The 57,671-nt window shown below is 61.0% G+C and carries 50 protein-coding genes and 1 other RNA gene (2 of these 51 only partly in view); 22 read left to right on the top strand and 29 right to left on the bottom strand.

The window, feature by feature from the left end; genetic code table 11:
• Positions 1-176 carry the 5' portion of a xanthine dehydrogenase small subunit gene (gene xdhA, locus V8J63_RS06815; protein WP_122692164.1) on the bottom strand. Its footprint begins 1,279 nt before the window's first position, so 176 of the gene's 1,455 nt are visible here — the first part of the coding sequence; the start codon lies at positions 174-176; its stop codon lies beyond the left edge, outside the window.
• A gap of 268 nt (positions 177-444) precedes the next feature.
• Here xdhA and V8J63_RS06820 point away from each other — a divergent pair, with 268 nt between their 5' ends.
• The 8 genes from V8J63_RS06820 to V8J63_RS06855 all read left to right on the top strand — a co-directional run bounded on the left by V8J63_RS06820 (position 445) and on the right by V8J63_RS06855 (position 12,569).
• Positions 445-1,104, top strand: a complete 660-nt coding sequence (locus V8J63_RS06820; protein WP_039763015.1) for a GntR family transcriptional regulator — start codon at positions 445-447, stop codon at positions 1,102-1,104.
• 2 nt (positions 1,105-1,106) lie between these two features.
• Positions 1,107-4,595 carry a chromosome segregation protein SMC gene (smc, locus tag V8J63_RS06825; protein ID WP_336463804.1) on the top strand — a complete coding sequence of 1,163 codons (3,489 nt, stop codon included), beginning with the start codon at positions 1,107-1,109 and terminating at the stop codon, positions 4,593-4,595.
• A 225-nt stretch (positions 4,596-4,820) separates the two neighbouring features.
• The gene (gene zipA, locus V8J63_RS06830) at positions 4,821-5,684 is read left to right on the top strand and encodes a cell division protein ZipA (protein ID WP_016773851.1); all 864 of its coding nucleotides are present in this window, start codon (positions 4,821-4,823) and stop codon (positions 5,682-5,684) included.
• A 163-nt stretch (positions 5,685-5,847) separates the two neighbouring features.
• A complete protein-coding gene (gene ligA / locus V8J63_RS06835) occupies positions 5,848-8,205 on the top strand; it encodes an NAD-dependent DNA ligase LigA (protein WP_336463805.1) in 2,358 nt (785 codons plus the stop codon).
• A 274-nt stretch (positions 8,206-8,479) separates the two neighbouring features.
• Positions 8,480-9,643, top strand: coding sequence for a zinc-binding metallopeptidase family protein (locus V8J63_RS06840; RefSeq protein WP_125927747.1), 1,164 nt, complete (start codon positions 8,480-8,482; stop codon positions 9,641-9,643).
• Positions 9,644-9,774: 131 nt separating this feature from the next.
• Positions 9,775-9,871, top strand: an RNA gene (gene ffs / locus V8J63_RS06845) — signal recognition particle sRNA small type.
• 205 nt (positions 9,872-10,076) lie between these two features.
• Positions 10,077-10,565: a hypothetical protein gene (locus V8J63_RS06850; RefSeq protein ID WP_177434895.1), complete on the top strand. Its 489-nt coding sequence runs from the start codon at positions 10,077-10,079 to the stop codon at positions 10,563-10,565.
• A gap of 36 nt (positions 10,566-10,601) precedes the next feature.
• The gene (locus tag V8J63_RS06855) at positions 10,602-12,569 is read left to right on the top strand and encodes a hypothetical protein (protein WP_130887689.1); all 1,968 of its coding nucleotides are present in this window, start codon (positions 10,602-10,604) and stop codon (positions 12,567-12,569) included.
• 17 nt (positions 12,570-12,586) lie between these two features.
• On the opposite strand, the gene V8J63_RS06860 is transcribed toward V8J63_RS06855, so the two are convergent.
• Complete coding sequence (locus tag V8J63_RS06860) at positions 12,587-13,336, bottom strand: substrate-binding periplasmic protein (RefSeq protein WP_073474002.1); 750 nt, start codon at positions 13,334-13,336, stop codon at positions 12,587-12,589.
• A 145-nt stretch (positions 13,337-13,481) separates the two neighbouring features.
• On the opposite strand from V8J63_RS06860, the gene dnaX reads away from it, so the two are divergent.
• From dnaX to V8J63_RS06885, 5 genes are all read left to right on the top strand, one after another.
• Positions 13,482-15,566, top strand: a complete 2,085-nt coding sequence (gene dnaX, locus V8J63_RS06865) for a DNA polymerase III subunit gamma/tau (protein WP_130887688.1) — start codon at positions 13,482-13,484, stop codon at positions 15,564-15,566.
• Between the two features lie 66 nt (positions 15,567-15,632).
• Positions 15,633-15,971: a YbaB/EbfC family nucleoid-associated protein gene (locus V8J63_RS06870; RefSeq protein WP_003223337.1), complete on the top strand. Its 339-nt coding sequence runs from the start codon at positions 15,633-15,635 to the stop codon at positions 15,969-15,971.
• 292 nt (positions 15,972-16,263) lie between these two features.
• Positions 16,264-17,298: an NADP-dependent oxidoreductase gene (locus tag V8J63_RS06875; protein WP_130902693.1), complete on the top strand. Its 1,035-nt coding sequence runs from the start codon at positions 16,264-16,266 to the stop codon at positions 17,296-17,298.
• 66 nt (positions 17,299-17,364) lie between these two features.
• Positions 17,365-17,967, top strand: coding sequence for a recombination mediator RecR (gene recR, locus V8J63_RS06880; RefSeq protein ID WP_016773861.1), 603 nt, complete (start codon positions 17,365-17,367; stop codon positions 17,965-17,967).
• Between the two features lie 192 nt (positions 17,968-18,159).
• Complete coding sequence (locus V8J63_RS06885) at positions 18,160-19,308, top strand: acyl-CoA dehydrogenase family protein (protein ID WP_130902692.1); 1,149 nt, start codon at positions 18,160-18,162, stop codon at positions 19,306-19,308.
• Positions 19,309-19,418: 110 nt separating this feature from the next.
• Here V8J63_RS06885 and V8J63_RS06890 read toward each other — a convergent pair whose 3' ends face one another.
• Together V8J63_RS06890 and fnr are read right to left on the bottom strand one after the other, a co-directional pair.
• Complete coding sequence (locus V8J63_RS06890) at positions 19,419-19,967, bottom strand: adenine phosphoribosyltransferase (protein ID WP_024012326.1); 549 nt, start codon at positions 19,965-19,967, stop codon at positions 19,419-19,421.
• Between the two features lie 75 nt (positions 19,968-20,042).
• Positions 20,043-20,777, bottom strand: coding sequence for a fumarate/nitrate reduction transcriptional regulator Fnr (gene fnr / locus V8J63_RS06895; protein ID WP_336463806.1), 735 nt, complete (start codon positions 20,775-20,777; stop codon positions 20,043-20,045).
• Between the two features lie 154 nt (positions 20,778-20,931).
• Between fnr and V8J63_RS06900 the strand changes: the two genes are divergently transcribed.
• On the top strand, positions 20,932-21,414 hold the full coding sequence (locus tag V8J63_RS06900; RefSeq protein ID WP_336463807.1) for a hypothetical protein: 483 nt from the start codon (positions 20,932-20,934) through the stop codon (positions 21,412-21,414).
• On the opposite strand, the gene hemN is transcribed toward V8J63_RS06900, so the two are convergent.
• The 6 genes from hemN to ccoG form a co-directional block, all read right to left on the bottom strand.
• The gene (hemN, locus tag V8J63_RS06905; RefSeq protein ID WP_130911525.1) at positions 21,411-22,793 is read right to left on the bottom strand and encodes an oxygen-independent coproporphyrinogen III oxidase; all 1,383 of its coding nucleotides are present in this window, start codon (positions 22,791-22,793) and stop codon (positions 21,411-21,413) included. The genes V8J63_RS06900 and hemN overlap by 4 nt on opposite strands.
• A gap of 197 nt (positions 22,794-22,990) precedes the next feature.
• Positions 22,991-23,674, bottom strand: coding sequence for a sulfite exporter TauE/SafE family protein (locus V8J63_RS06910; protein WP_041479091.1), 684 nt, complete (start codon positions 23,672-23,674; stop codon positions 22,991-22,993).
• Entirely contained in the window at positions 23,667-23,879 is a 213-nt protein-coding gene (gene ccoS, locus V8J63_RS06915) for a cbb3-type cytochrome oxidase assembly protein CcoS (protein ID WP_039763029.1), read from the bottom strand. The genes V8J63_RS06910 and ccoS overlap by 8 nt, the downstream gene beginning before the upstream one ends.
• Positions 23,880-23,902: 23 nt before the next feature.
• Positions 23,903-26,353, bottom strand: a complete 2,451-nt coding sequence (locus V8J63_RS06920) for a heavy metal translocating P-type ATPase (RefSeq protein WP_336463808.1) — start codon at positions 26,351-26,353, stop codon at positions 23,903-23,905.
• Positions 26,354-26,488: 135 nt separating this feature from the next.
• Positions 26,489-27,028 carry a FixH family protein gene (locus tag V8J63_RS06925; RefSeq protein WP_041479088.1) on the bottom strand — a complete coding sequence of 180 codons (540 nt, stop codon included), beginning with the start codon at positions 27,026-27,028 and terminating at the stop codon, positions 26,489-26,491.
• A gap of 13 nt (positions 27,029-27,041) precedes the next feature.
• Complete coding sequence (gene ccoG / locus V8J63_RS06930) at positions 27,042-28,457, bottom strand: cytochrome c oxidase accessory protein CcoG (protein ID WP_041479087.1); 1,416 nt, start codon at positions 28,455-28,457, stop codon at positions 27,042-27,044.
• 474 nt (positions 28,458-28,931) lie between these two features.
• Here ccoG and V8J63_RS06935 point away from each other — a divergent pair, with 474 nt between their 5' ends.
• Positions 28,932-29,936: a metallophosphoesterase family protein gene (locus V8J63_RS06935; RefSeq protein WP_125927762.1), complete on the top strand. Its 1,005-nt coding sequence runs from the start codon at positions 28,932-28,934 to the stop codon at positions 29,934-29,936.
• 38 nt (positions 29,937-29,974) lie between these two features.
• Here V8J63_RS06935 and V8J63_RS06940 read toward each other — a convergent pair whose 3' ends face one another.
• The 10 genes from V8J63_RS06940 to ccoN (V8J63_RS06985) form a co-directional block, all read right to left on the bottom strand.
• Entirely contained in the window at positions 29,975-30,394 is a 420-nt protein-coding gene (locus V8J63_RS06940; protein ID WP_016773874.1) for a type II toxin-antitoxin system VapC family toxin, read from the bottom strand.
• Positions 30,394-30,648, bottom strand: coding sequence for a type II toxin-antitoxin system Phd/YefM family antitoxin (locus V8J63_RS06945; protein WP_038861980.1), 255 nt, complete (start codon positions 30,646-30,648; stop codon positions 30,394-30,396). Before V8J63_RS06945 ends, V8J63_RS06940 begins: the two co-directional genes overlap by 1 nt.
• 526 nt (positions 30,649-31,174) lie before the next feature.
• On the bottom strand, positions 31,175-32,158 hold the full coding sequence (gene ccoP / locus V8J63_RS06950; RefSeq protein WP_024012333.1) for a cytochrome-c oxidase, cbb3-type subunit III: 984 nt from the start codon (positions 32,156-32,158) through the stop codon (positions 31,175-31,177).
• Positions 32,155-32,340 (bottom strand): CcoQ/FixQ family Cbb3-type cytochrome c oxidase assembly chaperone, encoded by a 186-nt coding sequence (locus tag V8J63_RS06955; protein ID WP_016775513.1) that lies wholly within the window; start codon positions 32,338-32,340, stop codon positions 32,155-32,157. The genes ccoP (V8J63_RS06950) and V8J63_RS06955 overlap by 4 nt, the downstream gene beginning before the upstream one ends.
• A 5-nt stretch (positions 32,341-32,345) precedes the next feature.
• Positions 32,346-32,954, bottom strand: coding sequence for a cytochrome-c oxidase, cbb3-type subunit II (gene ccoO, locus V8J63_RS06960; protein ID WP_007917161.1), 609 nt, complete (start codon positions 32,952-32,954; stop codon positions 32,346-32,348).
• A complete protein-coding gene (gene ccoN / locus V8J63_RS06965) occupies positions 32,954-34,396 on the bottom strand; it encodes a cytochrome-c oxidase, cbb3-type subunit I (RefSeq protein WP_024012334.1) in 1,443 nt (480 codons plus the stop codon). The genes ccoO (V8J63_RS06960) and ccoN (V8J63_RS06965) overlap by 1 nt, the downstream gene beginning before the upstream one ends.
• Positions 34,397-34,877: 481 nt before the next feature.
• The gene (ccoP, locus tag V8J63_RS06970) at positions 34,878-35,831 is read right to left on the bottom strand and encodes a cytochrome-c oxidase, cbb3-type subunit III (RefSeq protein ID WP_217879671.1); all 954 of its coding nucleotides are present in this window, start codon (positions 35,829-35,831) and stop codon (positions 34,878-34,880) included.
• Entirely contained in the window at positions 35,828-36,025 is a 198-nt protein-coding gene (locus V8J63_RS06975; protein ID WP_336463811.1) for a cbb3-type cytochrome oxidase subunit 3, read from the bottom strand. Before V8J63_RS06975 ends, ccoP (V8J63_RS06970) begins: the two co-directional genes overlap by 4 nt.
• Before the next feature lie 3 nt (positions 36,026-36,028).
• Positions 36,029-36,637 carry a cytochrome-c oxidase, cbb3-type subunit II gene (gene ccoO / locus V8J63_RS06980; RefSeq protein WP_003223389.1) on the bottom strand — a complete coding sequence of 203 codons (609 nt, stop codon included), beginning with the start codon at positions 36,635-36,637 and terminating at the stop codon, positions 36,029-36,031.
• A gap of 10 nt (positions 36,638-36,647) precedes the next feature.
• Complete coding sequence (ccoN, locus tag V8J63_RS06985; protein ID WP_024012337.1) at positions 36,648-38,072, bottom strand: cytochrome-c oxidase, cbb3-type subunit I; 1,425 nt, start codon at positions 38,070-38,072, stop codon at positions 36,648-36,650.
• A 90-nt stretch (positions 38,073-38,162) separates the two neighbouring features.
• Here ccoN (V8J63_RS06985) and V8J63_RS06990 point away from each other — a divergent pair, with 90 nt between their 5' ends.
• Both V8J63_RS06990 and V8J63_RS06995 read left to right on the top strand, forming a co-directional pair.
• Positions 38,163-38,843 carry an alpha/beta family hydrolase gene (locus V8J63_RS06990; RefSeq protein WP_336463812.1) on the top strand — a complete coding sequence of 227 codons (681 nt, stop codon included), beginning with the start codon at positions 38,163-38,165 and terminating at the stop codon, positions 38,841-38,843.
• 1,256 nt (positions 38,844-40,099) lie between these two features.
• Positions 40,100-40,453, top strand: coding sequence for a DUF6124 family protein (locus tag V8J63_RS06995; protein WP_016773880.1), 354 nt, complete (start codon positions 40,100-40,102; stop codon positions 40,451-40,453).
• Between the two features lie 727 nt (positions 40,454-41,180).
• Here the strand turns inward: V8J63_RS06995 and V8J63_RS07000 are convergent.
• The 3 genes from V8J63_RS07000 to inhA form a co-directional block, all read right to left on the bottom strand.
• A complete protein-coding gene (locus tag V8J63_RS07000) occupies positions 41,181-42,746 on the bottom strand; it encodes a methyl-accepting chemotaxis protein (protein ID WP_336463813.1) in 1,566 nt (521 codons plus the stop codon).
• Between the two features lie 102 nt (positions 42,747-42,848).
• The gene (locus V8J63_RS07005; protein WP_336463814.1) at positions 42,849-43,640 is read right to left on the bottom strand and encodes a CPBP family intramembrane glutamic endopeptidase; all 792 of its coding nucleotides are present in this window, start codon (positions 43,638-43,640) and stop codon (positions 42,849-42,851) included.
• Positions 43,641-43,849: 209 nt separating this feature from the next.
• Positions 43,850-44,536: an isonitrile hydratase gene (gene inhA, locus V8J63_RS07010; RefSeq protein ID WP_186565717.1), complete on the bottom strand. Its 687-nt coding sequence runs from the start codon at positions 44,534-44,536 to the stop codon at positions 43,850-43,852.
• Positions 44,537-44,625: 89 nt separating this feature from the next.
• Between inhA and V8J63_RS07015 the strand changes: the two genes are divergently transcribed.
• A complete protein-coding gene (locus tag V8J63_RS07015; RefSeq protein WP_336463815.1) occupies positions 44,626-45,648 on the top strand; it encodes a GlxA family transcriptional regulator in 1,023 nt (340 codons plus the stop codon).
• A 2-nt stretch (positions 45,649-45,650) separates the two neighbouring features.
• On the opposite strand, the gene V8J63_RS07020 is transcribed toward V8J63_RS07015, so the two are convergent.
• From V8J63_RS07020 to V8J63_RS07040, 5 genes are all read right to left on the bottom strand, one after another.
• Entirely contained in the window at positions 45,651-46,283 is a 633-nt protein-coding gene (locus V8J63_RS07020; protein WP_130927413.1) for a BRCT domain-containing protein, read from the bottom strand.
• 12 nt (positions 46,284-46,295) lie between these two features.
• On the bottom strand, positions 46,296-46,685 hold the full coding sequence (locus V8J63_RS07025) for a hypothetical protein (RefSeq protein ID WP_336463816.1): 390 nt from the start codon (positions 46,683-46,685) through the stop codon (positions 46,296-46,298).
• Between the two features lie 310 nt (positions 46,686-46,995).
• Entirely contained in the window at positions 46,996-48,822 is a 1,827-nt protein-coding gene (locus V8J63_RS07030; RefSeq protein WP_130927411.1) for a glycoside hydrolase family 15 protein, read from the bottom strand.
• Positions 48,815-49,615: a glucose 1-dehydrogenase gene (locus tag V8J63_RS07035; protein WP_125918444.1), complete on the bottom strand. Its 801-nt coding sequence runs from the start codon at positions 49,613-49,615 to the stop codon at positions 48,815-48,817. Before V8J63_RS07035 ends, V8J63_RS07030 begins: the two co-directional genes overlap by 8 nt.
• An 89-nt stretch (positions 49,616-49,704) precedes the next feature.
• A complete protein-coding gene (locus V8J63_RS07040) occupies positions 49,705-50,709 on the bottom strand; it encodes a family 2 encapsulin nanocompartment cargo protein terpene cyclase (protein WP_130927410.1) in 1,005 nt (334 codons plus the stop codon).
• A 244-nt stretch (positions 50,710-50,953) separates the two neighbouring features.
• Here V8J63_RS07040 and V8J63_RS07045 point away from each other — a divergent pair, with 244 nt between their 5' ends.
• Complete coding sequence (locus tag V8J63_RS07045; protein WP_281892087.1) at positions 50,954-52,126, top strand: MFS transporter; 1,173 nt, start codon at positions 50,954-50,956, stop codon at positions 52,124-52,126.
• Positions 52,127-52,237: 111 nt separating this feature from the next.
• On the opposite strand, the gene V8J63_RS07050 is transcribed toward V8J63_RS07045, so the two are convergent.
• Positions 52,238-53,371, bottom strand: coding sequence for a cupin-like domain-containing protein (locus V8J63_RS07050; RefSeq protein ID WP_336463817.1), 1,134 nt, complete (start codon positions 53,369-53,371; stop codon positions 52,238-52,240).
• Positions 53,372-53,507: 136 nt separating this feature from the next.
• Between V8J63_RS07050 and V8J63_RS07055 the strand changes: the two genes are divergently transcribed.
• The 3 genes from V8J63_RS07055 to V8J63_RS07065 all read left to right on the top strand — a co-directional run.
• Complete coding sequence (locus V8J63_RS07055; protein ID WP_136493939.1) at positions 53,508-54,248, top strand: thioesterase II family protein; 741 nt, start codon at positions 53,508-53,510, stop codon at positions 54,246-54,248.
• Between the two features lie 35 nt (positions 54,249-54,283).
• Entirely contained in the window at positions 54,284-55,267 is a 984-nt protein-coding gene (locus V8J63_RS07060; RefSeq protein ID WP_016773893.1) for a TauD/TfdA family dioxygenase, read from the top strand.
• 187 nt (positions 55,268-55,454) lie between these two features.
• On the top strand, positions 55,455-57,671 hold the 5' portion of the coding sequence (locus V8J63_RS07065) for an amino acid adenylation domain-containing protein (RefSeq protein WP_336463818.1). It continues 1,185 nt past the right edge of the window; the window shows 2,217 of its 3,402 coding nt (coding positions 1-2,217); the start codon lies at positions 55,455-55,457; its stop codon lies beyond the right edge, outside the window.

A 57,671-nucleotide genomic window follows, 5' to 3' on the forward strand; every position in this document is an offset into this window, starting at 1 on the left:
CTGTCATCGGTCTGCAACTCGCCAACCACCACGGTGCAGGCGCCGCAGTCGCCACTGGCGCAACCTTCTTTGGTGCCGGGCTTGCCTACGTGTTCGCGCAGGTAATTGAGCACAGTCAGATTCGGGTCCAGGGCGTGCTCGCTACGGAGTTCCTGGTTAAGTAAAAACTGGATCACGGAAGGCCTCGCAGACTCATTATTGTTGTTAACCGACGTGAACCGAATTTAGCAGGTCTGACTTTTCGGTCAATGGTTTTCTGACTTAAAGGTCAGGAAAATCCGTTTCGTCGATCAACAGCGTGTCTATTCAGTATTGACCTTCATCGGTCACTGCGCTTTTTTGCGGGATTCGTGCCAAAAACCGCTGAGTGGGCACTCCGCCATGACCGCGCATTTGCGCTACACTGCGCCGCTTGTGCAGATCGATAGAGTTTGAAGGACAACCATGACGTTCAAGGCGCCGGACAGCCTCGCCGAGCAAATCGCTCACCACCTCGCCGAGCGCATCATTCGTGGCGAAATGAAGCCGGGAGAGCGCATCCAGGAACAGAAGGTCACGCTGGCGCTCAACGTCAGCCGCGGTTCGGTCCGCGAAGCCTTGCTGATCCTCGAGCGCCGTCACCTGATCGCGATCCTGCCGCGTCGTGGCGCCCACGTTACCGAGCTGACGCCGCACAAGGTGCAGAGCCTGTGCACGCTGATGAGCGAGCTGTACATCCTGCTTGGCAATTCGGTGGCCAATGGCTGGCAAGTGCAGTCGGACATGGCGCCGTTCGTGCAGATCCAGCAGCGCCTGACCGCCAATTACGAACGCGGCGATATCCGCAGCTTCGTCGATGACAGCTTTGCGGTGATGCGCGCCGCCTATCCGTTTGCCAACAATCCGTACCTGCAAGAAACCGTCGAGAACCTCCAGCCGGCGATGAGCCGCGCGTATTTCCTTGCCCTCGAACAGCGCAAGGCGGAAATGAGCGAATTCCTCGAACTGTTCGAACGCTTGCTCGCCGCCGTCCTCGCCCGTGATTTGCCGCAGATCCGCATCGTGCTCACGGCGTATGCCCAGCGCAGCTGCGATCTGGTGGTGTCTGCGCTGACGGTTGCCTGAGCGTGCGGCTGAAGTGCATCAAACTGGCGGGGTTCAAATCCTTCGTCGACCCGACCACGGTGAACTTCCCCAGTAACATGGCGGCGGTCGTCGGGCCGAACGGTTGCGGCAAGTCGAACATCATCGACGCCGTGCGCTGGGTGATGGGCGAAAGTTCGGCGAAGAACCTCCGTGGCGAGTCGATGACCGACGTCATCTTCAACGGTTCGACCAGCCGCAAACCGGTGAGCCAGGCGAGCATCGAACTGGTGTTCGACAACTCCGATGGCACGCTGCTCGGCGAATACGCGGCCTATGCGGAAATTTCCATCCGCCGCAAAGTTACCCGCGATAGCCAGACCACTTATTACCTCAACGGCACCAAATGCCGTCGGCGCGACATCACCGATATCTTCCTCGGCACCGGCCTCGGGCCGCGCAGCTACTCGATCATCGAACAGGGGATGATCTCCAAGCTGATCGAATCCAAGCCCGAAGACCTGCGCAATTTCATCGAAGAAGCCGCCGGCATCTCCAAGTACAAGGAGCGTCGCCGCGAGACTGAAAACCGTATCCGCCGCACCCACGAAAACCTCGCCCGCCTGACCGACCTGCGCGAAGAGCTGGAGCGCCAGCTCGAGCGCCTGCACCGTCAGGCCGAGGCGGCGAAAAAGTATCAGGAACTCAAGGCCGAAGAGCGTCAGCTCAAGGCGCAACTGTCGGCGCTGCGCTGGCAGGATCTCAACGAGCAGGTCGGCCAGCGCGAGTCGATCATTGGCAACCAGGAAGTCAGCTTCGAAGCGTTGGTCGCTGAACAGCGTAACGCTGATGCGGCCATCGAACGCCTGCGCGACGGTCACCACGACCTGTCCGAACGCTTCAATCTGGTGCAGGGTCGCTTCTATTCGGTCGGCGGTGACATTGCCCGGGTCGAGCAGAGCATTCAGCATGGCCAGCAGCGGTTGCGCCAGTTGCAGGACGATCTGAAAGAAGCCGAGCGCGCGCGTCTGGAGACCGAATCGCACCTTGGCCACGACCGCACGCTGTTGCTGACCCTCGGCGAAGAGCTGGACATGCTCACGCCAGAACAGGAAGTCACCAGCGCTGCCGCCGAGGAAGCCGCTGCGGCCCTCGAAGAAGCCGAAACCACCATGCACGGCTGGCAGGAGCAGTGGGATGCTTTCAACCTGACCGCTGCCGAACCACGCCGTCAGGCTGAAGTGCAGCAGTCGCGGATTCAGCAGCTGGAAAGCAGCATGGAGCGTCTGGCTGACCGACAGAAGCGCCTCGCTGAAGAGCGCGCGTTGCTGTCCGCCGACCCGGAAGACGCGGCGATCATGGCGCTCAACGAGCAGCTCGCCGAGTCCGAAGCGACTCTCGAAGATTTACAGACCAGCGAAGAAGCGCAGGTCGAAAAGCTTGAACAACTGCGTCAGGAATTACAGCAAGCGTTGACCGCGCAGCAGCAGGCGCAGGGCGATCTGCAGCGGCTCAACGGTCGTTTGGCGTCGCTGGAAGCCTTGCAACAAGCGGCGCTCGATCCGGGCACCGGCACCGCCGAATGGTTAAAGGAACACAACCTCGCCGAGCGTCCGCGTCTGGCCGAAGGTCTGAAGGTTGAGGCCGGTTGGGAATTGGCGGTGGAAACCGTGCTCGGCGCCGATCTGCAAGCGGTGCTGGTCGACGATTTCAGCGGTTTTGATCTGTCCGGATTCACCCAGGGCGATCTGCGCCTGCTCAGCCCGGCCAGCGATGGCGTGCGGGTGGCGGGCAGTCTGCTGGACAAAGTCGAGGCGCAGATCGATCTGTCGCCGTGGCTCGGCCAGGTCAAACCGGTCGACAGCCTTGAACAGGCGCTGGCCTTGCGCGGTCAGTTGAGCGCCGGGCAGAGCCTGATCAGTCGCGATGGCTACTGGGTCGGTCGGCACTTCTTGCGTGTACGTCGCGCCAGCGAAGCGGAAAGCGGCATGCTCGCCCGTGGCCAGGAAATCGAAGACCTGCAACTGGAGCGCGAAGAGCGCGAAGCCACGGTCGAGGCCATGGAAACCCGCCTGCAAACCCTGCGCGCGCAACAGCGCCAGCAGGAAAACGGCCGCGAACACCTGCGCCGCTTGCTGCAGGACGAAGCGCGCCAGCAAGGCGAACTGAAAGCGCAGTTGTCCGCCGGCAAGGCCAAAGCCGAACAGCTGACATTGCGCCGCACCCGTCTCGATGAAGAACTGGTCGAACTCGCCGAACAGCGCGAGCTTGAGCACGAACAGGTCGGCGAAGCGCGCATGCAATTGCAGGAAGCGCTGGACGCCATGGCGCTCGACACCGAGCAGCGCGAGTTGCTGCTGGCCCAACGCGACAGCCTGCGCGAGCGCCTTGATCGCGTGCGTCAGGAAGCGCGGCAGCACAAGGATCACGCCCATCAATTGGCCGTGCGTCTCGGCTCGTTGCGCGCCCAGCATAACTCCACGCGCCAGGCGCTGGAGCGTCTGGAAATGCAGGCCGAACGCCTGACTGAAAAGCGCGAACAGTTGAGTCTGAATCTGGAGGAGGGCGAGGCGCCGCTGGAAGAGCTGCGCCTCAAGCTCGAAGAGTTGCTCGACAAGCGCATGACCGTCGATGAAGAGCTCAAGACCGCGCAGATCGCCATGGAAGACGCCGATCGTGAATTGCGCGACGCGGAAAAACGCCGCACCCAGGCCGAGCAGCAATCGCAGTTGATTCGCGGCCAGCTCGAACAGCAACGCATGGAATGGCAGGCGCTGACCGTACGGCGCAAGGCTTTGCAGGATCAATTGCTCGAAGATGGCTACGATCTCAACGGCGTGCTCGCCACATTGACCGCACAAGCCAGTGAACGCGAAGCCGAAGAAGAACTCGAACGCATCAACGCGCGGATTCAGCGCCTGGGTGCGATCAACCTCGCGGCCATCGATGAATACACGCAACAATCGGAGCGTAAACGTTATCTGGATGCGCAGGACGCCGATCTGGTCGAGGCGCTGGAGACCCTGGAAAACGTCATCCGCAAAATCGATAAGGAAACCCGCAACCGTTTCAAAGATACCTTTGATCAGATCAACGGTGGTTTGCAGGCACTTTTCCCGAAAGTTTTCGGTGGCGGGCGCGCGTATTTGGAACTGACGGGCGAAGATCTACTCGATACAGGGGTGACGATCATGGCGCAGCCGCCCGGGAAGAAGAACAGCACCATCCATTTGCTCTCCGGCGGCGAAAAAGCCCTGACTGCACTGGCCCTGGTTTTTGCCATCTTCAAGTTGAACCCGGCGCCGTTCTGCATGCTCGATGAGGTTGACGCGCCACTGGATGACGCTAACGTTGGACGCTACGCACGCCTGGTCAAAGAGATGTCGCAGACCGTGCAGTTCATTTACATCACCCACAACAAGATCGCCATGGAAATGGCCGAGCAGTTGATGGGTGTGACGATGCATGAACCGGGCTGTTCGCGACTGGTGGCGGTGGATGTCGAGGAGGCGATGGCGATGGTGGACGCCTAGCGGCGCAGCTGCAGGTTACAAGCTCCAGGCTGCAAGTGGACGGCTTGTGGCTTGGAGCTCAAAGCTTGTAGCTGCGAAGCCTTTGATCGTGCTAGTTTAATGTCAATTTTTCGTATACGTGGGCAAAACGCCTGTCAGAACATAGAGTTGGCGCCACGTTTTAAAGCGGTTTACGCAGTGTAAACCCCTTATTTTTCAGCATTTTTTATAGAGGCACGGGATTACATGGAAATCGGTCTGCGCGAGTGGCTGATCGTCATCGGCATCATTGTGATAGCCGGTATTCTTTTCGATGGCTGGCGCCGTATGCGCGGCGGCAAGGGAAAGCTGAAATTCCGTCTCGACCGGAGCCTGTCCAATCTGCCGGACGAGGACACCAGCGCCGAGCTGTTGGGCCCGGCCCGCGTCCTGGATACGCACAAAGAGCCGCAACTGGACGAGCACGATCTGCCGTCGGTGAGCATGCCCAACCGCGAAGCCCGCGAGCCGCGTGAATCCGGTTCGAAACGTGGCAAGCGCGGCAGCAACGGCCCGGCGCAGGGCGACTTGAACCTCGACCTCGATCTGGACGGCGGCCCGAGCTTCAGCAGCCGCGATGACGATTTCGCCGAAGACAGCAAGCCTGCAGCGGCCGTGGCGGAAAAAGATCAGCCACAAGCCGAAGAAGTCCTGGTGATCAGCGTGATTTGCCGCGACCCGGCCGGCTTCAAAGGCCCGGCGCTGCTGCAGAACATTCTCGAAAGCGGCCTGCGTTTCGGCGAGATGGACATTTTCCACCGTCACGAAAGCATGGCCGGCAACGGCGAAGTGCTGTTCTCCATGGCCAATGCGGTCAAGCCGGGCATCTTTGATCTGGACGACATCGACCACTTCAGCACTCCGGCGGTGAGCTTCTTCCTCGGTCTGCCAGGCCCGCGTCATCCGAAGCAGGCCTTCGACGTGATGGTCGCGGCAGCCCGCAAGCTGTCCCAGGAACTGAACGGCGAACTGAAAGACGACCAGCGCAGCGTACTGACTGCGCAGACGATTGAGCACTACCGTCAGCGCATCGTCGAATTCGAACGCCGCGCCCTGACCCAGAAGCGCTAAGGCCAAATCAAAAGATCGCAGCCTTCGGCAGCTCCTACAGAGGACCGCGATAACTGTAGGAGCTGACGAGTGCAACGAGGCTGCGATCTTCTGGCACCGCCGCCGATAATGGAATAAAACTGGAGCAGCCTCGGCTGCTCTTTTGCTTTATGAGAGAACACCCATGACCGCCGCCAAAACCCGCATTCTAGAGCTGCGCGCTGAGCTGGATCAGCACAACTATCGCTATCACGTTCTCGACGAGCCGAGCATTCCCGATGCCGAGTACGACCGCTTGTTCCACGAGCTCAAGGCACTGGAAGCGGCCAACCCGGAACTGATCACCAGCGACTCGCCGACCCAGCGCGTCGGCAGCATGGCGTTGACTGCGTTCACTCAGGTGCGCCACGAAATCCCCATGCTCAGCCTCGGCAACGCCTTCGAAGAATCCGACATGCGCGAGTTCGATCGCCGCGTCAACGAAGGCCTCGACGTGCCGGCCGGCGATCTGTTTGGTGGCGGCGCGGCGGTGGAATACAGCTGCGAGCCGAAGCTCGATGGCCTGGCGGTCAGCCTGCTGTATCAGGACGGTCTGCTGGTGCGCGGCGCCACCCGTGGCGATGGCACCACAGGCGAAGACATCAGCGTTAACGTGCGCACCGTGCGCAATATTCCGCTGAAGCTGCACGGCGAAGGCTGGCCGGCGACGCTGGAAGTGCGCGGTGAAGTGTTCATGTCCAAGGCCGGTTTCGAGCGCCTCAATGCTTCGCAACTGGAAATCGGCGGCAAGACCTTCGCCAACCCGCGCAACGCGGCAGCAGGCAGCCTGCGCCAGCTCGACTCGAAGATCACCGCCAATCGTCCGCTGGAATTCTGCTGCTATGGCATCGGTCAGGTATCTCACGATATCGCCGACACCCACATCGGTAACCTCAAGCAGTTGCAGAAGTGGGGCATGCCGATCAGTCACGAACTGAAGCTGGCCAAGGGCATTGATGAGTGCCTGGAGTATTACCGCGACATCGGCAAGCGCCGTAACTCGCTGGCCTATGAAATCGACGGCGTGGTGTTCAAGGTCAACAGCATTGCCGACCAGCGTGAACTGGGCTTCCGTGCCCGCGAGCCGCGCTGGGCGATCGCACACAAATTCCCGGCGATGGAAGAACTCACCGAGCTGCTCGACGTGGAATTCCAGGTCGGCCGCACCGGTGCGGTGACTCCGGTGGCGCGTCTGAAACCGGTGAAAGTCGCCGGCGTCACCGTGGCCAACGCCACATTGCACAACATGGACGAAGTCGCGCGACTGGGGTTGATGATCGGCGACACGGTGATCATTCGCCGCGCCGGTGATGTGATTCCGCAAGTGGTGCAGGTAGTCATCGAGCGTCGCCCCGATGACGCGCGCCCGGTGGCCATTCCTCAAAGCTGCCCGGTTTGCGGCTCGCACGTCGAACGCACGCAACTGGTCAAGCGCAGCAAGGGCAAGGAAACCTTCAGCGAAGGTGCGGTGTATCGCTGCGTCGGCCGACTGGCCTGTGGCGCGCAATTGAAGCAGGCGATCATTCACTTCGTCTCGCGCCGGGCCATGGACATCGAAGGCTTGGGCGACAAGAGCGTCGAGCAACTGGTCGACGAAGGCCTGGTCAGTTCGCCGGCTGATTTGTATGCGCTGAAATTCGACGACATCGTCGATCTGGAAGGCTTTGCCGAGGTATCGAGCAACAAGCTTCTCAAAGCCATTGAAGACAGCAAGCAACCGAGCCTGGCACGTTTCATCTATGCCCTCGGCATTCCCGATGTCGGCGAAGAGACGGCGAAGGTGCTGGCGCGTTCGCTGGGTTCGCTGGAACGCGTGCAACAGGCCTTGCCGCATGTGCTGACCTACCTGCCAGATGTCGGCCTGGAAGTGGCGCACGAGATCCACAGTTTCTTTGAGGATGCGCACAACCAGCAGGTCATCAGCGAATTGCTCGGCCATGGTTTGCAGATTCAGGATCAAGGCGAGTTGGGCGCCGAATTCGCCGCCAGTACCACCCTGGGCGGCTTGCTCGACAAACTGCACATTCCCTTCGTCGGCCCCGGTGGTGCGCAGAAACTCGCCGATCGCTTCGGTTCGCTGGAAGCGGTGATGAACGCTGACTGGCTGGACATGCGCCAGGCATTGCCGGAGAAGCAGGCCAACTCGGTGCGCGAGTTCTTCGCCTCGCCTGAGCATCGGCAACTGGCCGAGCGGGCCGAGCAGCAGCTGCGCGATTTCGGCATGCATTGGCAGAGCGAGAAAAAAGTCGTCGAAGGTCTGCCGCTGTCCGGCGAAACCTGGGTGCTGACCGGCAAGGTCGAGTTGATGAGCCGGGATGTGGCCAAGGATCATCTGGAAAGCCTGGGCGCCAAGGTCGCCGGTTCGGTGTCGGCGAAAACCCATTGCGTGGTCGCAGGCCCGGGTGCCGGCTCGAAACTGACTAAGGCCAACGAGCTGGGCGTGAAGGTCATGGACGAAGAAGCGTTTATCGCTTTCCTCAAAACCCACGGCGTCCCTGTCTGACCGGACGAACCCCTGAGGCGAGGGGATTTACCCCTGTCCGGATGGGCACCTGTGGCGAGGGGATTTATCCCCGCTGGGTTGCGCAGCGACCCCAAAACCCTGCGACCGATCATTTCATCTGTATCGCGTGTACGGTGTTTTGCGACTGCTGCGCAGTCGAGCGGGGATAAATCCCCTCGCCACAACGGCGGTGTCATTCAGGAGCGGGCTATATTCGGGAACGATGTTGTCTTCAGGATGATCTAGTCTTGGCCAGTCCCAGGGAGAGATCGCCATGCACCGCTTTTTCGAGCAGCTCAGTTCCCGCATCATCGCGCCGTTCGTGGCCGGATCCTCGCGCAACAGCAAAGTCTGGCCGTGCCGTTGCGGCCAGTCGCTGTTCTTTCGCAACAGTCAGTGCCTGGCCTGTAACGCCTTGCTCGGCTATCAACCTGAAGAAAGTCGCCTGACCTCGCTGCAGCCGGGGCCGGAAGAGGGCACCTGGACGCTCGACGCCGATCCCGAGGCCGGACTGTTCCGCCGCTGCGCCAACCTCGACATGCCCGCCGCGTGCAATTGGCTGCTACCGGCCAACGATCACGACACCTTGTGCATCGCTTGCAGCCTCAACCGCACCATTCCCGACCTGTCCGTCGCGGAAAATCCCGAACGCTGGCGCAAGGTCGAAATCGCCAAGCGTCGACTGGTCGCGCAACTGATCACCCTCGGCTTGCCGGTCATCCCGAAAACCACGGATGAAGAAACCGGGCTGGCGTTCGACTTCATCGGTGTCGACCTGGAAGGCAACGCGCCGATGACCGGCCACGCCAATGGCCTGATCACCCTCGACATCAAAGAGGCCGACGACGCTCACCGTGAGCAGGTCAGGGCGGCGATGCACGAACCTTACCGTACGCTGCTCGGGCATTTTCGCCATGAGGTCGGCCACTACTACTGGGATCGCCTCATCGCCAACGGCCCTTGGCTGGACGCGTTCCGCAATCTGTTCGGCGACGAGCGCGCCAGTTACGCCGAGGCGCTGGACCGGCATTACCAGCAAGGCGCGCCGCTGGACTGGCCGCAGCACTACGTCAGCGCCTACGCGACCATGCATCCATGGGAAGACTGGGCGGAAACCTGGGCGCATTACCTGCACATGATGGATGCGGTCGACACGGCGCTGGGCTTCGGCATGAGCGCGCGGGAAATGGACTTCGACTATCAGCCATTTCCCACCAGCACCCTGTACGACCCGGAGCACCCCGGCGGCACGGCATTCCTGTCGTTCGTCAATGCGTGGATCGAACTGGCCGGCATGCTCAACGAACTGTCGCGCAGCATGGGCCAGCCGGATTTCTATCCGTTCGTACTGCCGGCGGCGGCGATCGCCAAGCTGCACTTCATTCATCTGGTGATCCAGCAGGCGGGCGGCAGGGCGGATGAGGTGCTGGCCTTGTAGGTGCCGCAGGCCGTGATGTTTATGTCCTTGAAGCCGTTCAGGTTTTTTATCTGCAACCAACGGTTGTAAGTTCATCTCAGACAGGTACAATGGCGCGGCTCGCCGACAGGCAAGCGTCGTTATGGTGACCCCATCGGTCCCCCCGCAACGATTACCCGTGAACCTGGTCAGATCCGGAAGGAAGCAGCCACAGCGGGAACATTGTGTGCCGGGGTGTGGCTGGTGGGGGCACCACCTTAACCAACCTACCGAGAATTCAAAGAGAACTGCATGGGTTTCGCCCACTGCGGTTTTTTTATGCCTGCGATTTGGCTAGTGGCGTTGATCCGCCATCAGAAACGCGCGGCTCAGCCGCGTAGCGCCCCGGTACCCGTGCGGCTGTTGAAGGCGAACAGTGGCATACTCCCTCGCCTGGCATTGAGAGGTAAGGCAAGTGGGTGAAATCGACGATCTGACCCGGGAAAAACTGCGCGAATGGCAGATGCGGCGTCTGGAAGTCAAAACGCAGATGCAGGATCAGCCCGAGCGCACGCTGGAATTGTCGCGAGTGCTCGACCTGATGGATGAGGAGCACGCAGCGATTCTGGCGGCTTCGACCGTGTTCAACGCGGCTGAAGAAACTGCGCAGCCGCTCGCGGTGCAGGACCAGCCCGTCATCACTGAATCGGTGGCCGGCCAGTACGACCTGCAACTGCACGCCAGCGCGCAAAACCCTGAACACCTGCGCAAACTGCTGGAAATGGCGCTCTACGAAGTGCGGGCGCAGATTGAAGCAGGGCCGCTGGCTGCCGGCGCAGATCGACGCGGCATGTCCGGCACGCTCGGCGGTTACTCCTTCGAGCTGCGGATCAGCCCCGAGTCCGGCAGTGAGAGAAACTTGCCGCAGTCCCATGAAATGCACGACGAGAATGACCAGGACTGATCTGGTGTTGTATTAAAGCCCAGGCGGCGAGGTTGTATGCACCCGGAACATTTTGATTTGGCCACCCCGGTATTTCTGCCCATCACCCATGATGCGTGTACGGCGCTGTTGCAGCCCGAGGGTGACGCGACACTGGCCAGCCTGAGCGACCCGGAACTGGCGGCAGTGCTGGTCATCCAGAACCTCGCCCAGGCCACGGAACAGGATTTGAGCGCCAGCGCAGCGGAGAAGATCCTCGCCAGACTCATTGACTGGTCTGTCACCTCTCGGCGCACCGGATCGGCGGGACTGCTTGCAGAGGCGCGGCGTCTGTTCGATTCGCGCAAATTGTATTTCGGCCTCAATGCGCTCAAAGGCCTGAACCTGCGCTTTCTCATGGCCGATGAAGTCGCCGCGCAGGCATTTCTGTTGCCCGGCGGGCAGTGGGATGCGGACTACAAGATCCGCCATCAGCAACAGAACAACCCGTTTCGCCAGCAAATGGTCACGCCACGTGAGCGCGAGCACTGGTTAAGCGCCGCGCAGGACAAACTGTTGCGAACCTTCCGTGCCAACCTCGACGAAGACCTGCACGTGCAGGGTTATGCGGGCATCGGCAAGAGCTACATGCTCAGCGCGCTGATCGAATGCCTGCGCTCGAAACGCACTCTGGTACTGGCGCGCACCCCGGCGAAACTGGCGACGCTGCGCAAGCACATCGTTCAGGTCCACGACACGGAAGTTGGCCAGACCTTTTTCGATTTCGCCCAGGCTCAACTGCTCGGTCCCCGGTTGCCTATGGCCAGAGCGCCGGCGCGTCTCCCGAGCAAGCAGGCGCTGGCGCAGGAACTGAATATCTTCGGCTTTCGCCACCACGACGGGCCGGGCACCCTCGAAGTTTGTCTGCGCGTGCTCAAGTTGTACTGCGCCTCAAGAGATCACACGCTGTCCGCCAGGCACTTGCCGCATTTTCAGCAGCCCTTGACCGGCGCTGACTCGCAGGCGCTGCTGGAATACTCCAGTCGCCTGTGGGTGTATCTCGAGGCCAATCCGGCCTGGGCCAGCCAGACCGGCTTTCCGACGTTGCTCATGATCAAGCGCGCCAGTCTGGCCGGTTGCCGCGTCCCGCCGCGCTACACCCATGTGATCATCGACGAAAGCCAGGACGTGCCGGCGTCGCTGCTGCAAATCATCGAGCGCGGGCAGCAGGTACTGATCACCCTCGGCGATGAGTATCAGCAGGCCACGGGCGAGGCGCCCAAGCGCAAGCGTGAAGTCCGCCAGAGCGATATCTGCTATTCGGTGCGTTCGGGGCGCAATGTCGAGCGCCTGGTCAATCCGCTGATCTCGCGCCACACGCACAAGAGCAAAGTGCCGTTCGAAGGCGCTCGTCACGCCGACGTCGATATCGAGTACTACCCGCAAGCCTTCGTGCCGCCCGAAGGTTGCGTGGTGCTGACCGCGTCACCGTGGGACACGATGATGTGGGCCATCCACCTGCACGATTGCAATTGCGCCTTCAGTTTCCCCGACCGGGAAGCGCAGGACGACATCAAGCATTTCATGACCACCGCCATCGAGCTGTTCCGGCGCGATTTCTACCATGCCGGGTCCAGCGAGAAAGGACCGCACCCGTATTTCAGCGACATGGCTGATTGGCAGATGGTGCGTGAGGCCAACCGTTTCGACGAGGCGTTTTTGTGGATCGAAGCGCAACTGCAGAACGGCTTCATGATTGCCGACCTGACGCGACTGAGCCAAAAGATCATCGAGCCGGGCAAAGCCTGCCTGTTGATGATGGCCGAGCGGGCTGGCGGCATGGAGTTCAGGCGCGTGCTGTTGACCCGGACGTTGCTCAGTAACGAGAAATTCAAGGATGCCTACGAGTTCGATCAGCGCATCTGCGCGGTGTACATCGCCGTGTCTCGTGCCCGGCAGCAGCTCTATCTGCCTTACGACGTGGTCGAGTGGATCGATTATCACCACAGCCGTGAGCCGAAATTCCGCGAATCGCACGGTTATTGACCTCGGCCCACATGGGGTTAGGGTGTGGTTGAAGAGGCGCCGGTGTACAACCGGATTATGTCGTCGATCTCGCCGGACATTTTCATCCGCAGCAACGTGCGCAGGATCCGCTGCACCGGCACGTTCGGGTCGTTCCTCACATAGCAGCCGATATTCTGTTCCTGCAGCACCGCGACCCCTTGCAGCTGCTGCTCCGGCAACAGGCGCTGATTGATCCAGTCCAGCGTCCACTGATTGCTCACCGCATAGCGGTATCGCCCGGCCAGCAGCTTTTCCAGTACCTGTTCCTGATTGCGCGCGTCTTCGCGTTGCAACTGGTCGGCGTCGAACAGCGGTTGCAGGGTAGGGTAGCTGTAGCCGAGAACGGTGCCGATGGCCTGGCGCGGTAGCTGGGCGGGATTGATCTGCGCCGGTTGTTCCTTGCGGCTGATCAGCAGGTCGCGCTGAAACCACAACGGCACGCTCCAGATGTAATCGCCGGACTGATTCGGCAGCCACGACTGTGCGGCATAGCAGCGCACGTCGATGTCGCCGTGCTCCATGGCGCTCTGTACCCGCGCGCGCGGCAGGACGACGAACTGCGCTGGCGCGCCGACCTGGGTCGCCAGGCTGAGCAGGACGTCGTGCAGAATGCCCTGGGTCGGTCTGCCGCCTTGCAGTTGCACCATCGGCATCGCCCAACTGTCCGGCACGGCGAAGCGCAACGGCGCTTGCGCTGCCATCGCGTTGAGGCTGATACCCAGCAATGCCGCCACGGCCCACCGCATAGACGCTCCGGTAATTCCCCATCCCGAGCTGATAAAAGCCTCTGCTGATGCAGCTTAGCCATATTAGACGAGGACACCGGATGCAATTTTGCCCTTGCTCCGCTAGCATTAGCCGCTTCTGCTTCCTTCGCTGCGACGGTTTTCGATGAGTTATCAGGTTCTTGCACGTAAATGGCGTCCACGCTCGTTCCGCGAAATGGTCGGCCAGACCCATGTGCTCAAGGCTCTGATCAATGCCTTGGACAGCCAACGGCTGCACCACGCCTACCTGTTCACCGGGACGCGCGGGGTCGGCAAGACCACCATCGCGCGGATCATTGCCAAGTGCCTGAACTGCGAGACAGGTATCACCTCCAGTCCCTGCGGCGAGTGCTCGGTGTGCCGCGAGATCGATGAGGGGCGTTTTGTCGACCTGATCGAGATCGACGCCGCCAGCCGCACCAAGGTCGAAGACACCCGCGAACTGCTCGATAACGTGCAGTACGCGCCAAGCCGTGGGCGCTTCAAGGTCTACCTGATCGACGAAGTGCACATGCTTTCCAGCCATTCCTTCAATGCGCTGCTGAAAACCCTCGAAGAGCCGCCGCCCTACGTCAAGTTCATCCTGGCGACCACCGATCCGCAGAAACTTCCAGCAACGATTCTTTCGCGTTGCCTGCAGTTCTCGCTGAAGAACATGACGCCCGAGCGTGTGGTCGAGCACTTGACCCATGTGCTGACCGCAGAAAACGTACCGTTCGAAGACGATGCACTGTGGCTGCTCGGCCGCGCTGCTGATGGCTCGATGCGTGACGCCATGAGCCTGACCGATCAGGCCATCGCGTTCGGTGAAGGCAAGGTCCTCGCGACCGACGTGCGCGCGATGCTCGGCACGCTGGATCACGGTCAGGTCTATGACGTGCTGCATGCGCTGATCGAAGGCGATGCCAAGGCGCTGCTCGAAGCCGTGCGGCATCTGGCCGAGCAAGGTCCGGACTGGAACGGCGTGCTCTCGGAAATTCTTAACGTGCTGCACCGCGTGGCCATCGCTCAGGCGCTGCCGGAAGGGGTCGACAATGGCCACGGCGACCGTGATCGCGTATTGGCCCTGGCCCAGGCACTGCCGGCCGAAGATGTGCAGTTCTATTACCAGATGGGCCTGATCGGGCGCCGCGATTTGCCGCTGGCGCCGGACCCGCGCGGCGGTTTCGAAATGGTCTTGCTGCGGATGCTCGCGTTCCGCCCGGCGGATACAGCGGATGCACCGAGGCAACCGCTAAAGCCAGTGGGGATCAGCCAGGCCACAGTTGATTCCGCAAACTCAGTGGCTGCCGCGCCGAAGCCTGCGCCGGTGGTCGCTGCGGCTGTTGCGCCCACACCTGCGCCCGCACCGGTAGCGGCGCCGGTTGCCGAGCCAGAACCTGTGGCTGCGGTTGTCGAAGCACAACCGGAGCCTGAGCCAGTCGCCGTCGAAGCCGCGGTCGATCTGCCGTGGAACGACCCGGTGGAAGCCGACGCCGAGCCTGCGCCCGTTCAGCAACCCGCCGTCGAACCAGTGCTGGAAACCGCTGGCGAGCAGCCCGAGCTGCCGCCGATGCCGCTGCCGACCCCGGACAGCGTGGTGCCGGATGCGCCGGAGTGGGCCGCTGCGCCGATTCCCGAGCCGTCCGTCGCCGAGGTCGATGCCGCTACGCCGGGCATGGACATGGACGACGAACCGCCGCTGGATGAAGACTACATCGAGCCGGACATGGATTCGGCCTACAGCTACCTCGACGAACTGGCCAGCGAACACGCCGCTGATCCCGAGCCTGAGCCCGAGCCGGAACCTGCCGCCGCGCCGGCCACCGGTCTGGCCCTGCAATGGCTGGAGCTGTTCCCGAAGCTGCCGATTTCCGGCATGACCGGCAGCATCGCCGCCAACTGCACATTGATTGCGGTCGATGGCGATCACTGGCTGATGCACCTTGACCCGGCCCACAGCGCCCTGTTCAACGCCACGCAACAGCGTCGTCTCAACGACGCGTTGAACCAGTTCCACGGGCGCACGCTGACCCTGACCATCGAGCTGATCAAGCCTGAGCAGGAAACCCCGGCCCAGGCCGCCTCGCGCCGCCGCGCCAATCGCCAGCGTGAGGCGGAGGAATCGATCCACGGTGATCCGTTCATCCAGCAGATGGTTCAGCAGTTCGGCGCGGTGGTGCGAAGCGATACTATTGAACCTGTCGACGCCTTGGTCACCCAAGGCTAATAACTGAAGGTGCTCGGCCAAGATGGCCGGGCGCTGTTTTATCCAAGTACGTTTGAGGTGATTCCCATGATGAAAGGTGGCATGGCCGGCCTGATGAAGCAGGCGCAGCAGATGCAGGAAAAAATGGCCAAGATGCAGGAAGAACTGGCCAACGCCGAAGTCACCGGCAAGGCCGGCGGCGACATGGTCACCGTGGTGATGACCGGTCGTCACGACGTCAAAAGCGTGAGCATCGACCCAAGCCTGGTCGAAGGCCTGAGCGAAGACGACAAAGAAATGCTGGAAGCCGTGGTCGCTGCCGCCGTCAACGACGCCGTGCGCAAGATCGAAGCCAACAGCCAGGAAAAAATGGGCAGCATGACCGCCGGCATGAACCTGCCAGCGGGTATGAAACTGCCATTCTGATTCGCCTTTGGGCGGCAGATGAGCTACACAAAATGCCAGGCATTGTGCCTGGCATTTTTGTTTCTGCGCGGCGCGGATCGTTCCTGCGCTCTGCGTGGGAATGCCTCTGGGGACGCTCCGCGTTCCAGCTTGCGATTGGGGCGCGGAGCGTCCCGGGCTGCATTCCCACGCAGAGCGTGGGAACGATCAGTGGGAGCGCGCCTCGGGCAAAACTGCAGAAACATCGAACACACCACCGCTACCAAGGTCTGCTCCCTATACACCGAATTCCCCATTCACAGGAGACGCTGACATGTCCGACCCTCTCACCCTCAATCAACGCTTCGTCCTCGCCTCGCGCCCGACCGGCGCGCCGACCCCGGAGAACTTTCGTCTCGAGCGCGAGGCGCTGCCGGATCTGCAGGACGGTCAGGTGCTGTTGAAAACCCTGTACCTGTCGCTCGACCCGTACATGCGCGGACGTATGAGCGACGCACCGTCCTACGCTGCGCCAGTGCAAATCGGCGAAGTCATGACTGGCGGCGCGGTCAGCCGGGTCGAGCAGTCCAATCATCCGAAATTCCACACTGGTGATCTGGTGGTTGGCGCCACCGGTTGGCAGAGCCACAGCATCAGCGACGGTCGCAACATCATGCCGATCCCGGCCGGCCTGCCGAGCCCGTCGATGGCCCTCGGGGTGCTGGGTATGCCGGGCATGACCGCGTACATGGGCCTGATGGACATCGGCCAGCCGAAAGAAGGCGAAACCCTGGTGGTGGCTGCGGCGTCCGGCGCCGTCGGCTCGGTGGTCGGGCAAGTGGCGAAGATCAAAGGTCTGCGCGCGGTCGGTGTGGCCGGTGGGGCCGAGAAGTGCAAATACGTCGTTGAGGAGCTGGGTTTTGATGCCTGCATCGACCACAAGGCCGACGACTTCGCCGAGCAATTGGCCAAGGCCTGTCCCAACGGCATCGACATTTATTATGAGAACGTCGGCGGCCATGTCTTCGACGCAGTCTTGCCGTTGCTCAATCCCAAGGCGCGCATTCCGTTGTGCGGCCTGATCGCCGGCTACAACGCCGCCGAAGCGCCGACCGGCCCGGATCGCCTGCCGATACTGCAACGCACATTGCTCACCAAGCGTGTGCGTATTCAGGGCTTCATCGTCTTCGACGATTACGGTGATCGTCAGCCGGAATTCATCAGCCACATGGTGCCGTGGGTACGCGACGGCAAGGTGAAATTCCGCGAGGACGTGGTCGAAGGCCTGGAGCAGGCGCCCGAGGCGTTCATCGGTCTGCTGGAAGGGCGCAACTTCGGCAAACTGGTGGTCCGGGTCGCCCAGGACTGAGGATTTGACGCTGGCCAGAGGCGCGGGTATAAACCGCGTCTCGTTGTTTAGTCGGACTGTTTACCCATGAGCTTCAGCCCCTTGATTCGCCAACTGATCGACGCTCTGCGCACCTTGCCAGGCGTGGGTCAGAAAACCGCTCAGCGCATGGCGTTGCAGTTGCTCGAACGTGATCGCAGCGGCGGCACCCGTCTGGCCCAGGCCTTGAGCCAGGCCATGGAAGGCGTCGGCCACTGCCGCCAATGCCGCACGCTGACCGAAGACGATCTGTGCCCGCAATGCGCCGACCCGCGCCGCGATGACACGCTGCTGTGCGTAGTCGAAGGGCCGATGGACGTTTATGCGGTGGAGCAGACCGGCTTCCGTGGCCGCTATTTCGTGCTCAAGGGGCACTTGTCGCCGCTGGATGGCCTGGGGCCGGAAGCGATCGGCATTCCGCAACTGATGGCGCGGATAGAAGAGGCGGGGACCTTTACCGAAGTCATCCTCGCCACCAACCCGACAGTGGAAGGCGAGGCGACGGCGCACTACATCGCGCAGTTGCTCAACAACAAAGGCCTGGTCGCCTCGCGGATTGCTCACGGCGTGCCGCTGGGCGGTGAGCTGGAGCTGGTCGACGGCGGCACGCTGGCGCATTCGTTTGCCGGGCGTAAACCGATTTCCCTCTGAATTTGCGGCGTCTGAACTGACGCCTTCGCGAGCAAGCTCGCTCCCACATTGGTTGTGTGTCGTTCACAAATCCCCTGTGGGAGCGAGCCTGCTCGCGAATGGCGCGCCGCGGTCCATCTGATTCACAGAATTTCATTGATAACCAAGCAAGCGCTCGGTTAACGTCGGCGAACCCTTCCGTGGAGCTCGCCCATGCCTGCCTTTCAGGAATACTTCGACCCCAGCCATCAATTGGTCCGCGACAGCGTCAGACGTTTCGTCGAACGCGAGATCCTGCCGGACATTAATCAGTGGGAAGAAGCCGAAAGCTTTCCCCGTGAGCTGTACCTCAAGGCCGGTGCGGCGGGCATTCTCGGTATCGGCTATCCCGAGGCGCTCGGCGGCAGCCATGAAGGCGATCTGTTCGCCAAGGTCGCCGCCAGTGAAGAGCTGATGCGCTGTGGGTCTGGTGGCCTGGTGGCGGGCTTGGGTTCGCTGGATATCGGCCTGCCGCCGATCGTCAAATGGGCGCGGCCTGAAGTTCGCGAGCGGGTGGTACCGCTGGTGCTCAGCGGCGAGAAAATCAGCGCGCTGGCAGTCACCGAGCCCGGCGGCGGCTCCGACGTCGCCAACTTGCAAACCCGCGCCGTGCGTGACGGTGACTGCTACCGGGTCAGTGGCAGCAAAACTTTCATCACCAGCGGTGTGCGCGCGGATTTCTACACCGTCGCGGTGCGTACCGGTGCGCCGGGGTTCGGCGGTATCAGTCTGTTGCTGATCGAGAAGGGCACGCCGGGTTTCAGTGTCGGTCGGCAATTGAAGAAAATGGGCTGGTGGGCGTCGGACACCGCTGAATTGTTCTTCGACGATTGCCGCGTGCCTGTAGGAAACCTCATTGGCGGAGAGAACATGGGCTTCGCCTGCATCATGGGCAATTTCCAGAGCGAACGGCTGGCGCTGGCGCTGATGGCCAACATGACTGCGCAATTGGCGCTGGAGGAGAGCCTGAAGTGGGCGCGCGAGCGTGAGGCGTTCGGCAAACCCATCGGCAAATTTCAAGTGATCAAACATCGCCTCGCCGAAATGGCCACGGCGCTGGAAGTGTCGCGCGAGTTCACTTACCGGCAAGCGGCAAAAATGGCGGCGGGGCACAGCGTGATCAAGGAGATTTCCATGGCGAAGAACTTCGCCACCGACACCTCGGACCGCATCACCACCGAAGCCGTGCAGATTCTTGGCGGGCTCGGTTACATGCGTGAAAGCCTGGTGGAGCGGCTGTATCGGGATAACCGCATTCTGTCGATTGGCGGCGGAACGCGGGAAGTGATGAACGAAATCATCAGCAAGCAGATGGGGCTTTAAATCTTGCGGTGTAGCTGCCGGCCCCTTCGCGAGCAGGCTCGCTCCCACAGTTGTAATGCATTGCCCTGTGGGAGCGAGCCTGCTCGCGAAAGCGGCCTGTCAGACGCTGCTTATTTATCGGTCAAAGCAAACTGCGTCAGGCAAAACGTCGGAATACCCATATCCTGCAAGCGCTGCGAGCCTTGCAGCTCTGGCAGATCAATGATGGCCGCCGCTTCATGCACCCGCGCGCCCATGCGGCGAATCAGGTTGGCCGCTGCGATCAGCGTGCCGCCGGTAGCGATCAGGTCATCGAACATCACCACCGAATCGCCTTCACACAGGCTGTCGGCGTGCACTTCCAGAAACGCTTCGCCGTATTCGGTCGCATAACCTTCGGCGAGCACGTCCGCCGGCAGTTTGCCTTGCTTGCGGAACAGCACCAGCGGCTTGTTCAACTGGTAGGCCAGTACAGAACCGATCAGAAAACCACGGGCATCCATGGCGCCGATGTGGGTGAAGTCGGCTTCGACGTAGCGGTGGGCGAAGCTGTCCATCACCAGGCGCAGGGCCGTCGGCGACTGGAACAGCGGGGTGATGTCGCGAAAGATCACGCCCGGTTTCGGAAAGTCGATCACGGGGCGGATCAGGGATTTGATGTCGAAGGAGTCGAAGACCATCGGGGTGTCCTGGCAGGGCTGCAAACGGCGCAGTATACCCGCGGCTGAAACGATTCGCTCAACCGCGGGTCGTGATCAGCCTTCGATCGAGCCGCCGGCTAGCGCACACAGCTGGATCGGGTCGAGGATGTGAATCTCTTTGCCCTCGGCGGCGATCAATTCGTTCTGCTGGAAACGGGTGAACACCCGCGACACGGTTTCCACCGCCAGGCCCAGGTAGTTACCGATCTCATTGCGCGACATGCTCAGACGGAACTGGTTGGCCGAGAAGCCGCGAGCACGGAAACGTGCCGACAGGTTGACCAGAAAAGTAGCGATGCGCTCGTCAGCGGTCTTCTTCGACAGCAGCAACATCATTTGCTGGTCGTCGCGGATCTCGCGGCTCATCACCCGCATCAACTGGCGGCGCAGTTGTGGCAATTGCAGCGCGAGTTCGTCGAGGCGTTCGAAGGGAATTTCGCAGACCGAAGTGGTTTCCAGCGCCTGGGCCGAGACCGGGTGTTTTTCGGTGTCCATGCCCGACAGGCCAACCAGTTCGCTTGGCAGGTGGAAGCCGGTCAGTTGCTCTTCGCCGGCATCGCTCAGGCTGAAGGTCTTCAGCGCGCCGGAGCGGACTGCATAAACGGAATCGAAGGTGTCGCCCTGGCGGAACAGGAACTCGCCCTTCTTCAGCGGGCGGCCGCGTTTAACTATTTCGTCGAACGCATCCATGTCTTCCAGATTCAGAGAAAGTGGCAGGCAGAGCGGGGCCAGGCTGCAATCCTTGCAGTGGGCCTGGTTGTGAGCGCGCAGTTTGACTGGCTCGGACATTTCTTCAATCCTTGTGGGAAAACACACATAAGCCGTAAGGGTAACCCACGGAAGGACATTCAGGCCAGCACGCGGCGGCGTTGTCCTACAGACATAAAGCCGCAGCACCGGCGGCCGATAACCCACTATCAGTACTCATCCAAGGAAGGCCCCGATGACCGCCATTGGCACGCTAAGCAACGGTAGCAGCGGCATTGCTGCTTCGCCGGAGGTAACCGGTCCCGACGCTGCAATCGACCGCGACGACGCCTTGTCGAATGCGGCAACCCCGACCTTGGTCGAGGGCGTCAAAGTGTCGCTGTCCGGCGCGGCCATCGCCAAATCCGCCGCTGTCGGCGGCGAAAACAGTGACATCGACAACAGTGGCTTACCGGAGAACATCCAACAGTTGCTGAAGATGATCCGCAAGATCCAAAAAGAAATCATCGAGAAAAAAGCCCGCATGGCGGCGGTCATGTCAGACAGAACCCTCTCCAACGAGGAAAAGATCAACAAGCTCGCCGCACTGCGGGGCGCCATCGCCGCCCTCAACAGTGGCCTGATCACCGCCAACCTCGCCCTGTCGAAAGTCATGAACCAGTCGGCGCTCAACCCTGACCAGAACCTCAAGGTCGGCTCGTTGCTGACCAAGCCTTAAATCACCCGCGAGAAACGCTGGCGGTTCTGCTGCTCCAGGTACGCATCGAAGACCATGCACACCGAGCGCACCAGCAATCGGCCCGCTGGCAACACCTCGATGCGCTCGCGCTCAAGCCTGATCAGGCCATCCTCGGCCATACCTTGCAACTGCGGCCACAGCGCGCCGAAGTAGCCTTGAAAATCGATGTTGAACTGCTGCTCGATCTCGGCGAACTCGAGTTTGAAATTGCAGATCAGCTGCTGAATCACTGCGCGGCGCAAGCGGTCGTCGGCGTTGCACACCAGACCGCGACTGGTCGCCAGCTGCGCGCTGGCCAGGCTGTTCTGATACGCGTTGAGGTCGCTGCTGTTCTGGCAGTACAGATCGCCGATCTGGCTGATCGCCGACACGCCCAGACCAATCAGGTCGCAATGGCCGTGGGTGGTGTAACCCTGGAAATTGCGTTGCAGGGTGTGTTCTTCCTGGGCAATCGCCAGTTCGTCATCGGGCAGGGCGAAGTGGTCCATGCCGATGTAGCGGTAGCCAGCAGCGGTCAGTTGCTCGATGGTGCGCTGGAGCATTTCCAGCTTGTGCGCCGGGCTCGGCAAGTCGCTGCTGTTGATCCGCCGTTGCGGCATGAAGCGTTCCGGCAGGTGCGCATAGTTGAACACCGACAGGCGATCCGGTTGCAGACTGATCACTTCCTCGACGGTGCGAGCGAAGTTGTCCGGTGTCTGCTTTGGCAGGCCATAAATCAGATCGATGTTGATCGAGCGAAACTGCAAAGTGCGCGCCGCATCGATCACCGCGCGGGTTTCTTCCAGGCTTTGCAGGCGATTGACCGCGCGCTGCACCGCCGGGTCAAGATCCTGCAGGCCAATGCTGACCCGGTTGAAACCCAGTTCGCGCAGCAGGCCCATGGTCGACCAGTCGGCTTCGCGGGGGTCGATTTCGATGCCGTAATCGCCCGAATCATCGTTGAGCAAGTTGAAATGCTTGCGCAGGTGCGCCATCAACTGACGCAACTCGTCGTGGCTGAGAAAGGTCGGTGTGCCGCCACCGAAATGCAGTTGCTCGACGGTTTGCGCCGGGTCGAGGTGGCAGGCAATCAACTGGATTTCCTGCTCAAGCCGTTGCAGATACGGTTGCGCGCGACCGCGATCCTTGGTGATGACCTTGTTGCAAGCGCAGTAGTAGCAAATGTTCGCGCAGAACGGCACATGCACGTACAGCGACAACGGCCGCTGCGCCTTGCGGCTGTCGCGCAGGGCATGGAACAGGTCGAAAGTGCCGACCTGACCGTGAAATTGCACGGCGGTCGGGTACGAGGTGTAGCGTGGCCCCGCCAGATCGTAGCGGCGGATCAGATCAGAGTCCCAACGAATGGCGTCGAGCATGCGGGCATTCCCCCGGATAGGCTGGCAGTGTGGCGAGTCTAGGGGAGGGCGTTACAGGGCATCTTGATTTGCATCAACGGCGAGGATTTGTGTTGTTCGTGCGGGCGTCTTCGCGAGCAGGCTCGCTCCCACATTGGATTTGCAGCGTACTCAAGACCTGTGAAAGCGAACCTGCTCGCGAAGGCCGCGTCACACATTTAATGGCCCATAAGCCAATGCTGATGCGGGCCGGGAAGGGTCCATAAGCCAAACAGAATCACCAGCAAGCCCCCCGCCATGCGCACGCTGCGTTTGCGCAAGATCGCCGTCACCCGTTCAGCCGCCAGCCCGGTGGCGAGCAGCACCGGCCAGGTGCCGAGGCCGAAAGCGAGCATCAGCAACGCACTGTCCAGCGCATTGCCTTGACTCGCGCTCCACAGCAAGGTGCTGTAAACCAGCCCGCACGGCAGCCAGCCCCACAGTGCGCCGAGCAGCAAGGCACGCGGCAGGCTGGAAACCGGCAGCAAGCGATTCGCCACCGGTTGAATGAAACGCCACAAGCCACGCCCGAGCGCTTCGATACGGGTGAGCCCGCTCCACCAACCGGCCAGGTACAAGCCCATGGCAATCAGCAGCAACCCGGCCAGTACGCGCATGAACAGCGCCGCCGGGCTGTTGGCGACTGCCCAGCCGGCGAGGCCGATGAGCAATCCCGCCGTGGCATAACTGAGAATCCGCCCGAGGTTATACGCCAGCAACAGACGAAAGCGCCGGCTGCGCTGTTCCTTGGGAATCGCCAGGGTCAGCGCGCCCATCAGGCCGCCGCACATGCCCAGACAATGGCCGCCACCGAGCAGGCCGAGGATCAGCGCCGAGACCAGCAGGGGCGCCAGTTCAAGCATGGGGCGGCGCCTTGTCGTCCGGTTTGCCGGCGTTGGCTTCGTCCACCGCGGCGGTGTGGTTGGGATCCTGATCGTCAAAAAGGATGCTGTGCGCCGGGCCGTCGAGGTCGTCGTACTGACCGCTGTCCACCGCCCAGAAGAAGATGTACACGGCGATGGCGACGATCAGCAAGGCAGCGGGAATCATCACGTAGAGAGCTGGCATCGGTAACTCCAGGCCCGCGCGGCTCAGGCCGGCAGCGGGCGGGTTTGGGTCGGGCTGCCGGCGGCCGGCGCGCTCGGCAGACGAGTCAGGCGCAGGGCGTTGAGCACCACGGTCAGCGAACTGATCGACATGCCGACCGCCGCCCACACCGGAGTGATCCAGCCGAGGGCGGCGAACGGCAACATGAGGCCATTGTACAGCGCCGCCCACAGCAGGTTTTCGATGATTACCCGGCGCGTGCGCCGCGCCAGTGTGAAGGCTTGTACCAGGGCGTCGAGGCGGTTGGACAGCAACACCGCATCGGCGCTGGTTTTCGCCAGATCGGTGGCCGAGCCCATGGCCACGCTGATATCGGCCGCAGCCAGTACCGGCACGTCGTTGACGCCGTCACCGAGCATCAACACTTTGCGTCCTTCCTTGTGCAGTTGTTGCAGCACTTGCAGCTTGTCATCGGGGCGCAAGCCGCCACGGGCCTCGTCGATGCCCAGTTCGGCGGCGACACTGGCGACCATCGGCGAACTGTCGCCGGACAACAGCAAGGTGCGCCAGCCCCGCGCTTTGCAGGCCGCGAGCAGGGCGGGGGCATCGTCACGCAGGCGATCATCGAGCACCAGCCACGCCAGCGGCCCGTGGGTGTCAGCGAGCAGCAACCATTGTCCGGCTTCATCAGGCATTGACGGCAGTGCCGCGCCGCTCAGGGCGCAGGCAAATTCGGCCTGACCGATGCGCAAGCGTTGCTCACCGACCACGCCTTCCAGGCCCAGCCCCGGTGTGCTGTGCACGTCCTCGGCGGCCAGCGGCGCACGCCCGAAAGCGCGGGCGATCGGGTGTTCCGAGCGGTTTTCCAGCGCAGCGGCAAGGCTCAGGCATTGTTCGCTGTCGAGCGCGGCGAGCGGGCGAATCGAGCGCAGCACCAAGCGACCTTCAGTGAGCGTGCCGGTCTTGTCGAAGATCACTGTGTCGATCTGGTTCAAGCCTTCCAGCACATGGCCGCGTGTCAGCAGCAGGCCGAGTTTGTGCAGGGTGCCGGTGGCGGCGGTGAGGGCGGTCGGCGTCGCCAGCGACAGCGCGCACGGGCAGGTCGCCACCAGCATGGCGAGAACGATCCAGAACGCCCGCGCTGAGTCCAGCTGCCACCACAGCAGGCCGATCACTGCCGCCGCGATCAGCGACAACAGCAAAAACCATTGCGCGGCGCGGTCGGCGATTTCCGCCAGACGCGGTTTCTCCGCCTGAGCACGATCGAGAAGGCGCACGATCGCGGAGAGACGCGTGTCCTGTCCCAGCGCCTGCACTTGCACGGTCAATGCGCCTTCGACGTTGAGCGTGCCCGCAGTGACCGCATCACCGAGCGTGCGCGGCTGTGGCAGGTATTCGCCAGTGAGCAGCGATTCGTCGATGCTCGACTGGCCATCGATGATCTTACCGTCAGCCGGCAGAATCGAGCCCGGCTGCACCAGAATCCGCTCGCCCACGCGCAACTCGCTGAGCAGGATGCGTTCGCTCTGGCCATCGCTATCCAGGCGCAGGCACGAGGCCGGTAACAGGTTGACCAGTTGCGCGGTGGCAGCAGCGGTGCGTTCGCGGGCGCGGCGTTCCAGATAGCGCCCGGCCAAAAGAAACAGGGCGAACATGCCGACCGCATCGAAGTACAGCTCGCCGACCCCGGTGATGGACGTCCAGATCCCGGCGATGTAAGCGCTGCCGATCGCCAGCGACACCGACACGTCCATGGTCAGGTGGCGGGTGCGCAGATCGCGCATCGCGCCTTTGAAGAACGGCGCGCAGCTGTAGAACACGATCGGTGTGGTGAGAAACAGCGCGACCCAGCGCAGGATCGTGTGCAGCTCGGGACTGAGGTCGATGTTGAATTCCGGCCAGGTGGCCATGGTCGCCATCATCGCCTGAAACCACAGCAAACCGGCGACGCCGAGTTGGCGTAGGGCCAGGCGATTCTCACTGGCCAGCTGTTCGCTGGCGCGGTCGGCCTGGTACGGGTGTGCAGCGTAACCAATGTGGCGCAGCTCGGCGAGGATCTGGCTCAGCGGCAATTGTGCGTCGGCCCAGCGTACGTGCAGGCGATGGTTGGACAGGTTCAACCGCGCTTCGGCGACGGCGGGCAGGGTGCGCAGGTGTTTCTCGATCAGCCAGCCGCAAGCGGCGCAACTGATGCCTTCCATCAACAAGGTGGTTTCGGCCAGATCGCCTTCGTGGCGCACGAAGGGTTGCTGCACGTCGGCGCGGTCGTACAGCGCCAGTTCATCCGTCAGTTGCACCGGCAGCGCTTCGGGATTGGCCGACGCTTCGCTGCGATGCTGGTAATAGCTTTCCAGACCACCGGCGACAATGGCTTCGGCCACCGCCTGGCAGCCCGGGCAGCAGAACTCCCGGGCCTGCCCGAGGACGACGGCGGTGAAGCGGCTGCCGGACGGGACGGGCAGGGCGCAGTGGTAGCAGGGGGTTGGGCTGGTCATGGTGCGCGTTCCGATGATCGTTCCCACGCTCCGCGTGGGAATGCCTCCCCGGACGCTCCGCGTCCGCTTCGGCTGGGACGCGGAGCGTCCCTGGCTGCGTTCCCACGCAGAGCGTGGGAACGATCAGAGTAAGGCTTAGTTTTTCAGGTCTTCGGCACCCTGCAATGGCTCATCACCCAGCAGCAGTTCCTTGTCATGGCTGACCAGTTCTTCTTCAAACATGCGCCACACGTGCTCATCCTGGCTGCCAAGCAACTCGACAAACCGTCGCCCTTCAACCTTGTCGCTCAACTGGCCGATGTAGCGCCCGCTCTCGCTGCCACTGCGGGTCAAAACAATCTTGCGATCCTTCTCCGGCTGGGTCGGCGAGATCAGGTTCAGTTCCAGGGTTTGCGGCTGGCTGTCACCGTTCAAGCGCAGATCGACTTCACCGGTCACGTCATCCAGATGCACCGCCGCACGCAGCTTCAGGGTTTGCGCCAGCAGCTCGCGATCCAGTGAACGGTTGATGCCTTTGCCCGCTTCGTAATAGTTGTCGTTGACCAGATTGTCCGGGTTGTTCACCGCGATGGTCACCATGGACAGGGTCAAGGCCACCGAGCAGGCCAGAATCGCGATGATGATCCACGGCCAGAGGTGCTTGTACCAGGGACTTGCGGCGTTTGCAGCGGGCATGTTCAAAATTCTCTCAACGGATTTGTGGGCCGATGAATCGGCTCTTGGCTTCAACGTGGACGCTGTTGTCATCGGCGTCCTTGAGGATGAATTTCACCTCATTGGTACTCGATGGCAGTTGTTCCGGTGCGCTCGACAACTCGACCGGCATGCTGACGATATCGCCGGCAGCAACCTTGATCTCGCGCTTGCCTTGCAGGCGCAGGTCCGGCAGGCCCTCGGCTTGCAGCAGGTAAGTGTGGTCGCGCTGATCCTTGTTCATGATCTTCAGGCTGTAGACGTTTTCGATCCGGCCTTCAGCGTTTTCGCGGTACAGCACGCGGTCCTTGCTGACGTCGAAACCGACCAGTGAGCGCATGAAGAACGCGGCGACCAACAGGCTGATCATCGCCAGCAGCACTACGGCGTAGCCGATCAGGCGCGGTCGCAGTTTATGGGTTTTCTGCCCGGAGAGGTTGTGTTCGGTGGTGTAGCTGATCAGCCCGCGCGGGTAATCCATCTTGTCCATGATGCTGTCGCAGGCATCGATGCACGCAGCGCAGCCGATGCACTCGATCTGCAGGCCATCGCGGATGTCGATGCCGGTCGGGCAGACCTGCACGCACATCGTGCAGTCGATGCAATCGCCCAGCCCCAGCGCCTTGTAGTCGATGCCTTTCTTGCGCGGCCCACGGCTTTCGCCACGGCGCGGGTCGTAGGAAACGATCAGCGTGTCCTTGTCGAACATCACGCTCTGGAAGCGCGCATACGGGCACATGTAGATGCACACCTGCTCACGCAACCAGCCGGCATTGCCGTACGTGGCGAGGGTGAAAAAACCGACCCAGAAATACGACCAGCCATCGGCCTGACCGGTGAAAAATTCGATGACCAGTTCGCGTATCGGCGAGAAGTAGCCGACAAAGGTCATGCCGGTGACAAAACCGATCAGCAGCCACAGCGAATGCTTGGCCAGTTTGCGCAGGAATTTGTTGGCGCTCATCGGCGCCTTGTCGAGCTTGATGCGCTGGTTGCGGTCGCCTTCGGTGACCTTTTCGCACCACATGAAAATCCAGGTCCACACGCTCTGCGGGCAGGTATAACCGCACCAGACGCGCCCGGCGTACACGGTGATGAAGAACAGGCCGAACGCGGCAATGATCAACAGCCCCGAGAGCAGGATGAAATCCTGTGGCCAGAAGGTCGCGCCGAAAATGAAGAACTTGCGCTCCGGCAGGTTCCACCACACCGCCTGGTGACCGCCCCAGTTCAGCCACACCGTGCCGAAATACAGCAGAAACAACGCCGCACCGCCGAGCATCCGCAGATTGCGGAACAAGCCGGTGAAGGCACGGGTGTAGATTTTTTCTCGTGAGGCATAAAGGTCGACGCTGTTGTTCGCGTTCTTGCTCGGCGGCGTGACGTCGTGTACCGGAATCTGATTGCTCATCATTGCATCCCACGGCAGTGGAAAAATGCCTCGGTCGATACGTGCCAACCGAAGTCAAAAAGGGCTGTTGCAGTAGCGTGATGATACGCCTGCCGCTCTGGCTCAAGGGTGCGACCTTTGGTCGCGTTGGGTAAAAAATGCGGATGGTGTAGCGATTGCGCAAAAGCCTGACGCAGATCAATTGACTTGTTGAGTATGGACGGTTTTGCCGAAGCGGCTAGTTCATCTTTTCAATCGCTTGTTCAAGCAACAACCGTCGATGTCGCAAGTTGAACGACAAACCGTCCGTCGTTGCCACTTCGGCTACAAGAGCCACAGATTGAATTGGCTGCCTGTTACAAGTTGTTGGGTCTGAAATATATAAACTTGATTGTTGTTTATGAATGCTTTGAAGTTTTAGCTGTGATCGCATAAGTTTTGCTCTCGCGAAATTCTTTTGCTTATTGATAGTTAACTTAAATGGAATTTAAAAGCATGAATTTGAATAATCTCAAGAGCATCTTTGTGGGTGCCTGGATGTTAGCTTCGGCTATTACCGCTCAGGCCGCTACTGACATGCCGAAACACATGGTGTTTGCTTCGGATACTCAATATCCGTGGACGGACAAGACCGATCGCCGCATACCCGAATCCGATTCCGAATTCAAGGACCGCTCGAAATGGCTGGTGGAAACCCAACTTGCGAGCATTGCCGAATTCAGAAATCAACACGGCTCTCAAGCGCAGGTTCCCTTGATGATCAATGGTGATATAACCGCATTCGGACATGGCTGGCAGCGCTCGTTCATGAAGGATCTGCTGGATAAACATTTCAAGGGCGAATATCTCTACGGGCTTGGTAATCACGACTATGAAAACAATGTCGATGATTGCTTTAGCAATAGCTGCGCGGCAGGAAGTATCGTCGAGTTCAAGGAGCATCATGAGGGTAAGGTCGATAACTTTGATCTGAAGATTACCAGTGGCTTTCTGAGCAAGACCTATTCGGGCAGTCTCGCCTATTCGAAAAATATCGGTGAAGTGCATATGGTTCAGCTCAACAACGAACCGACCTATACCGCCCGGATTGCTCATCCATTGAACCCGACGACGTTCGAAATCAACGATGCTCTGGACTGGCTCGAGACGGATCTCAGGCTGGCGCGAGCGTCGGGCTACGCCATCATCATCAACATGCATAAGCCGTTGAACCACATGGGAACCCAGGCGCAACAGAAACGCTTCTACGACATGGTTAACAAATATCGAGTGACGGCGATTTTTGCCGGCCATTTGCACGAGGACGGAGGTGATGCCTATCAGCAAGGTAACGTGCCCATGTACCTGAGCGGCAGTACCTCTCAGCAAACCTATCTGATTGCCAGTTTCACTGAGGATCGCAAGCAACTCCAGGTGTACCTGGTGAAGAACAACCAATGGCGCAATCGAACGTTGATCGACACCACTGTGGTGCATTCAATCTTCGCCCAACGCCCCTGACAAAAGCCCCGCCGCTGATAGGGCGGGGTCTTCATCAATCAGGTGTTGGCAGCGATCCATGGGTTGATCAGATTGACGCCGCTGTGTTGGAAGTCCGCAATGTTGCGAGTTACCAGCGTAAGCCCGTGTACAAGCGCGGTGGCGGCGATCAAGGCGTCGCATTCATTGCTGCGGTCGGGAACATGCAATCGTGCGCACCGGATGGCGACGCTGGTATCGACCGGCAGGATTCTGCCAGAGAACGCCGGTTTGACGTGATGTTCCAGCCAGTTGCGCAGCAGTTGGCCTTGTGAAGGGTCACGACGTTCGATACGCAGGACGCCCGTTTCCAGTTCCAGCACAGTGATTGCGGATAGATACAGGCTGGCTGGGGAAATGCTGTTTGCCCATTTCACCACATGCCTGTCGGCTTGGTTTTTCCGCAGCTCGGAAACTACATTGGTATCCAGCAGAAACATCAGGAAAGGTCCACGCTGCGAGGAGTGATGACGGCGCGCTCGGGTTCGAATTCGATTTCAAGCGCATCCGGCATCGCCAGTAGCTCAACGATGCTGGTCTGGCAACCCGTCAGTTTCTGGTACTCCTCGATGCTGAGCAACACGTGGGCAGGCCTGCCTCGGTCAGTAATGATCACTGGACCTTGATGCGTGGCTTTTTTGGCTGCACTGGTGTCCTGGTTGAACTCGCGGCTGGAAATAGTGGTGATGGCCATCATGTTTGGCCTCCAGAAATTTTGATGTAGGAACGTTACTACTTTGAGATTTCCCCCGCAATCGGAAAGGCGGGTCGAGGACGATCGGTTTGTCACTTTCATAAGGGCACCGGCGAAAATGCCTCCCGCCAAGACGCGAGGCGCTGGATATAGGGCGTAAATTCGGTGTTTTTTGCTGCCCTTGTCAGAGCAATCTACCGCCGCCGAGGCCGTCGAGTCCGCCACCGTTACCGGGGCTGATAATGGTTTTCTGCGATACCTCGAGTAACGGTTTCACAATTCGTTCGAACCCTGCCCTATGGGTCGAGCCGGGCTGAGGCTGATTTTGCAGTGTGCTTTGGTCGTCTTTCGACATTGGGGCTTCATCCTTGAAGTGGAGCCGATATGGCTTATCGGGGCGAAAAAAAACCTACCGTGCATCTCAGCTCAGGTCCATCGAGCAAGCGTTTCGAATCGTGAATGCCAGCATGAAAAAAGGCCCCGCCAATTCCCATTGGCGGGGCCTTTTTTGCTTCAAGCGTTGGCCTTACTCAGCCTTCGCCTCCGGTGCTTTTTCACCGTGAGACAGGCTGTAAACATACGCCGCCAGCAGGTGCACCTTGTCATTGCCCTGCAGTTGTTCCTGAGCCGGCATCTGGCCCTGACGGCCGTAGCGGATGGTCTGCTGCAGTTGCGCGAAGCTCGAGCCGTAGATGAATGCGCCCGGATGGGTCAGGTCAGGCGCACCCATGGCCGGGGTGCCTTTACCGGCAGGGCCGTGGCAAGCCACGCAGTTGGCGGCGAAGAGTTTCTGGCCGTTGGCCGGGTCGGCCTTGGTGCCTTCCGGCAGTTTGCGCCCGTCGAGATTGGTCACCACGAAGGCCGCTACGTCAGCCACGCCTTGCTCACCGATCACTTCCGCCCACGCCGGCATCACCGCGTGGCGGCCGCCCATGATGGTGGTCTTGATGGTTTCCGGCTCACCGCCCCAGCGCCAGTCGGCGTCGGTCAGATTGGGGAAGCCATAGGCGCCCTTGGCGTCGGAACCGTGGCACACCGAGCAGTTGGACGCGAACAGACGGCCGCCCATCTTCAGTGCTTGCGGATCCTTGGCGACTTCTTCGATCGGCATCGCCGCGAACTTGGCGAAAATCGGACCGAAGCGCGCGTCCGAACGGGCCATTTCCTTTTCCCACTCGTGGACGCCCGTCCAGCCGGTCTGGCCGTTGGCGAACGCGGTCTGCTTCTCGGTATCCAGATAGTTGTAGCCCGGCAGCAGACCTTTCCAGTTGCCCAGACCCGGGTACAGCACCAGATAACCCAGCGCAAAAATGATGGTGCCGACGAACAGCATGAACCACCATTTCGGCAGCGGGTTGTCGTACTCCTCGATCCCGTCGAAGGAGTGGCCGACCGTCTCGTCCGTCTGTTCGCTGCGCTGGCCCTTGCGGGTCGACAGCAGCAGCCAGGTCAGGGCGAAGATCGTACCGAGACTGAGGACTGTGACGTACAGACTCCAGAATGTAGTCATTCTTTGTTACTCCTAGAAGCTTGCTCGACGTGCTTGATGGCTTCGGGATCATCGGCAAAAGGCAGCATGGTCGCGTCGTCGAATTCCGACTTGCGCTTGGGGCTGAACACCCACAAGGCCAGACCGATGAAGGCCACCATCACGACCACGGTGCCCAGGCCTCGAATCATCCCGATATCCATCAGATTCACCGTTTGCTTTTGATGATGGTGCCCAGGCCTTGCAGATAGGCCACCAGCGCGTCCATTTCGGTTTTGCCCTTCACGGCATCCTGTGCACCGGCGATGTCTTCGTCGGTGTAAGGCACGCCGAGGGTGCGCAAGACTTCCATTTTTTTCGCGGTTTCCTTGCCGTCGAGCTTGTTTTCCACGAGGAACGGGTAAGCCGGCATTTTCGACTCGGGGACCACGTTGCGCGGGTTGTACAAGTGCGCACGTTGCCAGTCATCGGAGTAACGACCGCCCACGCGGGCCAGGTCCGGACCGGTACGTTTGGAGCCCCACAGGAACGGGTGGTCCCAGACGCTTTCACCGGCAACCGAATAGTGGCCGTAGCGTTCGGTTTCAGCGCGGAACGGGCGGATCATCTGCGAGTGGCAGCCGACACAACCGTTGGCGATGTACACGTCGCGGCCTTCCAGTTCCAGCGCCGAGCGCGGCTTCATGCCCTCGACCGGCTTGTTGGTGACGTCCTGGAAGAACAGCGGAACGATTTGGGTCAGGCCACCGACGCTGACGGCGATGACCATGAAGAAGGCCAGCAGGCCAATATTCTTCTCGACAGCTTCATGCTTCATCAGTGAGCTCCAACGACGGCAATCTTGGCGGCGGCTTCGGCTTCAACCGGATCCGACGCACGAACGGTGCGGTACACGTTGTAAGCCATCAGCAGCATGCCGCTGGCAAAGAAAGCACCGCCCAGCGCACGGACGATGAAGCCCGGGTGGCTGGCCTGCAGCGCTTCGACGAACGAGTAGGTGAGGGTGCCGTCATCGTTGATTGCACGCCACATCAGGCCCTGGGTGATGCCGTTGACCCACATCGACGCGATGTAGAGCACGGTACCGATGGTCGCAAGCCAGAAGTGCGCATTGATCAGCCCAGTGCTGTGCATCTGCGCCCGGCCGAACAGTTTCGGGATCATGTGGTAGATCGCGCCGATCGAGATCATCGCTACCCAACCGAGGGCGCCGGCGTGTACGTGGCCGATGGTCCAGTCGGTGTAATGCGAGAGCGAGTTGACGGTCTTGATCGCCATCATCGGCCCTTCGAAGGTCGACATGCCGTAGAACGCCAGCGATACCACGAGGAAGCGCAGGATCGGGTCGGTGCGCAACTTATGCCAGGCGCCCGACAAGGTCATCATGCCGTTGATCATGCCGCCCCAGCTTGGCGCCAGGAGGATGATCGACATCGCCATGCCCAGCGATTGTGCCCAGTCCGGCAGGGCGGTGTAGTGCAGGTGGTGCGGGCCGGCCCAGATGTACAGGGTGATCAGCGCCCAGAAGTGAACGATCGACAGACGATAGGAGTAGATCGGACGTTCGGCCTGTTTCGGCACGAAGTAGTACATCATCCCGAGGAAACCGGTGGTCAGGAAGAAACCCACCGCGTTGTGGCCGTACCACCACTGGATCATCGCGTCAGTGGCACCGGAGTAAGCCGAATACGACTTGAACAGGCTGACCGGCAGCGACATGTGGTTGACGATGTGCAGCATCGCGGTGACGACGATGAACGCGCCGTAGAACCAGTTGCCGACATAGATGTGCTTGGTTTTGCGCTTGGTGATGGTGCCGAAGAACACCAGACCGTAAGTGACCCAGACAATCGCCAGCAGAATCGCGATCGGCCATTCCAGTTCGGCGTATTCCTTGGTAGTGGTGTAACCCAGCGGCAAGGTAATGATTGCGCCGACGATGACCGCTTGCCAGCCCCAGAAGGTGAAGGCAGCGAGGCTGTCGGAAATCAGTCGCGTCTGGCAGGTTCGCTGCACGACATAGTAGGAAGTGGCAAACAGTGCACAACCGCCGAAGGCGAAAATCACCAGGTTTGTGTGCAACGGGCGCAAGCGTCCAAAGCTCGTCCACGGCAGACCGAAGTTCAGTTCCGGCCAGACCAGTTGCGAGGCGATGAAGACACCGAGCCCCATGCCAAGGATCCCCCAGACCACCGTCATGATGGCGAACTGGCGGACTACCTTATAGTTATAAGCAGTCGGACTGATTGCTGTGCTCATTCTAAGGTTCCACGGTTTGGGTATTTTTATAGGGATAAAATCGGCCGCAAGTATGTATAAAGCAGGGGGTCATTGCAACGCGCCATGACCTGGGTCAATGCTTTCCAACGCTGATTCTGCGGCCTTTCCATGCGCCGCGTAGGGTCAAAAATGGCCTCTGACAAAATGTCGCAGTGCGCGTAAAAAGCTCGCAATCCGGATCGCCGTCTACGGTGCCCGTTCACAGGTCGTGATCGGGGAATTGCGGGCAATCAGCGCAACAGCCGTTATCTACCTGCGTTTGCGGCGAATCCATCAGCCGGTTCACGGCGCGCATCGTTCGGGATTGATCTGGAAACCGACTTCAGCCGGTCCGCTTCGATGAAGCGTAGACCCGAATCCGGGGTTCCGAAAGGAGAGGATCCAAGGGGTGCGACAATGCGTCGCAAAGGGGCGGGAAACTGCCGCAGCGAGAAAGCTGCGGCAGTGGTGTACGCAATTGCTATTTGTTGCTGTCTTCAGTTATCAGTTTTTCTGTGTTCAATCCTCGGCTAAGGCTGTACACATAAGCGGCAAGCAATTGCACTTTATCGTTGCCCAGCAATTCGTTTTGCGCTGGCATATGCCCCTGACGACCATGGCGAATGGTCTGTTCCAGTTGGGTCAGGCTGGTGCCATAAATGAAGCCGGCCGGATGGGTCAGGTTTGGCGCGCCCATCGCCGCAGTGCCCTGCCCAGTGGCGCCATGACAGGCAACGCAAGTGGTGCTGAACGCTTGCTGCCCGGCTTGCAGATCCGCCTTGCTGTCGGCAGGTAGCGGCAGGCCGGCCAGTTCGTGGCGCACGTAGGCGGCAACGTTTTTCACCCCGGCCTCACCGAGCACTTCGCCCCAGGCCGGCATCGCCGCCATCCGCCCACCCATGATGGTGGTCTTGATCGTCTCGGCATCGCCGCCCCAGCGCCAGTCGCTGTCAGCAAGGTTAGGGAAGCCGAACGCGCCCTTGGCATCCGACCCGTGGCACACCGAGCAATTGGAGGCGAACAGACGACCGCCCATTTTCAGCGCCTGCGGATCCTTGGCCACTTCTTCCAGGGGCATGGCGGCGAATTTGGCGAAGATCGGACCGAACCGGGCGTCCGCCTTGTTCATTTCCTTTTCCCATTCGTGCACGCCGGTCCAGCCATCCTCGTAACCGGGCAGGATGCCTTTCCAGTTGCCCAGGCCCGGATACAGAACCAGATAGCCCACCGAGAACACCAGCGTGCCGGCGAACAGCATGAACCACCACTGCGGCAGCGGGTTGTCGTATTCCTCGATGCCGTCGAAGCTGTGGCCCATGGTCTGGTCGACGCTGCCCTTGGTCTCGCCCCGACGGGTGCCGATCAGCAGCCAGGTCAGGCCGATCAGGCTGCCAATGGTCAGTACGCAGATCCACGTACTCCAGAAGGTGGTCATGGCCGGGTACTCCTTGTTTCAGGGGCTGAAATTGTTTCGGATAGTGGCTCGTCGGCGAACGGCAGCAGGCGTGCTTCGGCGAATTCCGGGGTGCGCTTGCGGTTGAACACCCACAAGGTCAAACCGATGAAGGCGACGAACACCACGACCGTGCCGAGGCTGCGGATCAGGCCTGCACTCATTTCAATGACCATGGTTCACCTCTTGCTCTTGATCGCAGTGCCGAGCACTTGCAGATAGGAAACGAGGGCGTCCATTTCGGTCTTGCCCTTGAGGCTGGCGACCGCGCCGCTGATGTCGTCGTCGGTGTACGGCACGCCGAGGGTGCGCATGGTTTTCAGCTTGGTTTCGGTGTGGCTGCTGTCGACCGCTTGGGTGACCAGCCACGGATAGGCCGGCATCTTTGATTCCGGCACGACGTTGCGCGGGTTGTACAAGTGCGCGCGGTGCCAGTCATCCGAGTAGCGCGCGCCGACCCGTGCAAGGTCCGGACCGGTACGTTTCGAACCCCACAGGAACGGGTGATCCCAGACGCTTTCGCCGGCAACCGAGTAGTGCCCGTAGCGTTCGGTTTCGGCGCGGAACGGGCGGATCATCTGCGAGTGGCAACCGACGCAGCCTTCGCGGATGTAGATGTCGCGACCTTCCAGTTGCAGCGCGGTGTAGGGCTTCATGCCTTCCACCGGTTTGTTGGTGACGTCCTGGAAGAACAGCGGGACGATCTGGGTCAGGCCGCCGATGCTCACGGCGAACACCATCAGCAGCATCAGCAGGCCGACGTTCTTTTCAATCGTTTCGTGTTTCATGGCGGACTCCTCAGGCCATCTGCGCGGCAGCGACGACATCAGCAGGCTGCGAGGCCCGCACGGTGCGCCAGGTGTTGTAAGCCATCAGCAACATGCCGCTTAAGAAAATCGCCCCGCCGATCAGCCGCACGACAAAGCCCGGATGGCTGGCCACCAGGGTTTCGACGAAGGAATAGGTCAGCGTGCCGTCCTCGTTCACTGCGCGCCACATCAGGCCCTGGGCGATGCCGTTGACCCACATCGAGGCGATGTAGAGCACGGTGCCGATGGTCGCCAGCCAGAAGTGCGCATTGATCAGGCCGACGCTGTGCATCTGCGCCTTGCCGAAGATTTTCGGGATCATGTGGTACAGCGCGCCGATCGAGATCATCGCCACCCAGCCGAGGGCGCCGGCGTGAACGTGGCCGATGGTCCAGTCGGTGTAGTGGGAGAGGGCGTTTACCGTCTTGATGGCCATCATCGGGCCTTCGAAGGTCGACATGCCGTAGAACGCCAGCGACACCACGAGGAAGCGCAGGATCGGGTCGCTGCGCAACTTATGCCAGGCGCCAGAGAGAGTCATCATGCCGTTGATCATGCCGCCCCAGCTCGGTGCCAGCAGGATCAGCGACATCACCATGCCCAGCGATTGCGCCCAGTCCGGCAGCGCGGTGTAGTGCAGGTGGTGCGGGCCGGCCCAGATGTACAGGGTGATCAAGGCCCAGAAGTGCACGATCGACAGGCGATACGAATACACCGGACGCTCGGCCTGTTTCGGCACGAAGTAATACATCATGCCGAGGAAGCCGGCGGTGAGGAAAAAGCCCACAGCGTTGTGCCCGTACCACCACTGCACCATCGCGTCGGTTGCACCGGCGTACACCGAGTAGGACTTGGTGAAACTCACCGGCAACTCGAGGTTGTTGACGATGTGCAGAATCGCCACGGTGATGATGAACGCGCCGAAGAACCAGTTGCCCACGTAGATGTGCTTGGTCTTGCGCTGCATGATCGTGCCGAAGAACACGATCGCGTAGGCGACCCAGACGATGGTGATCAGGATGTCGATCGGCCATTCCAGTTCGGCGTATTCCTTGGAACTGGTGTAACCCAGCGGCAGGCTGATCGCCGCCAACAGGATCACCAGCTGCCAGCCCCAGAAGCAGAACGCGGCGATTTGCGGCGCGAACAATTGCGTCTGGCAGGTGCGTTGTACCGAATAGAAAGAGCTGGCGAACAGCGCGCAGCCACCGAAGGCGAAGATCACCGCGTTGGTGTGCAGCGGGCGCAGACGGCCGAAACTGGTCCAGGGCAAATTGAAGTTGAGTTCCGGCCAGACCAATTGCGCCGCGAGAAAAACCCCGAGGCCCATGCCGACGATGCCCCACACCACCGTCATAATGGCGAATTGGCGGACCACCTTGTAGTTGTAGGCGGTACTGATAGAAGTGTTCATGGTTCCCCATCCACGGTTCAGCCGAAGTGAGCGCGCAAACGGCGCGAATCCTTCGCCTGGAGTTATAGGCAGACTAAAAGCGAGGCAAGCATGGACAAACAGCACAAGGCCAGTATTGACGGGGATCAATGGGCGCAGTGTGTGCTCGATCATGGATGGTTGTGGGATGTCGCTGTTGGTGAGGCTTCGGCAACGCTGATTCTGGCGCACGGGGCGGGGGCGCCGATGGATAGCGAGTGGATGAACGACATGGCTGGGCGCCTTGCCGGGCTTGGGGTCAACGTGTTGCGGTTTGAGTTTCCGTATATGGCGCAGCGGCGGGTGGATGGGGTGAAGCGGCCGCCGAATCCTGCGCCGAAACTGTTGGATTGCTGGCGGGAGGTGTTTGCGGTTGTGCGGCGTCATGTCGCTGGGGTTTTGGCTGTTGGCGGCAAGTCGATGGGCGGGCGGATGGCGAGTCTGGTGGCGGATGAGTTGGGGGTGGATGCGTTAGTGTGTCTGGGGTATCCGTTTTATGCGGTGGGGAAGCCGGAGAAGCCTCGGGTTGAGCATTTGGCTGGTTTGAAGACGCGGACGTTGATTGTGCAGGGGGAGCGGGATGCGCTGGGGAATCGCGAGGCGGTTGAGGGGTATTCGTTAGCGCCGGGGATTGAGGTGTTTTGGTTGGTGGCGGGGGATCATGATTTGAAGCCGTTGAAGGTTTCTGGGTTTACGCATGAACAGCATTTGGCCAGCGCCGCGCAGAAAGTATCCGAGTTTCTCAAGGGTTAACCGAGATTCTGTTTTCCATGGAGATCGGCTCCCTTTCCCCCTCGACCCCTTGGGGGAGAGGGCTGGGGGGGGGTAGCTTTTGATCTTGCTCTTGGGGGCATATCCGTTGCTTCGGGAGCTGCGGCTGGCGGTTTCGCCTGACGGCGACTTACTTTTTTACAAGCGCCAAAAAAAGTAAGCAAAAAACGCTAGCTCCTACGTTCGGCCCTCGCAGGCTCGGGTCCCTTCGCTCCGGGACCGATCCGGGCGCAGCGGCTCCGGTTTGCTTCGCTGCACCTCCTTCCGCTGTGTCTGGCTGCGCCAGACGGTCGCTACGCTCCCACGCCCGGATCAATCCCTCCGCTCAGCCTTCCGACGTCGCCGGTGGATCAAGATCAAAAGCGGTACTCGAGCTTGCGCTCATTGTTGAGTGGGGCGGCTTCGCCGCGGGCAGCTGCGCTGCTTTGCTTTTCTGTGGGAGAGAGCTTGCTCGCGAAGGCGGCCTGACAGCCGACCTGATTCTTGTGGTTGTACCCAGTCCAACTGTAGGAGTGAGCCTGCTCGCGATGACGCCCTGACAACCGGCCATTATCCACCGGCCGGACTCAATGCCTGTGGGAGAGCACGCGAGCTAACGCTCATTGTTGAGTGGTGCGGCTTTACCGCGGGCAGCTGCGCTGTTTTGCTTTTCTGTGGGAGCGAGCTTGCTCGCGAAGGCGGCCTGACAGCCGACCACTATCTACCGGCCGGACTCAATCCCTGTGGGAGCTGGCTTGCCAGCGATGGCAGCCTCCAAGTCGACCAATCCCCCACTGATGTACCCGATCCAAATGTGGGAGCGAGCCTGCTCGCGAAAGCTCCCTTCCAGACGACATCAAGCCACCTGCCTGTCAGAGGCAATCCCTGCACTTAAACATCATCAAATAGCCACGTTTAAACTACACGATCCGTTACGCCATCCCGGCTACAACTCCTTGCGCCATTGCCTACGCCTACGCCAGAATCCGCCGGCTTACGCGCCATGAGGTTGGCTATATCGTTTCTCGGTCACTGACAAAAAGCAGTGATCGGGTTTGGTAGCCCGTCTGTAATGGCCGTATGTCTACGCCTTCAGACCGTCCTTTTTTTGGGGGCTCGGTTTATATGGTGGTCATGCGTGGGGCTCGTTAGCGGGCGCCGGGTTCCTATTGCAGCCGGTCTACCAACCCGCGTATGGCCGCCACCCTCGTTTGGTAGCGAAGGTGATGGCTCCTTGAATCTGCAATAGGAGTTTCATCATGTTCAAAGTCACCCCCAACCCGCCACCCTCCCACGACCGCGCACTCGACCCGCAAAAAATCCAGGAAGCCACCGACCGCGCCCTCGATTACTACCTCAAACCCGAAGATCTGGCCGCTCCACCAAGCTCTCCAAAATATCGCCCGATCTATGTCGTGGACCCCACGCTGGATGACGAAACCCTGTTGGTTGAGGCCTGCGAGTCGCTTTCATACGCGCATGCCATGGCCGGTAACATCGCCAACTCAATAGGCGGCCCGGAACGCAAACCACTGCTGGCGCTGCAACAGGTGATCATGCTCAATGAACTGTTGGTCAATCGACTGCTGGATAAGCTGAAGTTGCCTCAATAATTTCGTTGGCTGTAATGGCCTCTTCGCGAGCAGGCTCGCTCCCACAGAGGATTGGTGTCTGGCATCTAATCTGTGGTCACCGCAGATCCAGTGTAGGAGTGAGCCTGCTCGCGATGGCGGCTTGCCAAACACCAAAATTTCAGATCAAGAACAAAAAGCCCGGACAGCTTTCGCGGTCCGGGCTTCCAGGATCAAAAGATCGCAGCCTTCGGCGGCTCCTACAGTGACCGAGCAGGAGCTGCCGAAGGCGGCGATCTTTTTGATTTACCGGTAATGGGAAACCAGCCAGTGATCACAAATGTATCGAACACTTTCTGCCCATCACGTGCGGCTTGCCGAACATCAAGGAATGTCAGCTCATCTCGAACTTTCGGTTTAGCGGGTTTTCGGGCGGGGGTTGTATTCATGCTGGCCGGTATGCGTGACTGAGTAGCGACCGGCAAACGATAGAACCTAGCCTCAGCGAGCACCAGTCGGCTCGTTCTGGCGCAGTTGTAGGCAGTATCTGTTTTGCTTGAGTGAGATCGACGTCGGCATAGAAGGCCTCTTCGCGAGCAGGCTCGCTCCCACAGGGGATTGTCGTCGGACACAAACTGTGGTCCCAAGCAGTTCCAATATGTGAGCGAGCTTGCTCGAGAAAGCGGTCTGCCAAGTGCCATCACTTTCAGGCAAGCAACAAAAACCCGGAGGCTCTCGCTTTCCGGGTTTTTTTTTGTCGCCAGTTCAATCAGCGGTTAAACCGCGCCACCAACGAATACTGCGTGTTGGCCGTCTTCGTCAGCTCTTCACTCAACAACGCCGAGTTATGCGCTTGCTCGGACGTCTGATCCGCCAGTTCCGAGATATTGCTGATGTTACGGCTGATCTCTTCAGCCACGGCACTTTGCTCTTCGGTCGCGGCGGCGATCTGCGTTGTCATGTCGGTGATGTTGGCCACCGCTTCGCTGATGCCGACCAGTGCCTGATCCGCTTCCAGTACCCGCGCCACGCCTTCTTCAGCCTGGCGATGCCCGGCTTCCATGGTCTGCACGGCGCTGGAGGCAGTCTGTTGCAACTTGGCGATGAGGGCATGAATCTGCCCGGTGGATTCGCTGGTGCGTTGCGCCAGTTGACGGACTTCGTCAGCCACGACCGCAAAACCTCGGCCCATTTCGCCGGCACGCGCAGCCTCGATGGCGGCGTTGAGGGCGAGCAGGTTGGTCTGGTCGGCGATGCCTTTGATCACGTCGACCACGCCGCCGATTTCGTCGCTGTCCTTGGCCAGTTGCGTTACGGTCAGGCCGGTTTCGCCGACGACCACCGACAGGCGCTGAATCGCTTCGCGGGTTTCCCCGGCAATGTCGCGGCCGCGGCCGGTCAGGCGGTTGGCTTCCTGGGTGGCGTCAGCGGTGCGCTGTACGTGGCTGGCGACTTCCTGGGTGGTGGCGGCCATCTGGTTGACGGCGGTGGCGACCTGTTCGGTTTCCACGCGCTGGCGTTCCAGGCCGGTTGAGCTGTTGTGTGCCAGGGCGTCGGACTGCTTGGCCTGTTCCGTCAAGTGCTCGGCGGTGTCTTGCAGGCGGGTCAGGCAGGTTTTCAGGCGTGCTTCCTGGCTGAGAATCGACATTTCCAGACGCGCCTGGGCGCCACGGCTGTCGGTGTACATCTGCGCGATCAGCGGGTCGGAGGTGGTCTGTTCGGCCAGGCGCAGCAGGCGTTTGAGCCCGCGTTGCTGCCATTGCAGGCCCATCAGGCCCAGCGGCACCGACAGCGCTGCGGCGAGGGCAAAGCCCCACTGCGAGTTCAGCGTCGCGCCGATCATGAAGCTCAGCTGGCTGACCAGAATGAACGGCAGCCAGTCCTGCAGGAGCGGCAGCCATTTGTCCGTCGAAGGAATCGCCGACTTGCCCTGGTTGATGCGTTGGTAGAGCGCTTCGGCGCGGCGGATCTGTTCGGCGGTGGGCTTGACGCGCACCGACTCGTAACCGATCACCTGATTGCCTTCGAACACCGGTGTTACATAGGCGTTAACCCAATAGTGGTCACCGGATTTGCAGCGATTCTTGACGATGCCCATCCATGGCAAGCCTTGTTTCAGTGTGCCCCACATATGCGAGAACACCGCCGACGGCACGTCAGGGTGACGGACCAGATTGTGCGGCGCACGGATCAGTTCCTCTCGCGAAAACCCGCTGATCTCGACAAAGTGGTCGTTGCAGTAGGTGATCACGCCCTTGGCATCGGTGGTGGAAATCAACCGTTGCTGAGCTGGAAAGGTCCGCTCGCGTTGTGTAATGGGCTGGTTGTTACGCATGGTTTTTCAATCCGCAAGGCTTTGAATGGTTGTCGGCGCCGACAGGTTTTTATTGAAGTTTTTTTTCAGATTTAAGTACGCCGTCGCAAAACCGCGCTTGCGTCAACTGGCCAGCATCGGATAAGTGAACAGGCCGAAGTGCAGCAGGTTCAGGCCGAAATGGGTGGCGATCGCCGCGCCCAGTCCGCCGAAACGGTAAGCCAGACCATAGCCGACCCCGGCCAGTCCCGCCAGCAACACCCAGGTCCAGCCAGCGCCGGCATGCACCAGACCAAACAACAGCGAGGCCAACAGCAGCGCGAGGTTGTCGCCGTAGGGCAGGTGCTTGAAGCGACGGCTCAGCCCGCCCTGTATATAGCCGCGAAACAGCGCTTCCTCGACCAGCGTCACCAGCAGCAGATTGTTCAGCACCCACAGCCAGGCCTGATTCGGCCACTTCGGCGCCCAGGCGATTACGCCGAGCAACAATGCGCCGCCGAGGGCGAGAATCGCGCACAGCGTCAGGGCGAGGGCGGTGGCATAGACCGTCAGGCGCAACGAACGCCGCGCGACAATCCACGGACAAACCAGCAGCAACCAGAAGCCCACCAGCGGTTTGTCGAGATTGAGGTACATCGCGAACGGCACCGCGTTGTCAGTAAAACGTTGCGGATTGATTACCCGGCCGTTGGCGAAGCCCGGCAGCCAGTGCAGCGCCAGTGCCACGGCCAGAACGATGAACAGGCCATGGCCGAGCCAACGCGCGACCGGCACCTCTTGCTGACGCACGGCGAACGCGGCGAACAGCAAAAGCCCCACGGAGATCAACGCCAGCCAACCGAGCTGGCCGTAGCTCAGGGCCAATCCGTAACCGAGGCCGAGCAGCGCGAGATAGAGCCAGGGCAGCGCCTTCATCGAAAGTCCTTGTGCGAGATTTCTGGAAGGGGCTTTCTACACGGGCGAGGGAGGTGGGACAAGTGAAGGTGTGGCAGTCATGCCAGACACAAATCAAATGTGGGAGCGAGCCTGCTCGCGAAAGCGGTCTTCCAGATGACGTCACTGGCGACTGACACTCCGCCTTCGCGAGCAGGCTCGCTCCCACAGGTTTTGCATTCGGCTGGATATCAGCGCAGGCCCAGTTTGGCCGCCGCGCGCTCGGTAATTTCCGTACGCAGCTTCAACGAAGGCGCCGCGCGCAACCGCGCCTCATCGACCACCGCACTTGGCGCCACCTCCGGACTGCCGGCGTTGAACGGCGGTGCCGGGGCATATTCCAGTTGCAACTGCACCAGTTGCGCCGTATCGGCATCGACCAGTTCCGCCGCCAGCACCAAGGCGAAATCGATGCCAGCAGTGATCCCGCCGCCGGTAAACAGATTGCCGTCGCGTACCACCCGATCCTTCACCGCAACCGCGCCCAGGGTCGGCAGCAACTGGTGATACGCCCAATGCGTGGTCGCGCGCTTGCCCTGCAACAAACCCGCCGCGCCGAGCACCAGCGAGCCGGTGCACACCGAGGTCACATAACGTGCCTGCGCGGCCTGGCGCTTGATGAAATCCAGCGTCTGCTGATCTTCCATCAGCGGCCCGACGCCACTGCCGCCGGGCACGCAGATCACATCCAGATCCGGACAATCCTCGAAAGTAGTAGTCGGTTTCAGCAGCAGGCCGGTGCTGGACGTCACCGGCATCAGGTCCTTCCAGATCAGGTGCACCTGCACGCCGGGCAACGAGGCGAGTACGTCGTAAGGGCCGGTCAGGTCGAGTTGCTGAACCTGCGGGAATAACAGAAAACCGATCTGCAGCGGCATCGTTCTTGCTCCGTTGAAAGAAGTGGACGACTGCACTGTAGGCGCGTAGGTTCTGGCGCATACGCCAATCACCCCACGAATTACGCCAAATGCCTAAAGCCATTCACGTCCTCGCGTTCGCCAACATGCAGATTCTCGATGTTACCGGGCCGTTGCAGGTGTTCGCCTCGGCCAACGATCTGGCCCGCCAGCGTGGTTTGCCGACGCCCTATGCGCCGAGCGTGATCGCCAGCGGCGGCGGGGCGGTGATGTCGTCGGCGGGCCTGGCGGTGCTGGCCGAACCGTTGCCGCAAACGCCCAGCGACACCTTGATTATCGCCGGCGGCTGGGGCATTTATCCCGCCGCCGAAGACTCGCAACTGGTCGACTGGGTGCGCGAGCACGGCACTCATTGCCGGCGCGTGGCTTCGGTGTGCACCGGGGCCTTTCTGCTCGCCGCCAGCGGCTGGCTCGATGGCCGCCGCGTGGTCACCCACTGGACGCGCTGCGAGCAACTGGCCGCGCAACATCCGAATCTGCACGTGGAAGCCAATCCGATTTTCATCAACGACGGCCCGGTGTGGACCTCGGCCGGGGTCACGGCCGGCATCGATCTGGCGCTGGCCATGGTCGAAGAAGACCTCGGCCGCGACATCGCCCTCGACGTCGCCCGGCACCTGGTCGTCTTCCTGAAACGCCCGGGCGGGCAGTCGCAATTCAGCGTGACGCTGTCGCTGCAACAACAGGGGAATCGCTTCGATGAACTGCACGCCTGGATCGCCGAGAACCTGACCTGCGACCTCGGCATCCCGACCCTCGCCGAACAGGCCGGCATGAGCGAACGCAGTTTTATCCGCCACTACCGCGCCGACACCGGCCAGACCCCGGCGCGGGCGATCGAATTGATCCGCGTCGAAACCGCCCGCCGACTGCTCAGCGATACCGGTTTGCCGGTGAAACGCATCGCCGGCAATTGCGGCTTTGGCAGCGAAGAGACGCTGCGGCGCAGTTTTCTCCGTGCCATTGGCGTGACACCGCAGGCTTATCGGGAGCGGTTTTCGGTCAGTGTTGCAGCAGATCCAATGCCTTCAGGCGTTTTGGGTCCTATTGATGAAGATCGACCAATGACCTAAGGCTAGCCAAACAACACTTTTTGCCAATGGTCTTCACTGATGATTGCTATCGGTACGCCGCTGTCCCGAAGTTCGACGGCTTTTTTGATCTTGGTGCCGTAGGTACTGTGAAGCCATTGGTCATTACCGATGCTGCCTACCACCAGATAATGAATTTTTTTGCTGACGGCGCCACCAATCAGTCCTCCTCGCTCAGTCACGCGCAATTCGCATTCCTTGCGCGGCCCGTAAGCCATGACGCCGGTAAAAAGAAAGACGCGATCCGTCCAGCTCAAGGTTGGGAAAGGATTATCGAAGGGTAGGGCATTTGGCGCTGTAAAGGTTTGGATTGATCCTACGGGCAGCCCGGCAAACTGATGAAGCATTCCCAATAGCTCCACTGATTCATCCGAATCCAGCACGCCATCGCTGAGCATCTCGGCAAGGCGCTTGTAAAGGATGTTAACCACCGGATCGCTTAGATGAACCAGATGAGTTTCAATCCATGTCTTGAGAAATTCTGCTTCTTGCTGGTTGATCTTGCCGTCGGCGGCAAGTCCCGCTGCGACACCAACCAAGGCATCCGCAGAGCGACGATCAATACGCGCTTCGTGAAAGAAACCGCTGCTTTGAAACTCCTGATGTAAATCGACCATCTCTGCCTCTCCTTAAGCCTCAACTTCCGCGACCTGATTGAAATACTTCGTCCGATCCGGCGTAAACGTCACCTTCATCTTCGTCCGTGAGCACGTCAGCGCACGCTCCTGCGCCAGATCGATATCCAGATCTTCGCCACGCAGTCCCTGCCACTGCGCCAGATATTTCAGTGAGCCGTATTTCTCGTTTTTCTTCAGGCTGCGACTGACGCCACCCTTCCAGCCAAGCACCGGCAATTCGCCGGCCAGGCAGCGCCGGGCCAGTTCGGGAAAGCGTTCGGCGCGCTGGCGGCCGATTTCCCAGCATTTGATCAAGCCCTTGTCGGCGGCTTCCCAGAGCTGGGTGCGGCTCAGCCCGGTGCGAGGAGGGGAGTCGATGTTGCGCTGGACGTGGTGAGGCATTCCGCTTCCTTGAATTCGGGGGTGGTTGGACAGCTCCGCTGTGCCCGTTGCGTTGGATGGTAGGGGTGGATGTTTCGGCTGGCAACAAGGTATTTCGGCGTGTAAGCGTACGTTGCGCGAAGTGTTTCAACGTGACGTGAGTAGTTTTTGAGACGCGGTTTTTACACAGACTGTCGCCAGACGTAAACGGCGCACGGGTTCGACGACGGGGATGGGCCTGAGCCAGTTGTCTGGCATGCAGGCCCGTTGTGGAAACATACCTGTCGATCAGGGATCGGTCTGACAAGCGCTGGCGAAAAAACGGTCAGCGCTAGGGCTGCCAGGAGCTCTTTTCGCCACTCAATTTTCGATCGAGAAAACTCGCCGCACTGATCAACGCCAGATGCGTCAGCGCTTGCGGCGTGTTGCCCAGATGCCGGCCATGGCTGTCGAACTCTTCGGCGTACAGCCCAAGCGGATTGGCATATCGCAGCAATTGCTCGAACTCCAAGTGGGCTTTTTCCACCTGGCCGGCGCGGGCCAGGCATTCGACGTACCAGAACGAGCACGCGGCGAACGCGCCTTCGGTGCCGCTGAGGCCATCGATGTTGGCGTCTTCGTTGCGATAGCGATAGACCATGCCGTCGCGCACCAGGGTTTTTTCGATCGCTTCCAGAGTCGACAGCCAGCGCGGATCCTTGGCGCTGACGAAACGCACCAGCGGCATCAGCAGCATCGAGCCGTCCAGCGCGGTGCCGCCCTTGTACTGAACGAAATGCCCGCGTTCCTCATCCCAGAAGTTGTCCCAGATGTCGGTGTAGATCGCTTGCCGGGTCTGATCCCAACGGGCGAATGGCGCCGGCAGCGAGCGCTTGGAAGCCAGGCGGATCGCCCGGTCCAGCGCCACCCAGCACATCAGCCGCGAGTGCAGGAAATGATGAGTCTCGCCGCGCATCTCCCAGATGCCGACATCTTCGCTCTGCCAGGTCTCGCAGACCTGATCGACCACTTCGCCGACGTGCCGCCAGCCTTCGTGGGAAATGGCGTCGCCGTATTTGTTGACCAGATACACCGCATCCATCAGCTCGCCGAAGATATCCAGCTGGATCTGATCATAAGCGCCGTTGCCGATGCGCACCGGTTGCGCGCCGCCGTGACCGGACAGGTGCGTGAGTTCGGTTTCCGGCAATTCCTGCTGGCCGTCGATGGCATAGAGGATGTTGAGTTTCATAGGTTTGCCGCAGCAATCGCTGACCCGTCCGCGCAGCCATTGCATGTAGTGGTTGGCTTCATCGACAAAGCCCAGGCGCATGAACGCGTAAACCGTGAACGAAGCGTCGCGGATCCACGTGTAGCGGTAATCCCAATTGCGCTCGCCGCCGGGAGTTTCCGGCAGGCCGAAAGTGGCAGCGGCGAGGATTGCACCGTGGCGGCGTGAGGTCAGCAGTTTCAGGGCGAGGGCGGAGCGATTGACGATTTCCCGCCAGCGCCCGCGATAGTTGGATTGGCCGATCCAGCCACGCCAGTATTTGAGGGTGCGCTCCATGCACAATTCGGCAGCACCTTCGGCAAAACGCGGATCGTCGCTGCCGCCGAGCATGAATGCGGCGGTTTCATTGTGCTCGAGGGTGAATTGCGCGACGGCCGCTTGCGCGTCGATCTGCAGTGGCTGATCTGAAGCCAGGCGTATCGACGGCTGGCCAGCGGCGTGGAACGTCACGTACTTTGCGTCGATCTCTGCCCGGGTGTCGGCGCGACCATAGTCGTGGCGCACTGCGCAACGCAGGTTGAACGTTGCTGAGCCGCTGACTACGCGCACCCGGCGCATCAGCAGGGGCAGGGCGTCGACATCGTCACCGATGGGCAGCAGATCGGTGATTTCCACCACCGCGTGTTCGCTCAGCCAACGGGTCTGCAAGACGTTGGTGTCGGGCAGATAAATCTGTTCCCGGCGTGCATCCGGCAAGTCCGGCGCGAGCTGGAAAATCCCTGCTTCAGGGGTGTCGAGCAGCGAGCAGAAGATCGTCGGGCTGTCGAACTCCGGCCAGCAGAAAAAATCCACGCTGCCCTTGTCGTTGACCAGTGCGGCGCTGCGCATGTCGCCGATGATGCCGTGGGCACCGATGGGACTTTGTTGTTCCACTTCAGGCTCAGCCATTGCCGCGAAACTCCGGATAGAGGCTCATCCCGCCATCGATGAACAGGGTGGTGCCGACGATGTAATCGGACAGGTCGGAAGCGAGGAAAACCACTGCGTTGGCAACATCCTCGACATCGCCAATGCGTCCATAGGGAATCAACTCAAGAAGTTTTTCGCCGGCCGCGCCTTCAGTGGCTTCTGTGTTGATGGCCGTGCTGATCGCACCGGGCGCGATGCTGTTGATACGGATGCGCTGGTGGCTGACTTCCTGGGCGAGGCTCTGCATCAACTGATCGACGCCGCCCTTGGACGCCGCGTAATTGACATGCCCGGCCCATGGAATGCGCTGGTGCACCGAGCTCATGTGAATGATCTTGCCCGCCGCGCGCGAAACGCCTTCGCGCACGCCCTGACGCTGGAAAATCCGCAACGCCGCCCGTGCGCAGAGGAACTGCCCGGTGAGGTTGACGCCGATCACCGTGTTCCAGTCGTCGAGCGTCATGTCCACGGCGGCAGCGTCTTTTTGCAGGCCGGAATTGGCCACCAGAATGTCCAGCGAGCCGAAGGCTTCGACGGTCTCGGCGAACAGCCGCTCGACATCTTCTTCTTTCGAAACATCCGCGCCGATGGCGAGGGCCTTACCGCCTTCGGCGTTGATTTGCGCGGCCAGTTCTTCGGCGGGTTCGGCGCTGCTGTTGTAGTTGATCACGACCGCAGCGCCGGCCGCAGCGAGTGCTTTGGCGGCGGCATGGCCGATGCCGGAGCTGGCGCCAGTGACCAGCGCCACCTGATGAGCGAGGGAAATCTGCATGACGATTCGCGCCTTGGTTCCAGAGACTTAAGTAGCTGACTGATGGCCTGTGGCGAGAGTTCATCTGCAACCATGAAAAGTTGGCAGCTTCAGACCTGATAGCGGCCACTGCTGCGGTGCCATTCGACGTTGCCGGCCAGCCAGCTCTTGATTCCGCGCAGATAGCGTTTGAGCAGCAGGGAGGCGTGCGGTAATACCGCCCGTTCTGCCGCCTCATACAGATGCATGATGTCATCGTGAACGGCAGCACTTTGCGCCATGGCCTGCGCGGGGGAGCAGCCCTGTTCTTGGATCAGCAACAAAGGCAGGTTGAAATCGCCGATACCGGCCTGCTGTTCCTTCAGCGCGGAAAACAGATCATTGGCAATGATCGTGGCGCTGGCGGCCAGCGCCGTGACGCGCCGCACCTCAGGTGCGCTGTATTCGTTGGCGGGCAATTCATACCCGCCGATGATGTCGATCAGCGACAGGCACGGCAGAAAACTGTTGACCTGACGCTGAGCCAGATATTCCCAAAGCGCGGGCGTGAGCCCTTCGATACGCCAGGCCGCTTCGGCGGTCATGGTGACGAACATGGCAATGATTTCATGGCGAACGCGGGCAACCTGCGCCGCGGTCGCGAAAGTCTCGACCCGCCTCAGATAGGCACGCAGCGCGACCAGCACCGGATCGCTGTTCAAGGCCTGCTCAAGCCCCGGGCGGAACCGTGCGCTCAGGTAAACCGGTTCCAGCGCCGCCAGCGCCAGGGAAAGGCGCGGCCCGACCATTCTGGGTTCGGACCCGGTTCGCTCATCGTCGCAGTAGTAGTCGTCCACGGCGAACAATGCGGCGAAACATTGCGCCGCGAGCAACAGCCGATCGGGCTCATCGGTGTCGGTATGACACAGCATGGCGAAGCGACCGAAACCCATGGCGCGGACTTTGTCTTGCCGACCCGGGAAAATCCCCACCTGCTCGATCCACGGCATCAGCCGATCATCCACCTCGTCTGCCAGCGCGGCGTTGTCGCGAAAGGGCGCCAAGCCATACAGGGCGGGGACGGCCCAGGGCACTTTGTCCGCTTCGGGTGAGACGAACATTGACGATTCGTCCATGGCGAGGCTCCTGAGTGCGTTTGCAGGGTTCACGGTGACACATGAAGATCCAAGGCCTCATCAAAGCGCAAAAGGCAAGGGACCACACCTGTCAGGTCTGACAGGTCAGCGTGGGTTTTCGACCAGTGGTCATCGTCGTTCAGCGCTGGAAAGATCAGTGGCCTTCACAGACCGCTAACAATTGCGCGCTTCCACGGCATTCAAGGCTATGGCAACTTGGCCGCCCCTGATGAGGCTGCAATCGATGGCAAATCCCTACCGCGAATTGTTCACCGCCCCCGGTGCCCGTGCGTTTGTACTGGCCGGGATGCTGGCGCGCATGCCGATTTCCATGACCGGCATCGGCCTGATCACCATGCTTGCGCAGTTGAACGGCGGTTATGCGCTGGCGGGTGCGGTGGCGGCGACGTTTGCCTTGGCCACGGCGTTTTGCGCGCCGCAGGTATCGCGGCTGGTGGACCGTTATGGGCAGGGGCGGGTGCTGCCAATCGCAGCGCTGACCGGTGGCGGCGGGTTATTGATGTTGTTGCTGTGCACGCGTTTGCAGGCGCCGGACTGGACGTTGTTCGTCTTCGCCGCGCTGGCCGGGTGCATGCCGAGCATGTCGGCGATGGTGCGGGCGCGCTGGACCGAAATCTACCGTGGCCAGCCGCAATTGCAGACGGCGTATGCGCTGGAGTCGGTGCTCGACGAAGTGTGTTTTATCGTCGGGCCACCGCTGTCGGTGGGCTTGTCGGTTGCGGTGTTTCCCGAGGCCGGGCCGCTGGCGGCGCTGTTGGCTCTGGCCATTGGCGTGACGGCGTTTGTCGCCCAGCGCAGCACCGAGCCGCCCGTGCACGTGCAGGAGTCGCAGCATCAGGGCTCGATCATTCGCTCGACCGACGTGCAATGGCTGCTGGCGTTGATGCTGGCGATGGGCGTGATCGTCGGAGTCATTGATGTGGTCAGCGTCGCTTTCGCTCAACATCAGGGCCAGCCGGCAGCGGCGAGTATTGTTTTGTCGGTGTACGCGATCGGCTCATGCCTGGCCGGCATCGCCTTCGGTGCGATGCGTTCGAAACTGCCATTGCCGCGCCTGTTTCTCTACGGCGGCGTGGCGACGGCGGTGACCACGCTGCCGCTGCTTTTGGCGAGCAACATCCTTGGCTTGTCGATCGCGGTATTTATCGCCGGGCTGTTCTTTTCACCGACGCTGATTGTGGCGATGGCGTTGATCGAACGCATCGTGCCACCTGCAAAACTCACCGAAGGCCTGACCTGGCTGGTGACCGGACTGAGCATCGGCGTGGCGATCGGCGCCGCCGGTTCCGGCGCGCTGGTGGATGCGTTTGGCGCACGCAGCGGATTCTGGCTGGCGATTGCGGCGGGGGCGGTGGTGCTGGTTTCAGCGTTTCAAAGTTTCCGTCACTTGAAATGAAATTCCACTGTGGGAGCGAGCCTGCTCGCGAAGGCGGTGTGTCAGTAAATATCTTCATACCTGATACAACGCATTCGCGAGCAGGCTCGCTCCCACAGTTATTTTGCGGTGCTACCAGCCTCGTCCTGAGTTGATCCAGAAGTTGACGGATAGCGACGTCGACACCGATTCCACCTGATGGAACCAGCCCTCTGGCAAAAACAGCAGATCCCCAGCCTCCAGCGTCACCCGCAAAAACGTCACCTCCCGCGCTGCCGGGAAACGTTCATAGTCCGGCGCGTCCGGGTTGAAATCGCAGCCATCCAGACCTCCCTTGGGCGCGGTCGACCAGGTGCCCAGCGCTTCGCGGTGATGCGGCGCGGCGAGGGTGAATTTTTTCTGCCCCCAGACCTGGGCGAAGAGGTTGTCGGTGTCATCGCGGTGCAACGGCGTCAGCGTGCCCTTGGGGCCGATCCAGATCCGTGGCGGGATGAACAGCGAGGTGTCGAAGTAGGGCGGGTATTGAATCTGTTGCAGCAATTGCGCCGGCAGAATGTTGTTGCCCATGTACGCCGGCGGCTCGCCGTCCGCGCCCTTGACCGCCGGGCTGTCCAGCGAGGCGATGAACTCGGCCATCGAGGTCGAGCGGAAATCACGCTCGGTGGAAAAGGTCTTCTTCACATAATCGCCATGGCGGGTGATGCCTTGCAGTTCGGCGAAATGCACCAGCGATTCCTCACGGCTCAGGCTGAACAACGGCCAGTCGTGCAGGGCATTGCTGATCACCAGCGGAATGCCGTTGGGCAGATAACGGGTTTCGAATTCGTGCCGGCTCAACTCGGCGCGCGCACGACGTTCGACGCTGGTCTGGCGAGGCAGCGCGGCAGTGAGCTTTTCGCTGAAGCGTGGCGGCGTCGGGTAGCGCTTGTTCATGTCGACCTTTGCCACCGTGCCGCCACCCTGGCGAGCGTGGTCGATGATCTGCGGCAACATCGTCGCCAGGCCCATGTTGCCGCCAATCTTCAAGCGACCGCTGGCGAACAGTTCCTCGACGTTGACCACGCCGGCCATGATCCCGAGAAAATCCTTTTCCGCGACTTCGATGGTCACGTCCGGACGCGGGTGGCGCCCGACTGCCGTGCGCTGGCTGGTCTTGATGTCGTACCAGTACGCCTGCTGCGCGCTGAAAATGAACTGGAAAACCCCCTCGATGCCGACCGCGCCGGCGTTGGCGAACAACTTGCCCAGAATGCTCTGCAGGTCCACGGTGATTCCCTCGCGATTGTTGTTTTTTTCCTGAACAGGCAACGAGCGGCTGGCGGGGGAATTTAGCGGCCGGGCGACTAATTTGTCCGGCGAGTGATCCGTCTTTCTTGCAGACACATTTTTCAAGGAAAGCGCGGTGACCAAGCTGACATTGCTGTGCCTGCCCTATTCGGGTGCCAGCGCCATGGTTTACAGCCGCTGGCGGCGCCAACTGCCAACGTGGCTGCAATTGCAACCGGTGGAACTGCCGGGGCGTGGCGCGCGGTTCGATGAGCCCCTGCAAACCGACATGCGCGCACTGGCGCGGCAACTGGCGCGCGAGCACAAGCCGGGGCTGCAAGGCCCTTATGCGTTGTTCGGGCATAGCCTCGGTGCGTTGCTCGCCTGCGAACTGGCCCATGCCTTTCGCGAGTCGGGTGTGCCGGAGCCGCTGGCGCTGTTCGCCTCCGGCACCGCCGCACCGTCCATGCGCAGCGACTACGACCGCGGCTTTGCCGAACCGCGCAGCGATGCAGAGCTCATCGAACAGTTGCGCACCTTTCAGGGCACCAGCGAAGAAATCCTCGCCAATGAGGAATTGATGAGCCTGACCCTGCCGGTGCTGCGCGCCGATTTCATGATGTGCGGGCGCTTCACGCCTGCCGAGCGGCCCTTGCTGAATTGCCCGGTGCACGTGCTCGGTGGCAAGGAAGACCGCGCCACCACCGAACAACTGATCGGCTGGAGCAAAGAGACCCTGGGCAGTTTCTCGGTGGACATGATGACCGGCGGGCATTTCTTCATTCATGAGCACGAAGCGCGGGTCATTCGCACGATCAAGACCCATCTGGAAGTGCATCACCGGCGCCTTGCGCAGGCCGCGCAACCGGCGTTCTGAGACGCGACTCATCTATCATTTTCAGGAGGCCAGTCATGGCTGTTGCTCTGGGATTTTCCGTGCGGCCGTTGCTGCCGCAGCGCGGGCGCTTGCCGCTGCTGGTCGAGGCGGGCGATGCCGACACCGACCTGCTGGCGGTGTTCGATGAATTGAAGGCGCTGGTCGACGAGCATCTGCTGCGCGACGGTGGCGTGCTGTTTCGCGGTTTTCGCCTCGATGGCGCCGAGCAGTTCCGCCAGTTCGCCGCGAATTTCGGCCATCCGCTGCTGAACTACGAGTTCGGCTCTACGCCGCGCACCAACGTCACTCAAGGCGTGTACACCTCCACCGAATACCCGGCGCACCAGAGCATTCCGTTGCACAACGAACAGGCCTATTCCCGCGACTGGCCGATGAAGATCTGGTTCTACAGCATGATCGCTGCCAGGTCCGGAGGCGAGACGCCGATTGCCGACAGCCGCGAAGTCTACCGGCGCATCCCCGTGGCGATCCGCGAGCGTTTCGTCAGTAAAGGCCTGATGTATGTGCGCAACTTCGGCAACGGCCTCGATGTCGCTTGGGAAGACGTGTTCAACACCGAAGACCGCGAAGTCGTCGAGGCCTACTGCAAGGCCCACGGCATTGTCTGCGAGTGGAAGGACGACGGTGAGCTACGCACGCGGCAGACCTGTCAGGCGGTGGCGGTGCACCCGGTGACCGGCGACCACGTCTGGTTCAATCAGGCGCACCTGTTTCACATCTCCAACCTGCCAGCGGACGTGCGCGAAAGCTTGCTCGACATCGTCGACGAAGAAGACCTGCCACGTAATGTCTACTACGGCGACGGCTCGCCGATCGAAGACGAAGTGCTGGCGCAGATTCGTGCGGTGCTCGACGACTGTGCGATCAGTTTCCCCTGGCAGGAGGGCGATGTGCTGATGCTCGACAACATGCTCTCGGCTCACGCGCGCTCACCGTTCGAAGGGCCGCGCAAAGTTATCGTGGCGATGGCCGAGGGGCATTCGCAGGACGTGCGTTAGGCGCTTCGCCACTCTTCAACTCAAATGCCGAATCCGGGCCTGTACCGGCTTCGGCATTTGTCTGTCTGGCCTTTGTACCGTCGGGCCGTGATTGCCGCTGGCGCGCTAAATCATCGCGCGGGCCATTCGTTCTTGTTGATACGACCGGGTCTCCAGGTCACGCCGCCGATCAGCAAGGACTCCACGCATGAATGCCGCAGACGCACAGAAACTAGCCCGCCGCTTTATCGAATTGCCCCAGGACAAACGCCGTCTGTTCCTCGCCGGCATGGCCCGCGAAGGCATCGATTTTGCGCAGCTGCCCATGACCGCCTGCGACGGCATCGCCGAGCGTGACGGCCTGTCTTACGCGCAGCAGCGCATGTGGTTTCTCTGGCAACTGGAGCCGACCAGCGCAGCCTATAACTTGCCGATGGCGGTGCGTCTGGATGGTGAATTGCAAGTCGAGGCATTGGAGCAAGCCTTCAGCCGTTTGGCGGCGCGCCACGAATGTTTGCGCACCACCTTCGGCCAGGACGGCGAGCGGGCCTTCCAGCGTGTGGCCGAACCTAAGCCACTGAAACTACCCGTGACTGACCTGAGCGAGTTGCCCCAAGCCCAGCGCTGGCCGCTGGCGCAGCAGCACATGATGGCCGAGGCGACCCAGGCCTTCGACCTGCAGAACGGCCCGCTGCTGAGTCTGCGGCTGTTGCGCCTGGCCGCGCAAGAACACGTGCTGCTGCTGACCCTGCACCACATCATCGCCGACGGCTGGTCGATGAACATTCTGATCGACGAATTCATGCGCACTTACGACGCGCTGGTCGCCGGGCGTGAACCGACGCTGGCGCCGTTGAGCGTGCATTACCGCGACTACGCACTGTGGCAGCGCAGCTGGCTGGAGGCCGGTGAGCGCGAGCGGCAACTGGACTACTGGCGCACGCAACTGGGCGACGAACATCCTGTGCTGGAATTGCCCACCGACCGCGCTTATCCGGCGCAAGCCAGCCATCAGGGCGCACGCCTGGAAACAGTGATCGACGCTGCCCTGCGCGAAGAACTGAAAAACCTTGCCCAGCGTCAGGGCGTGACCTTGTTCGTGGTGTTGCTGGCAGCGTTCAAGACCCTGTTGCATCGCTACAGCGGCCAGACCGATATTCGTGTCGGCGGGCTGATCGCCAACCGCACCCGCAGTGAAACCGAGGGCCTGATCGGCTTCTTCGTCAACACGCAGATCCTGCGCAGCGCGGTCACTGCACAAACGCCATTCGCCGAGCTGCTGCAGAGCCTGCGCCAGGCTGCACTGGGTGCTCAGGCCCATCAGGATCTGCCGTTCGACGCCCTGATCGAAGCCCTGCAACCGGCGCGCAGCCAAAGCCACAATCCGCTGTTTCAAGTGATGTTCAACCACCAGCCGCTGGTTACCGATTTGCATCAGGCGCAACTCGCTTCAGGCTTGCGCGTGGGTTATCTGAGCGAAGAGCAACTGGCTGGCAGCGCTCGGCAACACGCGGCCACCAGTGACCTGATGCTCGACACCCGCGAGGAGGGCGAGCAACTGTTTGCTGCCTTCACTTACGCCACGGATATTTTTGATGCTTCAACCATCGCCGCGCTGGCCGGGCATTGGCGCAACATTCTCCAGTCGGTGTGCCGTAATCCGCAGCAGTTGATCGGCGAAGTGGCGATGCTCGCCGACAGCGAACGCCACGGGTTGATCCAGGCCACAGCGCCAGCGCCTCGCCTTATCAGCGTGCAAAGCTTGTTCGAAGCGCAAGTCGTGCGCACTGCGCAAATGCCGGCGGTGCTGTTGGCCACCGCGCCTTCACGGGCATTCAGCTACGACGAACTCAACAGCCGCAGCAATCGCTTGGCCCATCAGTTGCGCGCACAGGGTGTCGGCCCGGACGTGCTGGTCGGCGTCGCGCTGGGGCGTTCGCTGGAACTGGCGGTGGCGCTGCTGGCCGTGCTCAAGGCCGGCGGTGCCTATGTGCCGCTGGATCCGCAAACCCCGGCCGAACGCTTGCGCCATGTGCTCGCTGACAGTGGTTTGCAACTGTTGCTCAGTGATCAGCAAAGCCTCGCCAAGCTGCCGCCACTGGATGGCATCGAGTGCCTGTGTCTGGAGCAATTGCCCGCCAGCGGGCAGAGCGACAACCTGCCGGTCACGGTCGAGGCTGACAACCTCGCTTACGTGATCTACACCTCCGGCTCCACCGGGCGGCCGAAAGGCGTGGCGGTCAGTCATGGCGCGCTCAGCGAGTTCATCGCCCGCGCCATCGACTACAGCGATCTGCGCGAAGGCGACCGGGTTCTGCAATTCGCCACCAGCAGTTTTGATGGCTTCGTCGAGCAGTTTTTCCCACCGCTGTGCCACGGCGCCAGCGTGGTCATGCGCGACGCGCCGTTGTGGGACAGCGCGACT

Origin of the sequence: Pseudomonas sp. CCNWLW23, assembly GCF_037095675.1 — a bacterium.
GTDB classification, from domain to species: Bacteria; Pseudomonadota; Gammaproteobacteria; order Pseudomonadales; family Pseudomonadaceae; genus Aquipseudomonas; species Aquipseudomonas atacamensis.

Bases quoted from the DNA above. Each gene is read 5' to 3' on its own strand.
- V8J63_RS06940 (WP_016773874.1), bottom strand. From the start codon at position 30,394: ATGTTTCTGCTGGATACCAATGTAGTTTCCGAGCTGCGGAAAAACCAA.
- V8J63_RS07020 (WP_130927413.1), bottom strand. From the start codon at position 46,283: ATGGTCGATTTACATCAGGAGTTTCAAAGCAGCGGTTTCTTTCACGAA.
- ccoN (WP_024012334.1), bottom strand. From the start codon at position 34,396: ATGAGCACAGCAATCAGTCCGACTGCTTATAACTATAAGGTAGTCCGC.
- dnaX (WP_130887688.1), top strand. From the start codon at position 13,482: ATGAGTTATCAGGTTCTTGCACGTAAATGGCGTCCACGCTCGTTCCGC.
- V8J63_RS07035 (WP_125918444.1), bottom strand. From the start codon at position 49,615: ATGCAGATTTCCCTCGCTCATCAGGTGGCGCTGGTCACTGGCGCCAGC.
- V8J63_RS06925 (WP_041479088.1), bottom strand. From the start codon at position 27,028: ATGCCCGCTGCAAACGCCGCAAGTCCCTGGTACAAGCACCTCTGGCCG.
- V8J63_RS07060 (WP_016773893.1), top strand. From the start codon at position 54,284: ATGGCTGTTGCTCTGGGATTTTCCGTGCGGCCGTTGCTGCCGCAGCGC.
- V8J63_RS06955 (WP_016775513.1), bottom strand. From the start codon at position 32,340: ATGGATATCGGGATGATTCGAGGCCTGGGCACCGTGGTCGTGATGGTG.
- V8J63_RS07005 (WP_336463814.1), bottom strand. From the start codon at position 43,640: ATGAAGGCGCTGCCCTGGCTCTATCTCGCGCTGCTCGGCCTCGGTTAC.
- inhA (WP_186565717.1), bottom strand. From the start codon at position 44,536: ATGCCGCTGCAGATCGGTTTTCTGTTATTCCCGCAGGTTCAGCAACTC.
- ccoG (WP_041479087.1), bottom strand. From the start codon at position 28,457: ATGAGCAATCAGATTCCGGTACACGACGTCACGCCGCCGAGCAAGAAC.
- V8J63_RS06820 (WP_039763015.1), top strand. From the start codon at position 445: ATGACGTTCAAGGCGCCGGACAGCCTCGCCGAGCAAATCGCTCACCAC.
- fnr (WP_336463806.1), bottom strand. From the start codon at position 20,777: ATGTCCGAGCCAGTCAAACTGCGCGCTCACAACCAGGCCCACTGCAAG.
- ligA (WP_336463805.1), top strand. From the start codon at position 5,848: ATGACCGCCGCCAAAACCCGCATTCTAGAGCTGCGCGCTGAGCTGGAT.
- V8J63_RS06840 (WP_125927747.1), top strand. From the start codon at position 8,480: ATGCACCGCTTTTTCGAGCAGCTCAGTTCCCGCATCATCGCGCCGTTC.
- V8J63_RS07040 (WP_130927410.1), bottom strand. From the start codon at position 50,709: ATGGACGAATCGTCAATGTTCGTCTCACCCGAAGCGGACAAAGTGCCC.
- V8J63_RS06900 (WP_336463807.1), top strand. From the start codon at position 20,932: ATGACCGCCATTGGCACGCTAAGCAACGGTAGCAGCGGCATTGCTGCT.
- V8J63_RS06990 (WP_336463812.1), top strand. From the start codon at position 38,163: ATGGACAAACAGCACAAGGCCAGTATTGACGGGGATCAATGGGCGCAG.
- V8J63_RS07030 (WP_130927411.1), bottom strand. From the start codon at position 48,822: ATGGCTGAGCCTGAAGTGGAACAACAAAGTCCCATCGGTGCCCACGGC.
- V8J63_RS06995 (WP_016773880.1), top strand. From the start codon at position 40,100: ATGTTCAAAGTCACCCCCAACCCGCCACCCTCCCACGACCGCGCACTC.
- zipA (WP_016773851.1), top strand. From the start codon at position 4,821: ATGGAAATCGGTCTGCGCGAGTGGCTGATCGTCATCGGCATCATTGTG.
- V8J63_RS06875 (WP_130902693.1), top strand. From the start codon at position 16,264: ATGTCCGACCCTCTCACCCTCAATCAACGCTTCGTCCTCGCCTCGCGC.
- recR (WP_016773861.1), top strand. From the start codon at position 17,365: ATGAGCTTCAGCCCCTTGATTCGCCAACTGATCGACGCTCTGCGCACC.
- V8J63_RS06885 (WP_130902692.1), top strand. From the start codon at position 18,160: ATGCCTGCCTTTCAGGAATACTTCGACCCCAGCCATCAATTGGTCCGC.
- V8J63_RS06920 (WP_336463808.1), bottom strand. From the start codon at position 26,353: ATGACCAGCCCAACCCCCTGCTACCACTGCGCCCTGCCCGTCCCGTCC.
- V8J63_RS07015 (WP_336463815.1), top strand. From the start codon at position 44,626: ATGCCTAAAGCCATTCACGTCCTCGCGTTCGCCAACATGCAGATTCTC.
- ccoP (WP_217879671.1), bottom strand. From the start codon at position 35,831: ATGACCACCTTCTGGAGTACGTGGATCTGCGTACTGACCATTGGCAGC.
- ccoO (WP_007917161.1), bottom strand. From the start codon at position 32,954: ATGAAGCATGAAGCTGTCGAGAAGAATATTGGCCTGCTGGCCTTCTTC.
- ccoO (WP_003223389.1), bottom strand. From the start codon at position 36,637: ATGAAACACGAAACGATTGAAAAGAACGTCGGCCTGCTGATGCTGCTG.
- V8J63_RS06855 (WP_130887689.1), top strand. From the start codon at position 10,602: ATGCACCCGGAACATTTTGATTTGGCCACCCCGGTATTTCTGCCCATC.
- ccoS (WP_039763029.1), bottom strand. From the start codon at position 23,879: ATGCCAGCTCTCTACGTGATGATTCCCGCTGCCTTGCTGATCGTCGCC.
- V8J63_RS06935 (WP_125927762.1), top strand. From the start codon at position 28,932: ATGAATTTGAATAATCTCAAGAGCATCTTTGTGGGTGCCTGGATGTTA.
- V8J63_RS06890 (WP_024012326.1), bottom strand. From the start codon at position 19,967: ATGGTCTTCGACTCCTTCGACATCAAATCCCTGATCCGCCCCGTGATC.
- V8J63_RS07025 (WP_336463816.1), bottom strand. From the start codon at position 46,685: ATGCCTCACCACGTCCAGCGCAACATCGACTCCCCTCCTCGCACCGGG.
- V8J63_RS06975 (WP_336463811.1), bottom strand. From the start codon at position 36,025: ATGGTCATTGAAATGAGTGCAGGCCTGATCCGCAGCCTCGGCACGGTC.
- ccoP (WP_024012333.1), bottom strand. From the start codon at position 32,158: ATGACTACATTCTGGAGTCTGTACGTCACAGTCCTCAGTCTCGGTACG.
- V8J63_RS06945 (WP_038861980.1), bottom strand. From the start codon at position 30,648: ATGGCCATCACCACTATTTCCAGCCGCGAGTTCAACCAGGACACCAGT.
- V8J63_RS07045 (WP_281892087.1), top strand. From the start codon at position 50,954: ATGGCAAATCCCTACCGCGAATTGTTCACCGCCCCCGGTGCCCGTGCG.
- hemN (WP_130911525.1), bottom strand. From the start codon at position 22,793: ATGCTCGACGCCATTCGTTGGGACTCTGATCTGATCCGCCGCTACGAT.
- V8J63_RS06910 (WP_041479091.1), bottom strand. From the start codon at position 23,674: ATGCTTGAACTGGCGCCCCTGCTGGTCTCGGCGCTGATCCTCGGCCTG.
- V8J63_RS06870 (WP_003223337.1), top strand. From the start codon at position 15,633: ATGATGAAAGGTGGCATGGCCGGCCTGATGAAGCAGGCGCAGCAGATG.
- V8J63_RS06860 (WP_073474002.1), bottom strand. From the start codon at position 13,336: ATGCGGTGGGCCGTGGCGGCATTGCTGGGTATCAGCCTCAACGCGATG.
- ccoN (WP_024012337.1), bottom strand. From the start codon at position 38,072: ATGAACACTTCTATCAGTACCGCCTACAACTACAAGGTGGTCCGCCAA.
- V8J63_RS07000 (WP_336463813.1), bottom strand. From the start codon at position 42,746: ATGCGTAACAACCAGCCCATTACACAACGCGAGCGGACCTTTCCAGCT.